This is a genomic window from Kaistia nematophila, assembly GCF_026343855.1.
Classification (GTDB): domain Bacteria; phylum Pseudomonadota; class Alphaproteobacteria; order Rhizobiales; family Kaistiaceae; genus Kaistia; species Kaistia nematophila.
The window spans coordinates 569,223-626,203 of the sequence record NZ_JAPKNK010000001.1 but is presented as its reverse complement, the minus strand read 5'-3'; the positions used below and the strand labels follow the sequence as shown (position 1 = coordinate 626,203).

The window sequence follows — 56,981 nt, the reverse complement described above, 5'->3', positions numbered from 1 at the left end:
GGCTCGGGCGATCAGAGCCCGTAGCCGAAGATCGCGGTGATGCGATACTTGTCTTTCACTTTTGCAAAGCAGACATGGCTCTGCGAAAGCCCGAGCGGATCATCACCATCCTTCAGATACCCCTTCACGCCACCGGCGGTCTGGGCGCGCGTCCAGCCGTCGGGCGTGTGGGGATCATAGTCGGATATCAGCAGCGTGTTCGCCGGCACGCGTTCGCCGCGCCGGCTCCCGGGCGCCTTCGCCAGAAGACGTTCATCAGCAAAGAAATACAGACTATGGGCGTCGAGGTCGAAGCGCCTGGCGAAGGCGCGCACCGCCTTGACGTCCACCTTGTAGGCGGGCGGAGTGCACGTCGCGCCGGGCGCCTCGCGCAGCCTCCCAAAGGTGGCGTCTTCGGAAATGAGAGAGGCGAGAAGCGTCATGGCCGTCAGCCGGTAGTCGGGCACCGGCTGGCCGGCCGCGAACTCGCCCTGCTCCACCATCACATTCGCCATGCCCTCGAGATAATCGCGCGCGAGCTTCGGACCCGGCCTCCAGCGCTCGAACGGGTCCAGCCCGCGCGAGAAGGTCTTGGTTCCGACCGCGAAATAGGCCTCGACCAGCGGAATGTTCTTCTCGCTGCCGGTGGCCGCGATCCCGCGCAACTCGCCCAGAACCTTCCGCAGCTCCGAATCCGGCGTGACGATATCGCCATAGGTCGCGCGAAGCTCCCCGGCTTGGGAGGCTTGAGCCGCGGTCGCCGCCAGAAGAGCGACAAGAAGCGCCAGGATCGATTTCATGGGACGTGCACGCCGATGCTTGCCGGCCAACAAGACGAAAGCCGGGGTCCGGCAGAGCCGGGCCGCTCGGCAAGCATCCCCTCGGGGTCAGTCGTTGAGCGTGTAGCGACCGAGTTCGCAGATATTGATCCGCTCACGCGTCACCTCGTCGCCGTCGGCGAAACGAAACTTGAAATCATAGATGCAGTCCCGGCGACGATCCGAAAGATTGACATTCGCCTCGCTGCCGGCGCTGAGCGTCTGGCGACCGAGTATATCGTCTTCCCATTTCTTCACGCGCGTCGGCGACGCCCAGAACGAATGGAGCGTGTAGCTCGTCTGGTTCGACAGGATGAAGGAGCAGGCGTCTCGGCCACGGTTGCATGCCGACGCCATGCCGACAGACGCCGCAAGCAGGGCAAGCGCCGCGGCGGAACGAACCAATGGATTCAGGTTGCAAGGCATTCTTTGTAGACCCCCGTTTGGATGCTGCGCGGCTACACGCGGCCTTCCCATCCCCTGGGGCGCTGCGTTCTAGAGCCGGCAGGTCAGCCAGAGCATCACCGTGCATGGGACCGCGTTGCTTGACAGCCCCTGTTCAGGGGGATGGCGGGTCACAATTTGGCGGTCGAATCCACGTCCCGTTCTGACCGATCCGGCCTCGCTCAGGGCTTCGGCCGCGATAGACCCTTCATAGCCCGGGGCTCCCTCTCGCGGGCGCGCAGGACCGCCGCCGATGAAAGAGACCACCTCAGCCGGACGTAGCGGAATGAAGAGCCATCCGCTAGCATCGCCGCTGGTGCATGTCTCTACATCTGCCTTCTTCCGTCAGTGTTCTGACGAAACCACATTGATCGAACAGCGCGCTATCGGGCGGATGCATCCTTCGCCCGAGGAAGCGCGTGATGGGGCTGGGCCTGTCGATGCCAATCGGTTCGGAGTTGCGGGCGGTCATTCGGCACCGCCCGACGACGATCTTTTCTCTGCTCGCAGTAGCGAGCCTGCTGATAACCGGGTTTTTCGGCGGCCTGGTCGGCATTCTGCCGAGCGCCAACGTCCAGGCACGCCATGGACAGGGCGGCCGCGTGGTGGTTGACGGCCTCGCAGCAGGGATGCGCGAAGGGACCGCCCGCTTTGTCGATCAGGCCGGTCAGATCCGGCTGGAACTGCCGCTCCGCGAACTGATCGGCGAATTGGAACCGCGCGGAACGCCGGCCGAGAATACCGCCATGTTCGCGCGGCGTGACCAGACCTCGGCGCTGCTGCGCGAAGCTGGCGTCACGCTGCAATTGCCGGATGGGCGCGTGCTGCCGGTTTTCACGGTTCCGTCCCGCGGCTTTCACCTCCAGCTCGATTCCTGGATCGCGCTCGGCGTCGGCTTTCTCTCCCTGATCATCGGCCTGTGGGTGCTGGTGTTGCGCCCGCGCGAACTGACGGCACAGCTGTTTGCGATCAGCGGCGCATCCCTCTGGACGGCCTCGCTCACCATCGCCCTCACCGTCGAGAGCAGTATTGCCACGCCCGGCTGGGGGATGAAGTACCTGCTGCAGGTCAATCATATCTCGGCACTGGTCTTCAGCTGGGCCCTGGTCTCGATCTTCGGTGTCTATCCGCTTCCGATCGTGCCCCGGATCGCCATTGCGGGCCTGGCGCTGCTGATGGGCGGGCTGGGCGTCGCGGGCCTCTACGATGCGTGGACAGATGTGTTCGGGACGCAGCTGATCGCGATGGTCGCCCTTGTTGTCCTGACCTTCGTGCTCGTCCTGATACAGGCGTGGATATCCCGCAGGGACCCGGTCCATCGCGCATCGGTCGCCTGGATCGGCACGGCGCTGGTCCTCAGCGCGGGGCTGTTCACGGCCGTCAATTTCATACCGCTCCTGATGGGGTCGCCGCCCCTGCTCGGCGACGCCATCGCCATGACCGCGTTCCTGCTGTTCTATTTCGCGCTCGCCATCGCCATCACGCGCTATCGCATGTTCGATCTCGGCAACTGGACGGTCCATGTCGTCCGCGCCGTCATCGTGCTGCTCTTGATCCTTGTCGCCGACATGGCGCTGGTCTATTGGGCCGGCGAGCAATGGACGCTCTCGATCGCCGTCCTGCTCGTCGCGCTCGCCTGGATGCCGATACGCGGACGCCTGATGCGGCTGGCAGAACGTCGACGCGACCGGGACAACATGCGTCTGATCCGCGGCGCCAACCAGGTCGCTTTCGCCATCCGGCCGTCCGAGCAGGCAGCGCATTGGCGCGATGCGCTGGCAGCGCAGTTCGATCCGCTCGAGATCTCCGGCGCCAGGGCCGACGTCGCGGAGATCCGCGATGACGGCCGCATCCTCGCCATCCCCTCCCCGCTGGGCGGCGAAGCGCTGGCGCTTGGCTACGCCGGCAAGGGCAGCCGGCTTTTCGACAGCAACGACCTGGAAATGGCCAAGGCGCTCCATCGCCTGGTCGAGGAAATGATCGCCGCCCGCCGGGCCTATGACCAGGGCGTGCGCGAGGAACGAACCCGGATTGCGCGCGACCTGCACGACGATGTCGGAGCGCGTCTCCTGACCGGACTGCACATGGCCGACCAGCGCCTGCGACCGACCCTGCAGGCGGCCATGTCGGATATCCGCGCCATCGTCAGCGGCATGACCGGCGAGCAGGTCTCGCTGGAGCGGCTGCTCAGCGAGGTCCGCCACGAAACCGCACGGCGGCTGGAAGCGACCGATATCCGCCTCGACTGGCCGCTTTCCGAAGAGCCAGACGAAGAATGCCTGCTGGACTATCGCCGGAACAAGGCGATCACCTCCGCCTTCCGCGAGGTGGTCAGCAATGTTATCCGCCATGCCCGGGCCACGACGCTGCAGGTTCGGATCTCGGCCGGTGTCGACCGGCTCGACGCCGTGGTCCGCGACGATGGCGACGGCATGCCGGAAGCCGCGCTTGCCGGTGAAACCCAGGGCTTCGGCCTGCGCAATCTGAAGCGGCGCCTGATCGACGTCGGCGGGCAGATCGATATCCGGTCCGGCCCGGGGGGAACCGAAATCAGCCTTTCGATGCCACTCGGTCTCGCAGCCGCTTCGTCAACCTCTAAACAGGGGGTGACAGAGCCACGGGGCGATCTACCTTGGCCGACATGATGGAAACAACCACGGCAAGATTGTGCCTGCTGGTCGAGGACCAGCCGCGAAGCCGCGACTGGCTGCTTGGCGTGTTGACGGCCGCCTTTCCGGGAATCGGCGTGGTTGCTTTCGCTCGCCGGGCCGAAGCCCTGGCATGGCTCGCGGAACGGCAGGGCTCCGGCGTGCCGGGATTCGATCTGGCGCTGATCGATCTTGGCTTGCCGGACGGCTCCGGCATCGACCTGGTGCGAAAGCTGGTGGAAGCTTGGCCTGATGTCATGCCGGTGATCGCTACCATCTACGACGACGACGCGCATATCTTCGAGGCCATCGCCGCCGGCGCGCGCGGCTATGTGCTGAAGGACGAGGAGGCGGACCTCCTGATTGGCATCCTGCGCCGGATCGATCGGGGCGAGCCTTCGCTTTCGCCATCGGTCGCCCATCGCCTGCTCGCCCATTTCCGCGCGCCGCCTTCCAAGAGCGGCGACGAGGCGGGCCTCACCCCCCGCGAGACCGAAACACTGACCCTCCTGGCGCGGGGCCTGACGGTTGCCGAGACGGCGGAGCGGATGGGGCTGAGGCCGCAGACCGTCGCGGGCTACGTCAAGGTGATCTACCAGAAGCTGAGCATTTCCACGCGGGCGGAAGCAACGCGCGAGGCGGTTCGACGCCGGCTGTGCTGACGGCCAAATACTTTCGCGAAACCCGCCCCCCGCCTGAACCGGGTCTGTCAGCCAATGGCGCAGACAGCCTCGGAAGCGAGCGCTATCCCCCTCCCTCTTCCGCCACAGCCGTCAAGCCGTGGCCCGGCTGCCGGAGTGCCTCGCTTCGCCATGTCGACGAGGCCTTGGGAAGTCGTCCGGCCGGCGATCGACATCCACGCAGTCCCCTCAACCGGAACGCGCGGGAAAACCTCCTTGATATCAAGGCGATAGCGAGGTTCGACGGCGAAGCTGGATTTATATAGGTCTAAAAATATACATAACTGAATTGACTTATGTTCACGTCTGGACATTTATGAGTCCCTAGGGAGGAGGACGTCACGATCGGCGCTCCGTCCCGATCTGCGGCTCCGCCGCGCATCGACGAGACGTGGTGAACCGTGGCTGACCTTTATCTCCTGGGCCTGGACTTCGGAACGGAATCGGCGCGCGGCGTGCGGATCAACGCGGCGACGGGCGCCCAGGAAGCCAGCCACACCCATGCCTACCGCCACGGCGTGATGACCTCGGCACTGCCGGACGGGACGCCACTGCCTCCTGCCTATGCGCTGCAGAACGCCACGGACTATCTGGAGGCGGCGGAGGCCATCCTCGCGACCATTGGCCGCGACCATGCCATTGCCGGCATCGGCATCGGCTTCACCGCCAGCACGCCGCTGCCGGCGCGTGCCGACGGCACGGCGCTGTCCGTCCTGCATCCGAGCGAGCCGCACGCCTATGTGAAGCTTTGGAAGCATGCGGCGGCGCAGCCCTATGCCGATCTCTTCAACGAGCGCGGCGGCGCCTATCTGGAGAATTTCGGCGGTCGGCTCTCCGGCGAATGGCTGCTGGCCAAGGCGGCGCAGATCGAGGCCGAGGCACCGGCGATCTGGCAGCAGGCCGACCGTTTCATCGAGGCCGGCGACTGGCTCGTCTGGCAGCTGACCGGCCTCGAAGCGCGCAGCCTCGATTTCGCGGCCTACAAGGCCCAGTTCTCGGCCGCCGGTGGCTACCCGAGCAATGTCGTGGCAGGGCTTGCCGACCGCCTGTCGCCGCCGCTGCCGGTCGGCACTCCGGCCGGGCTGTTGACGCCGGAATGGCAGCAGCGGACCGGCATCCGCGGCGACGCCGTCGTGGCCGTCGCGGTGATCGATTCGCATGTCGTGCTTCCCGCCGTGGGCGGCACGGTCGCCGGCACGCTGGTCAGCGCGCTCGGCACCTCGGCCGCCTATCTCCTGCTTGGCGACAGGGCGCGCGCGCTTCCCGCCGGCATAGAGGGCGTCGCCGACGGCGCCGCCCTTCCCGATCTCTGCTGCTACGAGGCGGGCCAGGCTGGCTTCGGCGACACGCTCGGCTGGTTTGTGAAGACCTTTCCGCGCGGCGCCGACACGGCCGAGAGCTTCCGCATCTATGACGAAAGCGCCGCCGGCCTCGCGCCCGGAGAAAGCCGGCTGGTCGCGCTCGACTGGTGGAGCGGCAACCGCGTTCCCTTCGCCGATTCGAGCCTGAGCGGACTGCTCGTCGGCCTCAACCTCTCGACCAGCGCGGCGCAGATCTACCGCGCCCTGCTCGAGGCGCTCTGCTACGGCGCACGCTCGATCTTCGATCATCTCGCCGCCGGCGGCCTGCCGATCGAGCGCGTCATCATGACGAGCGGCCTGTCGCGCCGGAACCCGCTTCTGCTGCAGATCATGGCGGACGTGCTCGATCGCGAGATCGAGATTCCCGACATCGCCAACCCTACCGCCGTCGGCGCGGCGATCCATGGCGCGGTCGCGGCCGGCGTCGTTTCAAGCTTCACCGAGGGCGCGGCGCGGTTCGGCGCCAGCCGCTTCGACCGCTATCGCCCCGATCCAGAACATGCCGCGCTCTACGCGGTTCTCTACGACCAGTATCGCCAGCTCGCCGCCGACGACCAGATCCGTCGGTCCATGCGCGCGCTCGGGCAGGCGGGTGGCATTCCGGACGGCTCGCCGGGAACGCCGCGGTATCCGAGCCAGGGCCCGGACGGCGCCGCGGCGCCAACGGGATCCCAGCCCGAGGCCGGCCCGTCCCGGGCTCGCGCCTAAGTCGACAAAAACCAGGTTTGGAGGAGACCAGGACTATGTTGAAGACAAGCACCCGGACGATCCGGTCCATGGCCATGCCAGCCGCCCTCGCGCTTACCGCGACCGTCGCGCTCGCGTCCGCCGCCCGCGCCGAGGAGAAAGGCTTCCTGATCGGCATCGTCGAGCAGCAGCTCGCCAACCCGTTCTTCGCCAAGCTGCAGCAGGCCGGCGTCGACGCCGCCAAGAAGCACGGCCTCGAGACGATGACAGCGGAATCGAGCGTCGCCGGCGATTCGGCGACCCAGCTCGCGGCGATCGAGAACATGATCAATCGCGGCGTGAAGGGCATCGTTCTCGACCCCGCCAACGCCTCCGCCCTGGTCAAGATCGTCCAGAAGGCGCGCGATGCCGGCATCATCGTCGTCACCACCAACACCTCGCTCGAGCCCGCGACCGCGGCCGACGCCTCGTATGAGACCGACAACCTCGCCGCCGGCGAGCTGATCGGCAAATGGGCGAAGGCCCGGCTCGGGAGCACACCGGCCCGCGTCGCCATGCTCGACTACGACCTCTCCGACAAGACCGCCAAGGCCCGCCATGACGGCTTCCTGAAGGGCTTCGGCCTGACCGAGACCTCGCCCGAGATCGCCGGCACGGCGCTGACCCAGGCGAATGTCGAGACCGGCCAGTCGTCGATGGAAAACCTGCTTTCGGCCCATCCCGACATCAACGCCGTCTACACCATCAACGAGCCGGCGGCGCAGGGCGCGTTCCTGGCCATCAAGAAGGCGAAGAAGGACATCGTCCTGACCTCGATCGACGGCAGCTGCTCGGGCGTGCGCAGCGTCGCCGACGGCACCATCGGCGCCACCGTGATGCAGTTCCCGTCCAACATGGGCCAGCTCGCCGTCGACGCCATCGTCACCGCCGTCAACGGCGGCGCCAAGCCGACCGGCATCAACAATTCCGGCACCATCCTCATCACCGACAACCCGGTCGATGGCATCGAATCCAAGGACTCCAAGTGGGGCCTGGAAAACTGCTGGGGAGAGTAAGAATGGAACGGTCTGACCGGGCTCGCTTGGATACCGGACAGGCACGCGTCGACGCGGAGACGGCAGGGTCACCCCCTGCCGGCTTCCTCGCCGGGCTGCGCCGCACGTCCCATGCCCTCTTCGCTTATCCGGTCACCGGACCGCTCATCGCGCTCATCCTGATCCTCGTCGTGTTCTCCGTCACGACATCGACCTTCCTCAATCCCGGCAACCTGTCGCTGATCTTCCAGCAATCGGTCGTCGTCGGCACGCTGGCGCTCGGCCAGACGCTGATCATCCTCGTCTCCGGCATCGACCTCGCCAACGGCGCCATCATGGTGCTGGGAATGGTGGTGGCCGGCAGCCTCGCCGCCGGTGGCGATCCGATGCTCGGCATGCTCGTCGGCCTCGCCGTCTGCGTCGTCGCCGCGGCGATCAACGGCCTCATCATCACCCGCTTCCGCCTGCCGCCGTTCATCGCGACGCTCGGCATGTTCACCATCCTGACGGCGGCGGCCCGCCTCTACACGCAGTCGCGCAGCTACCCGATCTCGTCCGACTTCATGACCATCCTCGGCGAAGGCCCGAGCTGGGGCCTCGTCACGATCACCTATGGCAGCATGCTCTGGATCGCCCTGACGCTGATCCTCGCCTATGCGCTGAACCAGACCGCCTGGGGCGTCCGCGTCTACGCCATCGGCAATTCGCCGGCCGCCGCGCGCCTCAACGGCGTCAACGTCAACGGCGTCATCTTCAGCGTCTATGCGCTGGCCGGCGTCTTCTACGCCTTCGCCGGCTGGCAGGCGCTCGGCCGCACGCCGATCGCCGATCCGAGCGGCTACCAGATCGCCAATCTCGACAGCATCACCGCCGTGGTGATCGGCGGCACCAGCCTGTTCGGCGGCCGTGGCGGCGTCGCCGGCACCTTCGTCGGCGCACTGATCGTCGTGGTGCTGAAGAACGGCCTGACCCAGGCCGGCATCGACTCGCTCTACCAGCAGATCGCCACCGGCTTCCTGGTCATTCTCGCCGTCGGCGCCGACCAATATCTCGGCAGGGGGAAGCGCGGATGACCACGTTCGAACCGTCCACCGGACTCGTCATGCAGGCGGTCGGCCTGACCAAGCGCTACGGCCATGTCGTGGCGCTCGACGGCGCCGATTTCGAACTGGCGAAGGGCGAGATCCTCGCCGTCGTCGGCGACAACGGCGCCGGCAAGTCCAGCCTGATCAAGGTGCTAACCGGGGCGACCATCCCCGATTCCGGCTCGGTCTTCGTCGACGGCAAGCCGGTGCACTTCAAGAACCCGCTGAGCGCCCGCCTCGCCGGCATCGAGACCGTCTACCAGGAGCTCGCGGTGGCGACGCAGCTCAACATCGCGCAGAACCTGTTCCTCGGTCGCGAACTGCGCAAGCCCGGTCTGCGCGGGCGGATCCTGCGCCAGCTCGACAAGTCGGGCATGCGCCAGCAGGCTGCCGACCACATGAAGAACCTCGGCATCCGCATCCAGTCGATCAACCAGAAGGTCGAGACGCTCTCCGGCGGCCAGCGTCAGGCGGTCGCGGTTGCCCGCGCCGCGGCCTGGGGCAAGCGGGTCGTCATCCTCGACGAACCGACCGCGGCGCTCGGCGTGCGCGAGACCAACCAGGTGCTGAACCTGATCACGCGGGTGCGCGACCAGGGCCTCTCGGTCGTCCTGATCAGCCACTCGATGCCGGACGTCTTCCAGATCGCCGACCGCATCCATATCCACCGGCTCGGCCGGCGCGCCGTGGTCGTCAGCCCGAAGACGACGTCGATGAGCGACGTCGTGGCGGTGATGACGGGCGCCCTGCCCCCGGACAAGGTGCAATCGAGCCTGATCGCGACCGGCGCCACGAGCCCGGCCAGCCACTGAACCAACCAAGAGAGAGTCACACCCATGTCGATCCTCGACAAGTTCTCGATGCGGGGCAAAGTCTCCGTCGTCACCGGCGGTAATCGCGGCATCGGCAAGGCGATCGCCATCGGCCTGGCCGAGGCCGGCTCGGCGATCGCCATCGCAGCCCGCGACGAGGCGAAGAGCGAGGAGACGCTCGCCGAGCTCCGCAAGCTCGGCGTGCCCGCGATCGCCGTGAAGACCGACGTCGCCAGCCGAGACGACCTCGAGGCGATGGTCGAGACGGTGACGCGCGAGCTCGGCCCGATCGACGCGCTCGTCAACAATGCCGGCATCGGCTTCCATGCCGACGCGCTGACGCTCTCTGACGAGGAATGGCAGCGCCTGTTCTCGATCAATCTCGACGCCGTCTGGAAGGCGAGCCAGGTGGTCGGCAACCAGATGGTCAAGCGCGGCTCCGGCTCGATCATCAATATCGGCTCGATCTCCGGCTTCATCATCAACCGTCCGCAATGGCATTCGCCCTACGGCATCTCCAAGGCGGCTGTGCATCACCTGACGAAATCGCTCGCGGCCGAATGGGCCAAGGCCGGCGTGCGCGTCAATGCGATCGCGCCCGGCTACGTGAAGACCGAGATCGCCAGCACCGAATACGAGGACTACGCGCATTACTGGCGCGACGAGGTGCCGATGCAGCGCTACGCCACGCCGGACGAGATCGCGCCGATGGCGCTGCTGCTTGCGAGCGACGCCTCGACCTTCGTCACCGGATCGGTTTTCGTCGTCGACGGCGGCTACACACTCTGGTAGCCGAGGAGGACGCAATGCCCGCGGTCCTTCCGCGGCCTTCCAAGAGAAGCACCCGCCCCGTGAAGGACCAATCGGACAGGATCGATATCGGGCTCGCGGCCAGCGCCGCGCCCCTTCTATCCCTGATCGCGTCTGGCCGAGCCCAGTCCCGCGCCGAGCTGATCGAGCGGACCGGGCTCTCCCGCACGACGGTCACCCAGCGGCTCAATGCGCTGATCGCGGCCGGCCTCGTCGACGAGGCCGCCCGGACGCTGCCGAGCGGCGGGCGGCCTACCCGCATGCTGGAGCTCAACACCGGCTTCGGCGTCGTCCTCGCCGCCGATGTCGGCGAGAGCATCCTGCGGACGACGGTCACCACGCTCGAGCCGTCGATCCTGGCCGAATCGACCTGCGCCATCGACCTGCGCGGCGGTCCGCCGCCGGTCCTGCAGACGATCGTCGACCAGTTCCAGGCCCTCCTGCAACAGATCGGCCGCCCCGCCGAGGACGTGCTCGGCGTCGGGCTCTGCCTGCCGGCGCCGGTCGATTTCGGAGCCGGCCGCGTCTTCGGCCCGTCGATCATGACCGGCTGGGACGATTTCGACATCCGCTCCTGGCTCGGCTCGCGCCTCGGCGCGCCGGTCGTCGTCGAAAACGACGTGAACCTGATGACGCTGTCGGAATCGCGCCGGTTCTGGCCGGAAGTCGAGCAGCTCCTCTACATCAAGGCCGGCACCGGCATCGGCAGCGGCATCATCGCCGACGGCCGGCTCTACCGCGGCGCCCAGGGCGCCGCCGGCGACATCGGCCACATCCAGCTGAACTCGGACAACCCGCCGCTCTGCCGCTGCGGCAAGCTCGGCTGCGTCGAGGCGCGCGCCGCCGGCTGGGCGTTGGCGCGCGACCTGCGCGAAAAGGGCTATGACGCCCACAATGCGCGCGACATCGTCGCTCTCGTGCAGAAGAGCCTGCCGGAAGCGATCCATTCGGTGCGCGAGGCAGGACGCGTTCTCGGCGAGGTCACCGCCGACGTCGTCAGCGTGCTCAATCCGAGCGTCATCGTCATCGGCGGCACGCTTGCCGGAGCCGACGAATACCTTCTCGCCGGTGTGCGCCAGCTCGTCTCCGAGCGCTCGCTGCCGCTTGCCACGCGTGAGTTGCGCATCGTCCGCGCCAAGTCGGACGGCAGCGCCGGCATCCTCGGCGCCGCCCAGCTCGCCATCGACACCGTGCTGCGCCCCGAGGCGATCGAGCAGGTGATCGTCAGATACGTCCGCTCACTGGCACAGTAGCTCAGACAGGGATTGCGACCCGATGGGGGGCGAACATCGCAGACTTGGATTGGCCAAGGCGCTCCCTCGCCACCGGCGAGGAAGCCAGGTTGATCACGTCGCGCCGGCAGCAGGGCCGGGCGCGACGCGGATAGCGGTATCGGTTACTCCGGATTGCCCGGCAGGAAGTGGAAGGGCTTGGCCGGCTTGAACTCGGCCGCGACTTCACCCGAGAAGACTTCACCGTTCTGGATCGTCAGCTTCTTGATGGGCGCGCCCGGCTTCAGGTCGAGCTGGCCCAGCGACACCCAGAAGGTGTTCGGACGCGTGGCGGAGTCGAAGTAATAGATCAGGTTTTTCTGGTCCGAGATCGAACGCCAGATGGTCGAGGAGATGTTCGGCTGGTCCGGCGTGGTGATGCCGAGCGGCACGCTGACGGCGCGCTGCACGCCCATGACGCTGGCGACGGCCTGGAAATCGAACGACTGTCCGGGAACGCTCTTGATGTAGTTGGGATCCGCCTGCTTCGGGATCGCGCCGAGCAGGAAAGAGGCGCGGGCGAAGCGGTCCGCGGCTCGGTTGGTGCCCGGCAGGAAGGTCAGGCCGCCGATTTCTTCCCAGTATTCGTTCAGCGCCAGCTGCTTGTCGTAAGCCGGCGAATTGGTCATCACCTTGTATTGCTTGCCGTGATGGATCCGCAACTTGCCATCGAGGTATTCGAAGATGGCGGAATCGCCTGTCGAGTCCGAGATGGCGAGATGGAGGGCAGCCGGCGAGCCGTTTGGCAGCTCCGGCGCCAGCAGGTTGAACGGCTCGGTGCGCAGATGCTCGACCGCCTCGTCCACGGTCGCGAAATTGTCGAGCACGTACTGGGCCCACAGCGAGATGGAGAGGAACGGACGCCCCTCGACCGGCTTCGGATACTGCGATTCCGCCAGATAGAGGATGTTGGCGACGAGACCCTTCTCGTTCATGCCGTCCGTGGAGCCGGCCTCGTAGCCGGAGGTGATGACGCTGCCGTACTTGGCCGTCCACTTCAGCGACTGCGGACCCGATTCGCCATTGCGCTCGATGCCGGCCGGGAACGCCCACAGATTGGAGAACATGTCCTCTCTCCAATCCATGTTGCGGCCCGTCGCGACCATGTTGCCGTCACCGACGAACAGAGTGCGCGTGCAGGCGTCGGCGAAACCGGTCAGGGTCGGCATCAGCATGGCGGCCGACATGGCGAGAGCCGCATATCGAGAGAGACGCTTCTTCATGACAGAAGACTCCTCCTGTGAGTTCAGGGCGAAACGGGAACGGACGACCGGACTTTACCGGATCACGGTGACGGCCTGACTGCGCAAGGGAGAGTGTCGGAGCAGGGGCACGGCAATGGGCGCATCTCTCGGTAGGATCGAACCGCGTCGGAGGACCATCGACCGGCCGTGGGGAACACACGCGAATCGACGCATGTCTGCCTGGGCACAACCAGATCCTCCACCGCCACTTACGGGCTTCGGGCGACGCCCGTCAACATTCGCGGACGGCGGCGGCGCGGCGGCCACGGTCGCATCTCGCGGGTTCCCTTGCGATTTTTCGAGCCAAAGCCGTCGCCCCGTCCTATAGCCAGTGTCGGAAGCCGGCGACCGCCTTTGGCAATGCGACCCGGCAAAACTGCACGAGACACCGATGTTCGACCTGACACCCACCGTCGACCCTGCCGACAAGCCCGGCTTCTACCGCGACCTCGACCAGCAGCTGGCTTCGCTGTTCGAAGGCGAGCATGACCCGATCGCCAACGCCGCCAACATGTCGGCGCTGCTCTACCTGGCGATGCCGGAGCTGAACTGGGCCGGGTTCTATTTCCTTCCCGAAGGGACGGACGTCCTCGTCGTCGGTCCGTTCCAGGGCAAGCCCGCCTGCGTCCGCATCCCGATCGGCAAGGGCGTCTGCGGCACGGCCGTGGCGAAGCGCGAGACAGTCCTGGTGCCGGACGTGCATGCGTTTCCCGGCCACATCGCCTGCGACGCGGCCTCGCAATCGGAACTGGTGGTGCCGCTGATCCGCGACGGCAGGGTGCTGGGCGTGCTCGATCTCGACAGCCCGCGCGCCGGCCGCTTCGACGCCGACGACCCGGCCGGCGTCGAACGCCTCGTCGCGCGCTATCTCGCCAGCCTGCTGAGCTGAACCGTCTCGGGGTAACCAGCCGGAAAGCGGCGCCGTCTAGAAACACGGTCTGGACAGCGCCGCGCCGACGATCGGGGCAGGCCCGGGGGACGGGGAAAGACGCATGACGGTGGGGCAGACGACGGGAATCGCGATCATCGGCTGCGGCTATGTCGCCGATTCCTACCGGCAATGCCTGTCGCTGCATGACCGCACGCTGCGCCTGACCGGCGCCTATGACCGCGATGCACAGCGCCTTGCCGCCTACAAGGCGACTTGGGGCGACCATGCCTATGCCTCGCTCGACGCGGTGCTGGCCGACCCTGCCTGCTCGATCGTGCTGAACCTGACCGACCCGGAGAGCCACGCCGCCGTCACCGAGGCGGCGATTGCCGCCGGCAAGCACGTCTATTCGGAAAAGCCGCTGGCGATGACCGCGACCGAGGCATCGGCGCTGCGCGACCGCGCGCGGGCGGCCGGCGTCCGGCTCGCCTCCGCGCCCTGCAACCTGCTCGGCGAAAGCCTGCAGACGGCCTGGGCGGCGGTCCGCGCCGGGGCGATCGGCAAGGCGCTGCTCGCCTATGCCGAGCTCGACGACGGCATGATCCACCGCACCCATTATGGCGACTGGCTGAGCCGCAGCGGCAAGCCCTGGCCGGGCCGCGGCGAATTCGAGACCGGCTGCACCTATGAGCACGCCGGCTACGCGCTGACGATCTTCGGCGCCATGTTCGGCGCGGCGACGCGCGTGACCTCCTTCGCGGCGCTGCTGGTGCCCGACAAGCAGACCACGCCGCCGCTCGCTCATCCGGCGCCGGATTTCTCCGTCGGCTGCATCGAATATGAGAACGGCGTTGTCGCGCGGCTTACCAATTCGATCGTCGCGCCCTATGACCACCGCATGCGGATCATCGGCGAGACGGGCACGCTGGAGATCAGGGAGCCGTGGGACTATGCCTCGCCGGTGATCCTGCGCCGGCCCGGCGAAGGCCGGATCGCGCGGCTGATCGAGCGGCGTCTCGGCGGCGGCCTCGGCAAGCGCCTGCCGATGGCGCGCAAGGTGCCGTTCAAGGGCGGGCGCGGCAAGCCGACCATGGATTTCCTGCGCGGGCCGGCGGAGCTGGCGGCGGCGATCCGCGACGGCCGTCCGTCACGGCTCGACGAGGACTTCGCCGTGCACATCACCGAGGTGACCGAGATGCTGCAATATCCCGAGCGCTTCGACCGCCCTGCCCGCGTGCAATCGCGCTTCGCGTCGATCGAGCCGATGGAGTGGGCGCGATGACCGGCCCCGCCGCCGAGGCCAACCTGATCACCTGCTCGTTCCGCGGCGATCTCGACGTCTGCCGGATGCTGTGCGAGAGCATCGACCGCTTCGTGCCGGCCTCGATCCCGCACAGCCTCTACGTGCCGCGCGCCGACCTGCCCCTTTTCGTCGACCTGGCCTCGGATCGCCGCACCGTCGCGGCGCAGGAAGACCTGCTGCCGCGCTGGTTCCGCAAGCTGCCGCTTCCCGGACCGGAATGGCGGCGGCGGCTGCGCCTCCCCCGCCGCAACATGTATGTGACGCCCTACAGCCCGCTGGTGCGCGGCTGGATCGCGCAGCAGATCATGAAGATCGCCGCGACCGCCAACGCCTCGGCAGAGATCGTCGCCCATATCGACAGCGACAACGTCTTCATCCGGCCGCTGAAGCTCGAGCACCTCGCCCGCAACGGCAGGGTGCGGATCTATCGCAATCCGGACATGGTCGATCTCGAAACGCATCGCGTCTGGCAGGAGACGGCGGGAAAGCTGCTCGGCCTGCCCGGCAGCCGCTATTACGGCGCCGAATACATCAACCCCTTCGTCGTCTGGCGGCGCTCCGTCATTCGCGGCATGATCGAGCGGATCGAACAGATCGCCGGGCGCGACTGGCGCATCGTCCTCGCCCGCACGCCGCATTTCGCCGAATATGTCCTCTATGGCGTCTATGCCGACAAGGTGGTCGGGCTCGACGCGGCCGGGCTGATGCCGGAATCCTTCACGCTCTGCCACTCGCGCTGGGGCGACGAATTTGCCGGCGCCGAGGACGAGGCATCCTTCATCCGCTCGCTGCGGCCCGAGCACGTCACCTGCCTGATCCAGTCGACCATCGACACGTCGATGACCAAGCGACAGGCGATCTTCGACCAGGTCGCCGCGCTGGCCGCCGAGCAGGATCAGGAAGCCGTCGACCGCTTGCCTGCATCGGTCTCGCGGTAGACGGGATAGAGGCTGCCGAGCGACAGCTTGCCGAGCACGCCGGCCCAGCGATAGCGGAAATCCGCTTCTGCCGCCGGTCCCTTCCGGCGAAGGAACGGATAGCGCAAGGCCAGCAGACCGAGTTGCACCAGCGCCTTCGCCCGCAGCCACCAGCGGGTCAGAACCGGCGACGTGCTGTTGCCGGCGACCGCTTCGGCATAGACCTGCCCGCCAGCGAAGAAGCGGCGGCGGAGATAGCCGGGATCGCAGCGCGAGGCCGGCACGAATTCCGACACCCGCGCCGCCGGCAGCCAGCCGAAGCGGCGCCCGCGCGCCTGCAGCCGGCAGAAGAGATCGAGATCCTCGCCGCCGGCATGACCGAAGCGCGGATTGAATGGCTCGGCATCGGATAGCGTCGTGGCGCGGCGGAAGATCGAGTTGCAGGTCGCGACCGTGATGACGCGCTCGCTGCGCCTGCCAAGCGCCACGACATCCTGGCCGGACGGCGCCTCGATCTGGCGCGAGAACAGCGTGTGGATCGCCGGGGTGACGCGCTCGGGCGTCTCGAACAGTGGATCGACGCCGCCGAAGAACACGTCGTGCGGATGCTGCCGCAGCCCGGCGACGACCCCTTCCAGCCAGCCCGGCGCCAGTTCCTCGTCGTCATCGATGAAGGCGATGACCGGCGAGGTGGTGGCGCGGATGCCGGCATTGCGCGCGACCGAGATGTTGGCGGGATGGGCCTCGACATAGCGGACCTCGAACGGGCTCGCCGCATCGGCCGCCGCTACCACCGACGCCGCCGATCCGTCATCGCTGTTGTCGGCGACCACGACGGTGAGCGTGGTCCCGGCCGGCACGGACTGCGCGCGAATGCTCGCCAGGGCCTTGCCGAGAAGCTCCTCGCGCCGATAGGTGCAGATGATGATCGAGAGATCGATCGCCTCCGCCTCGCTCGTCCTCGTCCTGTCCAAACCCGTCGCCCCTGCCCGTTTGCGCCCGACTCTTTGTGGGGTCGCGTTTTCTTCACGCGAACCGGTATCCACTTCGCTTGAAAACGCTCTAGTCCAACCCGCTAGGCGCGGCCACTGCGGACTGCGAAATCGCGGCCGCGCGACAGTACGAACAGGCAGAGCACGGCGATGTTCGAGAACACCGAACCGCGCATGAACAGCGTCGCCTCGGTCAGGTTGTGCAGCAAATAGAGCAGCAGCAGCATCGTCAGGAAGCCGATGGCGGCGCGGGAGGATCGTGACAACGGGCCGGCGATCGCCTGCGCCATGCCCGACACCACACCCGCCGCCACGATCAGCGCGGCGGCGATCGTCGCCGGCAGGCCGACATGCAGCCAAAGCTCCAGATAGCCATTATGCGCCTGGTTGATCGTGCCGATCTCGACGTCACCGAGCCAGGTGCCGGGCTCCAGCCGCTGCAGCGGATCTGCGGCGAGGCCGACATCCCAGAACGCGCCATAGCCATGGCCGAGCCAGAAGCGCTCCTGCGCCGAGCGCAGCGCGAAGGCCCAGAGTTCGTCGCGGCCGGTGAAGGAGGCGTCGCCCAATGTCGCGGTCAGCAGCGCGTCGACATCGAAGTCATAGACGGCGAACAGGCCGAGCAGCGCGTTGACTGCAAGGAACCCCAGCGCAATCATCAGCAGCACGAAGCGCGCGCCGAGCCACTCGGCGCAGGCGAACACGGCGATCGCCATCACCGCGACGCCGGTGAGGCCGATCGACGTCTTGGACTTCGTGATGACGAGGAAAAGCAGCGCCGGCAGCAGCATCAGGAGGCCGAGACCGACGGAGCGGGAACGGGTCACGCCCAGCATCCAGGTCACGCCGCAGATGACGGTGATCATCGCCACCAGGCCGGCGACGTTCTTCTGCGTGTAGAGGCCGCGCACGCCGATATCGGTGATCGCGACGCCGGGCCAGAGCGCCGTGCCGATCAGGTTGACCAGCATGACGCCGGTCAGGCCGACGAACCACCAGCTGTGAAAACGGCGAAGATCCTGGAGGCTCGCCGCAATCCCGGCCGCGATCGTGGTCAGGAAAACGAGCAGCAGCGCCCGCCGCAAAGTCAGCCCCGGATAGTCCGACCACAGCATGCTGGCGAAGCAGAAGCCGGTGAACGCGACCAGCGGCAGGTTGCGGATGAACAGCGATAACGTCGCCCGGTGATGCACGACGAGGGTGACGAGCGCGAGCAGGAAGAGGCCGAAGACGGCGAGGCGATCAAACGGGCTGCCCTCGACTCGCTCGGCCACGGAGGCGTCCGCGAAGGGGCGCGTGCCGACGAAGGTGTAGAGCATGAAGCCCGCCAGCAGCACGCCATGCAGCCAGCCGGCGATTGAGACGGCAACCCCGCCCACATCCGTCGATGCGGGCCGGCCGACCGGCATCGGAGCATCGCTCATGCGCATATTTCCCGGCTGCGAAGTTCGGTCGCGGGCACGCATCCTATCCCTGCCGCGCCGTCCCGACGGACGGTGCGGCAAGTTGGAATGCCGTGACCATCCGCTTGCCTTGCTATCATAGTTTCGTAGGATCAGTGACCAACAGTAAAGATCGTCCTACGGCATGCGTTTCCGCCTGCCGGACGTCTTTTTCATCCAGCGCGAGAAAGTTTCCGGGTGGGCAGCGTTTCCATCGTCATTCCCACCTTGAACCGGCCGAAGGCGCTGCAGCGCGCCGTCGCCAGCGCGCTCGCGCAGACGGACCTCGCCGATCTCGACATCGAGATTCTGGTGGTCGACAATTCCGCCGACGGCAATGCCGGCGCCCTGGTCGAAACGATCGCGCCCGGCGCCAACTGGCCGGTGCGCTATATTTCCATGCCCGTGCCCGGCGTCGCCAATGCACGCAATGCCGGGGTCACCGCCGCGCAGGGGCGCTGGGTCGCCTTCCTCGACGATGACGAACAGGCATCCGAGACCTGGCTGAGCCGGCACGTCGAGACGGCGCGTCGCAGCGGCGCCAGCGCCGTGTTCGGTCCGGTCACGGCGAAGGCCGAGGGTGGCCGCAAGATCGGCCCGCTCGCGCCCTATTTCTCGCGCCAGTTCGATCGAACGGATGGCGAGGACGTCACCGATCTCGCTCCCTATCTCGGCACCAACAATTCGATGTTCGATCGCGAGAGCTGCCTGCAGGGCGATGGCGGCCCGTTCGACACCAGCCTGAACGAGACCGGCGGCGAGGACACGCTGCTGCTGAAGCGCCTCGTCGACGAGGGCAAGCGCTTTGCCTGGTCGGAGAAGGCTGATGTCACGGAGTGGGTGCCGGAACGCCGGCTGAACTGGGCCTATGTCCGCAAGCGCAAGTTCCTGAGCGGCCAGATCCGCGTGTTGACGCATCACAAGGCGCAGCCGGCCGAATGGAGCCGCATCGCCTTCTGGATGTGCGTCGGCATGGCGCAGATCGTCCTGCACGGCATCGCCGCGGTCGTCACAGCGCCGTTCGACAAGGTTCGGTCCGAAAAGGCGCGGGTCAAGGTGCGCGGCGGTCTCGGCAAGGTGCTGTGGATGCAGCGCTTCCGCCCTGCCCTCTACGGATCGGGCCTGGTCTCGTGAGCGCTCGCCGTCGGGCGGGGCCGACGCGGCGCTCCGTGCTCGCCGGCAGCCTCGCGGCGGGGTTCATCGGTGCTTTGCCGGCACGAGCCCAGTCCGGCGGTCGCTGGATGGTGCGGATCGCCGATGGCGGGACGGGCACGCCGATCAGCCCGTTGATCTACGGCTCCAACGAAATCGGCACCATGGATGGCGGTGCGCCCTCCGCCGAGCTCGACCGGGCCGCCGGCGTCACCGCGCGCCGGCTCGGCGGCAATCTCATGACGACCTATAACTGGGTCAACAACGCGGCGAATTCCGGCAAGGACTACCATCAGGCCAACGGCCCGTTCCTGCTCGACGCGCTTGGCATCGACCGGCCGCAATGGGGCAAGCCGGCCCGGCTGATCGAGACGATGCACGAGACCTCGCTCGCCATGGGCGCGAAGAGCCTCGTCACCGTGCCGCTCGCCGGCTATGTCGCCGCCGATTTCGACGGTCCCGTGCCGCCGGAGGCGAGCGCCCCATCGCCGCGTTTCGTGCCGACGCGCTGGGACCCCGGCGCCAAGGCAGGAGATCCCGTCGTGCCCGCCGTCGCCGACATCCCGCAGCTCCTCGCCCGCTTGGTGGCGCGCTATGGCGGCGCCGACGGCGAGCGCGGCATCCATGCCTATGCGCTCGATAATGAGCCCGGCCTCTGGGCGGAGACGCATCCGCGCGTCGTCACCGCCAAGCCGACCATCCGCGCCTTTCTCGAGCGCTCGCTGGCGGCGGCGCGCGCGATCAAGCGGGCCGACCCGGCGGCCCGCGTGTTCGGCCCCGTCAGCTGGGGCGCGTCCGAGATGGTCTCGTTCCAGGACGCGCCCGACTGGAACGACTACCGCCAGTATGGCAGCTTCCTCGCCGCCTATCTCGATGCCTTCCGCACGGCGTCCGAACAGGACGGTATCCGCCTTCTCGATGCGCTCGACGTCCACTGGTACCCCTACAGCAACCGCGGCGACCTGTTCCGCAGCGAGGACCCGGCGCTCGCCGCGGCGCTGCTGCAGGCGCCGCGCTCGCTGACGGAGGCGGGCTTCCGCGAGGATAGCTGGGTGGTGCGGGCGCTGGCCGATGGCGGCGGCGATCGCGAAGTCGGCCTGCCGCTGCTGCCGAGCCTCCGGCGCATCGCCGATCACGTCTTTCCCGGCACCGACCTTGCCGTGACCGAGTTCAACTATGGCGGCGCCGGGCAGATCGCCTCCGGGTTGGCGCTCGCCGACGTGCTCGGCCGCTTCGGCCAGCAGGGCGTCTCGTTCGCCACGCATTGGGGCAGCCTCGACGGGACGCTCGGCGACGCCTATCGGCTGTTCCGGACGACGGATGCGACCGGCCGGCGCTTTGGCGACCGATCGCACGGCCTGACCGTCGAAGGCACGCCGGATGTCGTCGCCTACGCCTCGACCTTCGAGACCGGCCAGCCGGGGCTGCAGCTGATCGTCATCAACAAGTCGGAGGCCATGGCCACGGTGGATCTGCGCTTCGAAGCGCGGGAAGATCCGGATTGCCTGTCTGTCCTCGGCTTCGATGCGGCCAACCCTGGCACAACGGCCTTGACCGAAATCCCGATCCACGTCGACGGCGGCTTGCAGGTGCTCCTGCCGGCCCGATCGGCGCGTCGCTACAGCTTCGCCTGAGGAAACACCGTCCGCGCCAGGCCCTCGTCGAGACCGATGCGGGACGCAAGGCCGAGATCCGTCGCAGCCCGCGTGCTGTAGACGGCGTCGCGACCGAAAATCGCCATCTCGGCGCGGGTCGGCGCCAAGGCCGCCCGCTTCGATCCCGCCAGCCCGACGCGGCGGCCGATCTTCGCCGCCACCGCCATGAACTGCCGCAGCCCCAGCCGCATGCCGCCGAGCAACGGCAACTTGGGCGCGCCGATCCGCTGCGCCAAGGCTTCGAAATAGTCGTTCCAGGACGGGGTTTCCGGGCCGACGATGTTCAGCACCAAGATGGACGGCCAGCCGATGGCGGCGCCGGCCAGCAGCGCGTGCCCGGCCTCGGCCACCAGCGCGCCGATATCGTCGACATGCACCAGCGGCGCCGGACCATCGCCGGCGCGGCCGAAATTGCCCCATGCGCCGGCGGAAATCCGCTCCGCCAGCTTGTCGGTCCAGAAGCGGCTGCCGGTGCCGTAGACGATGCCGGGCCGCAGGATCAGCACGCGCCGCCGCGGATGGCCGGGATCACGCGCCCAGGCGGCGACCAGCGCCTCGCATTCGATCTTCGCGCGGGCATAGGCGCCGAGCGAACCGGTCGCCGACATGGATTCATCGATCACGCCGGTGCGGTCGCCATAGACAGCGATCGAGCTGAAATAGATGAGCGCCGGCACGTTCGCCTCAGTCATCGCCTGAAGCAGCGTCCGGCATTGCGCCACCATCGCCGCCTCGTCGCCATAGGCGGCGTGCACCACGAGTTCGACATCCGCCACGGCGCCGCGCGTCTGCGCGAGATCGTCGAGATCGCAGGGCGTCGGCACGATGCCTTCCGGCGAGACCGCGCTGGAGGGCGACCGCCGGGTGCCGGCGCGGACGGTATAGCCGCCCGCCGCCATATGGGCGGTGACGACCGACCCGATGAAGCCCGTCGCGCCGGTCACGAGGGCGGAACGGCGCGTATCGGGGAAGACGGTCATCGGATCAGGACTCCACGCTGGGGGCGATGCGGGCGGATGGCCGGACGATCGCCAGCAGGTTCCGGAATGCCGGACGGGCGAAGACGGCCAGGAGCACCGCATAGCAGACAACGCCGGTCGTGACCGAAATAACCAGCGCGAGCGGCCGATTGACGCCATCCAGCGCGAAGCCCACGCCGACGACGATCGCCCCCATCGCGCCGGAAAGCCCCCAGGCCGGCAACAGCGCCCGGAAGCGCTCCCGCCGCGGCCAGGCGAGGTTGCGCGCCGGCAGGCCGATCGCCAGCGCCGACTGGAACGTATCGCCGACGAGCCGTGACAGGCCGACGCTGACCGGCCCGAGCGGGCTGGCCACGACGAGGAGCAGCAGGGTCGCGCCGAAGCCGGACAGCGAACCGATCAGGCTGAATTCCGGCCGCGCGCTGGCCGAAAGCGCCGTATAGACGAGCCGCGCCGGCAGCAGGATGGCGGCCCCGACCGCGAGAAAGATCGCGATGTCGATCGCCCCGTCCCAGCCCGGCCCGGCGACGATGGGCAGCAGGATCGGCGTCACCGCCGCCATGCCGACGAAAAGCGGCGCGATGACGAAGGCGGCATTGGCGACGACCGGCTCGACCCGGTCGCGCAGCCGGCGCGGATCGGAACTGGCGCCGGCGAAATAGGAAAAGGCCAGGTTGTGCGACGTCGCGACGATGGCGCCGCGGATCGGCTCGATCAGCCGCATCGCCATGTTGACATAGCCGAGCACGGTGACGCCGTAGAGCGCGCCGACGACATTGTTGAAGGCGAGATAGGTCAGGTTGTCGGCCAGCCGGTCGAAGAAGGAGATCCGCGCGAAGCGGCCGATATGGCCGAGATGCGCCGTCGACCAGCGCGGCAGGATGAGGAAGCCAAGCCGCCATTGCAGCAGGATGGCGCGGGCGACGACGACGAGCAGGCGCTGCGCGATCAGCGCCCAGATGCCGCCGCCGGCGAAGGCGATCGCCAGCGACAGCGCGATGCCGATCGCGTGACCGCCGAGCGTTGCGATGGCGACATCGTTGAAACGGTGCAGCCGCCGCGCCAGCGCGGTCGCGATATCCGAATGGCCGCTGAAGAAGATCGACAGCATCGCGACCGGCAGCAGCACGCGCATCTCCGGCTCGCCATAGGCCCGGCCGAGCCAGAAGCCGCCTGCGATGGAGAGAAGAAACAGCCCGAGCGCCACGAGGAAGGCGACGGCGAGCGCGGCGCCGAGATGCGAGCGGCGCAAGGCGCGCCTCTGTGCCAGCGCCTCCTCGAACGGCGCGCCGACGCAGACGGAAGCCACCGCGACGATCGTCAGCACCAGCGCGCTGACGCCGAAATCGCGCGGCTCCAGCATGCGTGAGAGAATGACGGTGCTGCCCGTCAGCAGGGCGAGCCGGCCGATCGCATCGGCGCCGGCCCAGCCGATCCAGCCCAGCAGGCGCGGGGCCCGGGATCTGCCCTGGCTCATCCGCGGGCTCGCATTCTCGGATTTTGGGGGCGCGGGTTCATCGGGTCAGGACGGTAGCACGATCTCGTCGGAAGGCCCGCGTGGCCGGCCGGACGAAATCCGGGCGGCATCGATGCGCGGCAGCACCGTCGAAATCGAGCCGAGCCGCCACATCGCGCGGAGCGTGATCCAGGCGGCGACGAGCATCATGCCGAGGGCGGCGCCGAAAACGCCCCAGACGATCCGGCCGGCCAGCGACTTCTTCGTCGGCGGCGGCTGCGCGACCGAAACGACGCGGACCGCGCCGGGGTCGATCTGGCCGAATTCGCTCGCCTGCAGGGCGCGAGTCTTGAAGGATTCGAGCAGAGCGCGATTGGTCTCGACCTCCTGCTCCAGCGTGCGCATCTCGATCTTCGCCTGCTGCGTTTTGGCGACGGCGTCGGAGAGTGAGTCGACGGAGCGGGCGACGGCCTGCTGCGTGGTCCGGGCGCGCTCGAGATCGGCGCGGGCGGCGAGGCGGATGCGATCGAGCTCAAGACGGATGCGCCGGCGGATCTCCTCCACCCGACCGCGCGCTTCCGTCAGTGCCGGATGACGGTCGCCAAGCCGAGCGGCGAGCGCGGCGAGATCCTCCTGCGCCGCGTTCTGCCGCTCGATCAGCAGGGTCAGCGAGCGCGTGTCGTCGTTGGCGCCGAGCATGGAAAGCTCGCCGCCGGAGGAATCGAGCTGGGCCGCGCGCGCGGTCGCCTGGTCGAGGCGGATTTGCGCGGCGCTCACCGCGTTGACGGCATCGGCGAGCTTCTGCTCCACCACCAGCCGGTCGCCGGTGCTGATCAGGCCGTTGTCGATCCGAAAGGCGTTTGCCTTGAACTCGGCGTCGCTCAGCCGCTTGCGCAAGGCGTCGAGGCGCGACGTCAGTTCTTCGGTCAGACGACGGGCGGCGGCGGAACGGTTCGCCGCATCCTCCTCGACATAGGCCTTGACCACGGCGTTGGCGAGACGCGCCGCCGCGGCCGGCGTGCGCGCCGTGGCCGTGACGTCGATGACGAAGCTACGCTCCGCGCGCTGCACCGAGATCGAGCGCTGCAGCGCCGCCAGGGCGGCGGCATTGGCGCCATCCGAGTCCAGGCTCGGCCGGAGCGGCATCGGCTCGGTCGGCGTCACGCCCTCCTCCGCGTCGTCTTCCTCCGGCGACAGCTCGCTCATCAGGCTCTCGTCGCGCAGGATCTTCGAGAGCACGCGTTCCGAGGTCAGGACGCGCATCTGGCTCTCGACGACGCCGATCTGGCTGTTGGCGTCGAACTGTGCCGTCGCGACATCGCCCGGAAACACCGGCAATCCGCGCGGATCGAGCAGGAACTGCGCCGTGGCGGAATAGCGCTGCGGCAGGAAGGACTTGGCGACGAAGCCGAGGCAACCGAACACGACGCCGGCGAGCAGGATCCACCACACCCCGCGACGGAACGAGGCCGCCAGCACGGCAAGCGCCAGCGGCCAGGGCCCCGCTTCGCTTGGCGAAGCCCCGTTGGCGGTTCCGAGGGGGCGGGGACCGTCAGCCATGAACGCGCCGACTTCCTCTCGATTCACAAGTCACGGCGGGACGAGAAGGTCGTCGAACGGCCTCCGCGCCCTCCAGCATGAAGATACGGACTATCGCCCGCTCCCGGGGGAACGGCGATGACGAGAAGCGAGCCTAGGCGTCTGCCGATTAATATTCGGTTCAGCCGGCACGCCCGTTTCCGGCGATGCATCCACACCGTGCAGGTGACGCCGACCACAATTCGACAACCGGGTCTGTTTCATGACATCATGGGCCATCTTCTGTTGCATGCCGATCCATCTGGTGCATCCGCCATAAGGGGGCAGAGGACACCAGCCGCAGACCAGACGAACGACCGCAAGCCAGTTTCGCATCGCTTCCCGGGGACGGATCGGGACAGGTCCGCTCCGGGAGCGCGATGCCGGGGGGACCATGGCAATGACAGGTCATCGCAGTCGCATCCTGATCACGGGCGGTTCCGGCTTCGTCGGACGGCCCCTCGTCCGCCTGCTCTCCGCCGGCCACAATGTCCTCGTCTATGACGCGCTCCGCTTCGGCCGCGACCGGTTCACGGCCTCCGAGCTCGAACGGATCGAATTGGTCGAGGGCGATGTCCGCGACCAGGACCAGGTCCAGCGGGTCATGGAGACGTTCCGGCCCGAGGTGATCCTCCATCTCGCCGCGATCCATTTCATCCCGCAATGCGAGCGCGATCCGCTGACGGCGGTCACGGTCAATGTCGCCGGCACGGTCAATCTCCTCGCCGCCGCGCCGAAAGGCTGCCGCTTCGTGCTGGCGAGCAGCGGCGCGGTCTATAGGCCCGACGAGGCGCCGCATCGCGAGGATGCTTCCAGCCTTGAGCCGAGCGACGTCTACGGACTGACCAAGCTGCAGGCCGAGCAATATCTGCAGCATTTCGCCCGCAGCCGGGAACTCGCCGGCATCGCCACCCGCCTGTTCAACGTCGTCGGCTCGGGCGAAACCAATCCGCACCTGCTGCCGGAAATCACGCTGCAGCTGAAGGCGGGACGGCGCGAGGTCCGGCTCGGCAACATCTGGCCGAAGCGCGACTACATCCATGTCGAGGATGCCGCCGCTGGCTTCGCGGCGCTGGCGCTGGCGGGCCATGTCGCGCCGGGCGAGACAGTGCCGGTCAATCTCGGCACCTCGCGCCAGCATTCCGTCGCCGAGATTCTCGACCATCTGCGGCAGGCGGCCGGTTTCGATTTCGACATCGTGTCGGATCCGGTCCGCGCCCGCGCCGTCGACCGGCCCTTCCTCGCCGCCGATATCGGCCGGATCCAACAACGTTTCGGCTGGCGGCCCAGGCGCACGCTGCAGGACGCAGTGCAGGATCTGTGGCGCCATCCCGACATCAGCCCGCGCCTGTTCGGACCGGCAGCAGCCGCGAGCGGAGCCACCTGATGCGGATCGCGCTCCTGACCGAACTCTATCCGCCCTCCATCGGCGGGCAGGAGCTCTTCTTCGAAGGGCTCGGCCGCGCGCTCGCCGACCGCGGCCATCGGGTCGAGGTGTTCTGCATCGGCCACGCGGCCGGATTGCCGGCCGAGGAGACGCTCGACGGCATTGCTGTGCACCGGTTTCCTTCGGACCCTGCCTACCGTTCGCCGCCGCGAGCCTGGATGAAGCGCGCCTGGCCGACGATCTTCCGCTACGCGTTCTGGACTCGACGCCGGCTGCGGGACGACGACTATGATCTCGTCGTGCTCAACCAATGGCCGCTGCTGCATGCCGTGACACTGCCGCGCCGGCTTCGACGAAGGACCGTCCTGCACTGGTGCGAGGTTCGCAACGGGCGCTTCTACCGGATGGTGCAACGATACCTGCCCCGCCTCTCCGGCCACAACGCCGCGATCAGCGACGTCGTCGCCACGGCTATCGGAACGACATCGGAGCGGCCGTTCCTCGTCCTGACGAGCGGCTTGCGGCTCGGGGAATACCACTCCGCGCCTGCCCGGATGCGCAGCGGGATCCTCTCGCTCGGCCGCATCGTCGAGCACAAGAACCTGCCGCTTCTGGTCTCCGCCTTCGAGCAACTCAGGCAGGGGGGCTATGCCGGGCGCCTCACCATCGCCGGCGACGGGCCGGGGCTGGCGTCCTTGAAAGCCGTGATCGCGGCGTCGCCGGTGGGGGGCGACATAGCCCTTGCCGGGCCCGTCAGCGACGAGGACAAGGCGAAGCTCCTGGCAGAACATGAGCTTTTCGCCATCGTCAGCCAGCGCGAGGGCTTTCCGCGCGTCGTCGCCGAGGCGATGGCCAGCGGCCTGCCGGTGCTGACCGCCGGCTATCCCGGCAACGGCGCCAGCGACATCGTGCGCGCCGCCGGATGCGGCCTCGTCGCCGAGCCGGCGCCGGCCGCCCTGGCAGACGCCGCACGGGCCATCCTTGGCCAGTGGGCGGCCTATTCCGAAGCCGGCCTCCGCTTCGCGGCGGACCTCGACTGGTCGTGGATCGCCGAGCGGCTGGAACGACAGGTCGGCTGGGAGCCAGCCCGGTCTCCCGCGCGGTCCGAAGCCGCGTCCTCTCCATCACCGGCTGACTCCCATGCCGTCGGCTAGCGTCGCCCTCGGTCGTCACCCCCTGTTGCTTCCCGCCGCCAATCTGACCCTGCGGGCGGCAGGGCTGGCGATGCGGTTCGGACTGGTCATCTATCTCGCGCGCTATCTCGGCATCGGCGCGGTCGGCCAGTTCGGGCTGATCCAGGGCGCGGCAGCGTTGGCGCCGGTCGTGCTCGGCTGGGGCGTGACCTATTTCCTCGGCCGCGAGATCGTCGGCCGCCCGCCCCTCCAGGCCGGGCGGCTGGTCCGCGACCGCCTTCTCCTCACCATCGCGAGCCTGACGGCCGCCGGCGCCATCGTCGCGGCGCTGATGGTGGCAGGCGGGATCGCCGTGCCGGATTCGCTGCCCTGGATCGCCGCGATCCTGTTCCTCGAGACGATCGCCTTCGACCTTCATCTCGCCCTGATCAGCCTGGGGAGGCCGCTCGCCGCCAACTGGCTGCTCTTCATCCGCTCGGGCCTCTGGGTTCTGCCTGCGGCCGGGCTTAGCATCGCCTTCCCGGGGCTGCGCAGCCTCGATTTCGTGCTGCTCTGCTGGACGCTCGCGCTCGTCGCGAATTTCGGCACGCTGCTGTCCGTCGCCCGCGACTGGCCGCTCGCAGCGATTTCCCGCCATCGCGTCGACACGGCTTGGATCCTGGCGCGGCTGCGCGGCAGCGGGCTGATCTACCTGAATGATCTCGGCATCGCCGGCATGGCCTATCTCGACCGCTACGTCGTCCATTCGCGGCTCGATCTTCACGCTACCGGCATCTTCGTGCTGCACTGGGCGATCGCCAACGCCATCCACGTGCTGGTCACGGCCGCGACCATACAGGTCTCCCTGCCCGTACTGGTCACGGCCTACCGCACGGGCGGCGAAGGGAAGTGGCGTCGGGAGCTCCGCGATCTGTCCGTCCGCGTCGCGGCAATCGGCGCGCCACTTGCGATCCTCGTCTATGCCGTCGCCGTTCACGCCCTGCCGCCTGCGACCCGCACTGCCCTGCCGATCGATGCGCCGCTGCTGGCGCTCATGCTCGCCTCGACGGTGACCCGGCTGCTGGCGGACGCGCTCAACTACGGACTCTACAGCCGCGGACTCGACCGATCTCTGGCCTGGATCAATATTGGCGGGGCGCTGGCCGCCTTGCTGTTCAGCCTGATGCTGCTGCCCCGGTTCGGGCTCGTAGGCGGCGGCCTCGCCATGGTGCTGGCTTCCACTGTGCTGCTCGCCGCCCGCGCAGCCGCCCTCGCGGGACGCGACCGGGCAGGCCCGATGGAGCCGCGTCATGGCTGAGCCGCTGCCGCGAGAAACGGATGGGAGCGCCCGCTCGGAAGGATCGCCGCGCCGCCGCATCCTGCACATCCTGCCCGACGGCAGCGCCGGCGGTGGCGGAACCGCCGTGCTCGGCCTCTGCCGGGACCTGCTCGCCACGGGACGATGGGACGTGACACTGGTCACGGCGCCCGGCTCCGCCGTGATGGAGCAGGCGAAAGCGGCCGGCATCCGCACGCATGGGCTCGACTTCTTCACCTCGCGGCTCGACCCGCGCATCGCCCGCCGCCTGGCGCGGCCGGTCGAGGCGACCCGGCCCGACATCGTCCACGCTCATGGCGCGCGCGCAGCACTCCCTTTCTGCTTCCCGGCGCTGCGCCATATCGGCCCGCTCGTCTACACGGTGCACGGGTTCCACCACGTCCGGAAGCCGTTCCCGCTCCGCCAGCTCAGCCGGCTGGCCGAGAGGCGGATCGCGGCGCGCGCCGCGGCGGTCGTCTTCGTATCGGCCGGCGACCAGAGCCGCGCGGCCAACGAGGAGATCCTCCCCCGCAGGGATCCGAAGGCTACCGTCATCGCCAACGGCATCGACCCCGCCGATTTCGATGGCCTGACGGCGGCGGAGGAGCGGTTCGACCTCGTCTTCGCCGGACGGGCCCACCAGCAGAAGAACCCGTTCTTCATGATCGAGATCATGGAAGCCTTGCGCACGACCGGCATCCGCCTTCGCATGATCTGCGGCGGCGAACTGGAGGCGGCGGTGCGGGCGCGCGTCGCCGTGAGCCCGGCCCGCGACCAGATCGTGCTGTCCGGCGCGCTGCCCCGTCGCGACGTTCTACGCGCCTTCCTCTCGGCGCGGCTCTATGTCCAGCCCTCGCTCTGGGAGGGCCTGCCGATCGCGCCGATCGAGGCGCTCTATTGCGGCCTGCCTGTCGTCGCCTCAAAGATCCGCGGAACGGACGAGGTAGTGATCGACGGCGTCAACGGACGCCTGATCGAGCGGTTTGAGCCGAAGCTCTATGCCGACGCCATCCGAACGCTCCTCGGCGACGATGCGATGCGCGATCGCCTCGCCGCGCAGGGGGAAGCCTGGATCAAGCGGCAGTATCTCCGGCCCGCCGGCTCGGAGCGCCTCGCGCGGCTCTACGAAGGTCTGCTGGCGCAGGGCGAATAGACCGCAACCGGCCGCGGCGACGGCGGCCCTTTCGCGAAGCGGACCTCTCGTCTACCTCTACGGAAGCGTGCCGCGAATCGCCGCTGCCCGTCACGGGAAGCCGTCACCGATGAGCAGCCAGATCCCCGACCATCCGAGAAACGCCGCCGAGGCAAAGGAGCGCGACGCGCTTCAGCCCGGCTGGCGGGTCATGCTCCGGGTGGTGACGCGCGCGCTCGTCTATGCCGGCATCATCGCCGCCAGCATCCTGATCTGGTGGGCGATCGGCAGGCTCTTCATCGGCTGAGCCCACCCTGGCGGATCATCCGCCCGCCTGTGAAAGCGCCACCCGCTGCGGACAGGCGGCATCGCGGCGGAAGCTTTCCACCAGGCTCTCCAGCGCCATCCGCAGGGTCTTGGCTACCTCGACGTCGAAATCAAAGCGGAGCCAGTTGTCGAGCAGGCCCGACATGAAGCAGTGCAGCGTCGTCGATGCCGTCGTCGCCGTCCATCCCGGCGCCAGCTGGCCGGCCTCGGAGGCCCGCTCGAAGGCGAGACGGAAATTCTCGACCATGGTGTCGTGCATGGAGCGCTGCAGGGTATAGGCCTCCTGCATCTCGCTTAGATATTCGCAGCGCGTGACGGTGATCCTGTAGACGGTGCGCGTGTGCTCGTCAGTGCCGAACAGCTCAATCACGCTGAGCGCCCAGTCGAGAACCGCCCGCAGCGGGTCGGAGGCGTCCTCGAAAGTCCGCGCCAGCCCATTGACGTGCTGGTCGTATGCGCGGGCGAAAATCGCGGTCAGGAGCTCCTGCTTGTTGGCGAAATGCCAGTAGATCGCGCCGCGCGTCACGCCGGCTTCCGCCGCAATCCGCTCCAGCGAGGCACCCGCGACGCCGATCTCGATGAACACGGTTTCCGCGGCATCCAGGATGCGTTGCCGAGTTTCCTCAGACTGAGATTTTGTTCGCCTCACTTAGCAAGCTTCCTTTACATACAGCGATGCAGGTATATATGCTGTACTGCAATAGATCCAGACATCTCATATTTGCGGTGCAAAACCATGCGCTTGGCCTCCTTCGCCCGCCAAACCCTATCAACGCTCTTCCTCGGCGCCAGCCTCCTGGCGCTACCCGCGACGGCCATGGCACAGGCGCCGGCCGCCCCGCCGCCGCCTAGCGTCGAGCTCACCACGCTCAACGCGCGCGAAGTGCCGATCAGCTACAGCTATGCCGGCCGCGTCTCGGCGTTCCGCGAAGTCCAGGTGCGCGCCCAGGTCGGCGGCATCCTGATGGAGCGGGCCTATGTCGAGGGCGCGCGGGTGAAGGCCGGCGACGTGCTGTTCCGCGTCGATCCCAAGACCTATGAGGCAGAGGTCGCCAAGGCCGAGGCGCAGTTGCAGACCGCCGAGGCGCAGCTGGCCCAGGCGAACCGCGACAAGGTCCGCGCCGTCGAGCTGTTCAGCCGCCAGGTTGGCTCGCAGAAGACCCGCGACGACGCCCTTTCGGCGGTCGAGCTCGCCGAGGCATCCGTCGCCGCGGCCAAGGCGCAGCTGAAGGCCGCCCAGATCAATCTCGACTATGCGACGGTGCGCGCGCCGATCGACGGCGTCACCAGCCTCGACGTCGTGCCGGAAGGCAGCCTGATCGGCGTCGGCAGCACCGACAGCCTGCTGACGACGATCACCCAGCTCGACCCGGTCTATGTGAACTTCTCCTTCACCGATGCGAATGCCGCCGAGATCCGCGAGATCGCCGAGGCGCACAAGCATCCGACCGCCGGCAACAAGCTGATCGCCAGCATCACCTTCGGCGACGGCTCCGCCTACGAGAAGACCGGCGAGATCGACTTCACCTCGGCCAGCATCGACACGCAGACCGGCACGATCCGCTCGCGCGCCGTGTTCGCCAATCCGGACTTCCGCCTGATCCCCGGCCAATTCGTGCGCGTGACCATCAGCGGCATGTCGCTGCCGCAGGCGATCGTCATCCCCGAAATTGCCGTGCTGCAGGGGCCGCAGGGCAAGTTCGTCTACACCGTGGACGACAAGGGCGTCGCCGCCATGGCGCCGGTGACGCTCGGCCAGTCGGTCGAGGGCGGCTGGGTCGTGACCGCCGGCCTCAAGTCCGGTGACCAGGTCGTCACCTCCGGCGTCATCAAGGTCCGTCCGGGGGCGCCGGTCGCGGCCGCCAAGACGATCGTCCAGACAGCGCAGGCGAACTGATGAACCGCTTCTTCGTCGACCGGCCCGTCTTCGCGGCCGTCATCTCGATCGTCATCGTGCTGGCGGGCATCCTCGCCATGCGCGCGCTGCCGATCGCCCAGTATCCGGAACTGACGCCGCCGCAGGTGGTCGTCAACGCCACCTATCCCGGCGCCAGCGCCGACGTGCTGACACAGACGGTCGCGGCGCCACTCGAAGAGCAGATCAACGGCGTCGAGGACATGCTCTACATGCAGTCGATCAACTCGGGCTCCGGCTCGATGCGGCTGATCGTGACCTTCGCCACCGGGACCGACGCCGACCAGGCGACGATCAACGTCAACAACCGCGTGCAGCGCGCCCTCTCGGCGCTGCCGTCGGAAGTGCAGCGGCTCGGCGTCACGGTCAACAAGCAGTCGAGCTCGATCCTCGCGGTCATCGCGCTGACCTCGAACAACCCGCAATACGACTCCGTCTACCTGGCCAACTACGCGCTGCTCAACGTCATCGACGAGCTGAAGCGCACGCCGGGCGTCGGCGAGGCGAACCTGTTCAGCCGCGAAAACTACGCCATGCGCATCTGGCTGCGCCCGGACAAGCTGGCGCAGTTCGGCCTGACGACCGACGACGTCGCCACCGCCGTCCGCGAGCAGAACCAGCAATACGCCGCCGGCCGCGTCGGCGATCCGCCGACCGCGGGCCAGCTGACCTATTCCTACGCCGTCACCACCGATGGCCGCCTGCCCGACCCCGAGGCCTTCGGCAACATCATCCTGCGCTCGGATTCGAACGGCTCGACGCTGCGGCTGCGCGACGTCGCGCGCATCGACCTCGGCGCCCAGGACTATGGCTTCAAGGCCATCCTGGACGGCCAGCCGACCGTGCCGATCGGCATCTACCTGCAGCCGGGCGCCAACGCGCTCAACACGATCGAGGCGGTCAAGGCCAAGCTGGACGAGATCCAGACGCGGATGCCGGAAGGCGTCAGCTACAGGATCCCCTATGACACGACCCTGTTCGTGCAGGCCTCGATCGACGAGGTGATCAAGACCTTCATCGAGGCGCTGATCCTCGTGGTGGTGGTCGTCTTCGTCTTCCTGCAGAACTGGCGGGCGACGCTGATTCCGCTGATCGCCGTGCCGGTGTCCATCCTTGGCACCTTCGCGGGCATGTATCTGCTCGGCTTCTCGATCAACCTGCTGACGCTGTTCGGCCTCGTGCTCGCGATCGGCATCGTCGTCGACGACGCCATCGTCGTGCTCGAGAACGTCGAGCGCATCATGACGACGGAAAAGCTGCCGCCGCGCGAGGCTACCATCAAGGCGATGGGCGAAGTGACGGGTCCCGTCATCGCCATCGTGCTGGTGCTCGTCTCGGTGTTCGTGCCGGTGGCGTTCATGGGCGGCCTGGCGGGCGAAATGTATCGCCAGTTCGCGATCACCATCGCCGTCTCCGTTACCCTCTCCGGCATCGTCGCCCTGACGCTGACGCCGGCGCTCTGCGCCCTGCTGCTGAAGCCGGGCCATCACGAGCCGATCCTGCCGTTCCGCCTGTTCAACCGCTTCTTCGACCGGCTGACGCGCGGCTATACGGCCGGCGTGCGCTTCTTCCTGAAGCGGGCCCTGCTCGGCGTGACGCTGTTCGCCGTCATGATCGGCGCCATGGGCTATCTCGCCATGAAGATCCCCGGCGCGCTCGTGCCGGAAGAAGATCAGGGCGTCATCCTGACGGTTGGCATCCTGCCGCCGGCCGCGGCCCTGTCGCGCACCGCCGACGTCATGTCGACCGTGAACGACAATGTGTCGAAGCACCCGGCCGTGCAGAGCGTGCTCGCCTTCTCCGGCTTCGACCTGCTCGCGGGCTCGCAGTCGCCAAGCGCCGGCGCCGCCTTCGTCAAGCTGAAGGACTGGGAAGAGCGGAAGACCCCGGATCTCGACGCGCGCGCCATGCCCGGCCAGGTGATGGGCATGAACGCGGGTATCCAGGACGGCATGGTTCTCGCCTTCAACCCGCCGCCGATCCAGGGCCTGAGCACGACGGGCGGCTTCGAGCTGTACGTGCAGGACCGCGCCGGCGCCGGAACCCCGCAATTGCTGGCGACGACCCAGGCGCTGGTCGAGGCCGCCGCCAAGCGGCCGGAGCTCGCCGGCGTCCGCACGACGCTTGCGACCAACGTCCCGCAGTACAAGATCAATGTCGACCGCGAGAAGGCCAAGGCCCTCGGCGTGCCGTTGACCTCGATCTTCGCCACCATGCAGGCGACCTTCGGCAGCCTGTACGTCAACGACTTCACGCTCTATGGCCGCAATTTCCAGGTCAAGCTGCAGTCGGAGGCGAACTTCCGCGAGAAGCCGGAGGACCTGCGCCAGGTCTTCGTCCGCGCCGACAGCGGCAGCATGATCCCGCTCGACGCGCTCGTGCATGTCGAACGGACGATCGGGCCGGACCTGCTGGAGCGCTTCAACAACTTCCCCGCCGCCAAGGTGATGGGCAATCCTGCACCGGGCTACTCGTCCGGCCAGGCGCTGGCAGCCATCCGCGAAGTGGCGGCGGAAGCGCTGCCGCCGAACTACACCGTCGCCTGGACGGGCTCCGCCTACCAGGAAATCGCCACCGGCGGCACCGGCCAGCAGGCGCTGATCTTCGGCATCATCATGGTGTTCCTGATCCTCGCCGCCCAGTATGAGCGCTGGTCGCTGCCGCTCGCCGTCATCCTGGCGGTGCCGTTCGCACTGTTCGGTGCGTTCCTCGCCATCTGGCTGCGCGGGCTCAGCAACGACGTCTACTTCCAGATCGGCCTGGTCACCCTGATCGGTCTGGCGGCGAAGAACGCGATCCTGATCGTCGAGTTCGCCGTGATCAAGCGCGAGGAGGGCATGAGCGCCTTCGACGCCGCGCTCGAGGCGGCGCGCCTGCGCTTCCGCCCGATCATCATGACGTCGCTGGCCTTCATCCTCGGCGTGGTGCCGCTGGCGATCTCGACGGGCGCCGGCTCCGCCAGCCGCCATTCGATCGGCACCGGCGTCATCGGCGGCATGCTGGCGGCGACCTTCATCGCCACCTTCTTCATCCCGCTGTTCTACCGGCTGATCGGTGGCGGCAAGGACAAGAAAGCGGAGGCGACGACGACGCCCCCGGCCGCACCGGCGCCGGCCGCCCGCCAGGAACCCGCCTGAGGCCCCAGGCCTCGGCACCGCCCAAACGAAAGGGGCGACGCCAGACCGGCGTCGCCCCTTTCTTCTTGTCCGTCCCGAAGCCACGCCAAAGGCGTGACGCCGGCGCCTAGATCAGGCGCGGGAACGCATCAGCATCGGGGGCGTTGGCCCAGCTCAGCAGCGTCTGGCCGCCATCGATCAGCCAGTCGACGCCGGTGACGTGGCGGGCGTCATCGCTGGCGAGGAAGGCGACCGCCGCCGCGACGTCCTCGGGCTGGCCGATGCGGCGCAGCGGAATGCGGTCGGAGAAGCGCTTGGTGCTCGCCTCGAAGGCAGCCTGGTCGGCTGCCGGAACACCCAGCGTCGTCTGGATCACGCCCGGGCAGATCGCATTGACGCGGATGCCATAGGCGGCGCAATCGAGCGCGGCGACCTTGGTGAGGCCAACGACGGCATGCTTGCTGGCGGTATAGGGCGAGCCGCCCGGCAGCACGTCCCAGCCCGCCATGGACGAGCCCATGTTGACGATGGCGCCGCCCTGCTTCTGAGCTATCATGATGCGGACGACGGCCTGCTGGACGATGAAGATACCGCGCAGGTTGATCCGGATGACGCGGTCCCATTCCTCCAGCGGCAGGTCATAGACCGGCGCCGGGGTGCCGGAGATGCCGGCATTGTTGAACAGCACGTCGATGCGGCCGAAGCGGTCGACGACGGCGGCAAGCGCTTTGTCGACGGCCGCCGGCTCGGTGACATCAGCCGAAACGGCAAACGCGCGCTCGCCGAGTTCAGTCGCCAGCGCCTCGGCGCGGCCGCCATCCTGATCGAGGATGGCGACGCCCGCCGCGCCCTCAGCGAGGAAGCAGCGCACGGCCGCCTGCCCGATGGCGCCCGCGCCGCCTGTCACCACAACGATCTTGTCCACGAACCGCGTCATTGACGGTCTCCAATCATGCTTTCGGATAGTCGCGCCAGGAATGACGGGGCTCGTAGCCCAGCGTCTTCCGCGCATTGTCGAGGTCGAAGGTGCTGGCGAAGCCCGGCAGCGCGCCCTGCCGCGCCTGCGGGAAGGCATTCGCCGCCAGTTCGGCGGTCGGCGCGTCCATGTAGCTGTCGGCGGCGCTGATCATGACGCGGGCATGGCCCTCGACCGGCGCTTCGAGCGCCAGCAGGAAGGCGTCCGCCGCATCGCGCGCGTCGATATAGGACCAGAGGTCACGGCCGGCATCGCCCGAAGCGCGGCGGGGACCGATCTGCCCGGCGAAGCCTTCCGGCGTCTGCACCCACGGCATGCGCAGGCTGACGGCCGAGAAGGCGCCGCGCGCGACCGCCGCCTGTACCATCTCCTCGCCCAGCCACTTCGAAAGCCCGTAGGCGTCCTGCGGACCGGCGGGATGGTTGTCGTCGATCGGCAGGTAGAGCTGCTTCGGCCAGTTGGTGAAGAAGGGATAGCCGAAGATGCTGAACGACGAGGCGTAGACAAAGCGGCCGACACCCGAGAGAGCGGCCGCCTCGATGACATTGTAGGCCAGCGCCATGTTGGTCTGGAACACCTCCGCCTCGGCGCGTCCGGTCGGGCGCGGGATGGCGGCGATGTGGAAGACCGCGTCGGCATTGCGCACCAGTTGCAGCGCGACGCCGAGATCGGTCAGGTCGGCGGTGACGTGGCGCCAGCCGCCCTCTGTAGGCGGCACGGTGTCGATCCCGAGCACGTCGTGGCCGGCGGCGACCGCGGCCGCCGCGACATGCCGGCCGAGCAGGCCGCTGGAGCCGGTGATGACAATCCGCATCACTTCACCTCTTTCGGGCTGGGCGGCAGAGCGCGGATGATCGCCTGCGCCAGCTTCAGGTCCTCGAGGCCGCCCTCCAGGCTGGTGCGCGGCGCCGCACCATTATGCAGGCAATCGATGAAGTGCAGCCACTGCTGGCGGAACGCGGTGTCGGGCTTGCCGGGGACAACCACCTCGGACGGGCCGTTGCCGCGCGGTTCGCGGATGGTCACGGTCGCGGCCGTGTTGCGGACATAGGGGTTCTGGAAGTCGACGCGGACTTCGTCATGCTTGCCATAGGCGGCGATCCATTCGTCCCACCACTCATACTGCGCGCCGAACGAAACCTCGAACACACAGGGCACGCCATTGGCGAAATTCAAGAGCGCGAAGATGTGGTTGGGATCGATCGCCTTGGCGTATTCGACGCTCTCGGCGACGCCGAAGGCGCCGCGCAGCACGGCGAGGTTATGGCTGCCGAGCATCAGGAGCATCAGATAGAGATTCTTGTAGCCGGCATGATCGGCGCCGAGCGAGGCCTCGATGCGGGCGTCGGCGGCTTCGCGACCGGCGGCGAGGCTGGCCGGGTCGACATCGGTGCCGCGAACCTGGGTGTAGAGGCCCTGGTAGCGGTCGAAGCGGCCGGCGAAGTTGTGGACGTGGATCTGCTTCAGCGCCTCGATCGAGGCCATGCGCTCGATGCCGAGCACGTAGCCGGGATCATAGAGCTTCATGTAGCCAACCAGGCCGATGATGCCCCTGGCCTTCGCCTTCTCGATGAGCGGCGCGGCCTCTTCGGCCGTGAAGGCGAGCGGCTTCTCGACGGTGAAGTGCTTGCCGGCGGCGATCACGTCCTCGATGATCGGACCGTGGTCGTAGGTGCAGATCACCACGACGTCGACGGCCGGATCGTTGATCAGGTCGCGATGGTCGGTGTAGCGGCCGGCCACGCCATAGGCGTCGCCGAGGCTGTCGACGACCTGGCGGGATAGATCGCAGAGCGCCGCGATCTCCAGCTCCGGGAGTTCCTTGATGATCGGCAGATGCATGAGCTGGGCGATCTCGCCGCAGCCGACGACGCCGACACCGATCTTGCGCTTTGTCATTCTCAAGCCTTCACTGCGCCGGCGGTCAGGCCGGCAATAAACTGCCGCTGCATCAGCACGAACAGGGCGATCACCGGCAGGGTGGTGATCATCAACGCTGCGAAATAGAGGTTCCACAGGGAGTCGTACTGCTGGAAGAAGTTGACCAGCCCGAGCGGGATGGTCTGCACGTCCGGCTGCCTGAGCAGCAGGAAAGCCAGGAAGAAGTCGTTCCAGACCTCGATGAAGCCGAAGATGATGATCAGCGCCATGCCCGGACGCGCCAGCGGCAGCATGATCCTGAACAGGATCGTCACCCGCCCTGCCCCGTCGACGCGGGCGGCGTCCTCGAGATCGAACGGCAGCGACATGAAGAAGCTGCGCATGATGAAGATCGACAGCGGCATGATCGACGCGGCGTAGATGAAGCAGATGCCGATGGTCGAGTTGATGATGCCGAGGTCGCGCGCCACCATGAAGAGCGGGATCGCCAGCACCTGCGGCGGCACCAGCATCGAGCCGACGACGAGGCCGGTGATCAGGTTGCGGCCGGGGAAGCGCAGCCGCGCCAGCGCATAGCTGCAGGGCGTCACGACAACGAGGAGGATCGCCAGCGACAGCACCGTCACAGTGACGCTGTTGAAGATGCGCGTCCCCATGTCGGCCATCTTCCAGGCCTGGATGTAGTTGTCGAAGACCAGGCTGGAGGGCGGCCCCCAGACATTGTTGATCAGCTCGGACTTGGTCTTCAACGAACCGAACAGCACCCAGAGCAGCGGATAGAGCGTCTGGAACAGCACGATCACCAGCGCGGCATAGATGCCGAGCCGCTCGAGCACCTGCGCGAAGGAGAGCGGCGCGACCGGTTGCGCGGCGTGGGCGGGGGACGTAGCCATCAGACCTTGAACCTCGTGCGACCGAGCCAGTAGACGAGCGCCGCACAGAGCCCGCCGACGAGGACGAACAGCGTGTAGCCCATGGCGGCGGCATAGCCCATCTGGCTCTCGTTGAAAGCCGCCTTGACCATGGCCGTGATCACCACCTCGGTGGCGTGGTTGGGTCCGCCCTGGGTCAGGACGTGCACGATATCGAAATTGCGGACGAAGGCGCCGGAGAGGCTCAGGATGGAATTGATGAAGACCACCGGCACCATAAGCGGCAGCGTGATGTGCCAGAAGCGGCGCCAGGCGCTGGCGCCGTCGACCCGCGCCGCCTCGTAGAGCTCGGACGGGATCGTCTGCAGGCCGGCGAGATAGATGACGGCGTGGAAGCCGAGCCATTTCCAGACATCGACGGCGATGACGGCATAGAGCGCCGTGTTGGCATCGCCGAGCCAGCTGCGCTTCCACGAGGCAAGGCCGACGAGATCGAGCCCGGCGTTCAGCAGGCCGAACACCGGATTATAAATCCACGACCAGAGCAGGCCGGCCGCGACGAAGGAGATCGTTACCGGCACGAAGACCGAGGCGCGGATGAAGGCGCGCGCGAAGGTGACCCGGTTCAGCAGCAGCGCCAGCGCGAGGCCGAGCCCGTTCTTCAGCAGCAGGCTCAGGATCACGAAGATGAAGCTGTTCTTCAGCGCGCCGAGGAAGATGGCGTCCTTGGTCAGTCGCAGATAATTCGCCGCCCCGATGAAGCGCGGCGGCGAAAAACCGTCCCAGCGATGGAAGCTGAGCCAAAGGCCGTTGAAAAACGGCCATAGGAAGAACAGCGTGAAGAGGATGGCTGCCGGCAGGATCATCATCGCCGCGACAAAGCCATCGCTGCGGCCCAGGCGCCTCGCCAGGGAAGCGCGCGGGACGACCCGCACGCTCTCACCAGAAATTGCCGACAGGTTCGCCATCGCTACGCCGCGCCGCCGGGGGTCAGCACGAGGCCGAGCGTGTTCTTCAGATAGTCGATGCTCTCGAGCGTGCTCTGCTCGGCCGTCTTCTGCGACGCGTCGAGCTCGACGATGGCGAGGCCGGCATATTCGGCGTCGAGCAGCACCTTGACGAGGCCCTTCAGGTCGACGACGCCGGCGCCGAGTTCGCAGAAGGCGGCGTAGCGATCATAACCCTTCAGGGCCGGATCGACCTTGGTGTCCTTCAGATGCATGTAACGAACGGCGGAGATGTAGGTCTTCACCGCGTCGACCGGGTCGGAATAGGTCTGCGCCAGATGGGCCGGGTCGATGCAGAGGCCGGCGACGGAGGTGTCGAGCACGTCCATCAGTCGGTCGAGCTGCTCGCGGTTCTCGACGAAGGTGTCGAGATGCGGATGATAGACCGTATCGATGCCGAGATCCTTGGTGCGACGGCCGATGTCCTCGAGCGAGCGGGCGAAATCGCGGTAGTCCTGCGCCTCATGCGCATTGCCGGAAGCGACCGACGGTCCGCCGCCCAGCACCAGCACGGGCGAGCCGAAGCCCTTGAGCAGGCGGGCGAGCGACAGCAGCACGTCGCGCTCATATTCCCAGGCGACCGGATTGGTGAACACCGCATTGACGTAGAGCGACGACAGGCGAATGCCGAGCTCGCTCTGCGCCTTCGACAGGATCGCGTAGCGGCGCAGGATGTCGGTGTCGGTGGTGACGCCCATCGGCGCCTGGTGGCCGAGCTGCATGTACTTGCGGGCGAACTGGTCGGAAAGGCTGGTGAACGCCAGGATCTCGAACCAGCCGAAGCCCTGCTCGGCCAGGAACTTCAGGGCCGGCTGCAGCGGCAGGCCCTCGAGGTCCCAGCTGTTGAGGTGGTAGCCGATGGAGAAGCGCTGCGGCTTCGAGCTCAGGGGGGTCATGGTCTCGTCCTTGTCGATGATCCGTTCCGGCAACGGCCCGTGCGAAAGCCGCGGCCACGCCGGCGCGAAAGCGCCGGTCAACCTGCGAAAGCCCCGGCTTCAAGCCGAAACCGGGGCTCGCTTCTGCGTTCGGTGGACTTAGTCCTGCGGCGGCCAGTTGCCCTGGGCGACCAGATCGTCATAGACGGCCTGCACCGCATCGGCCGCCTGCTGCGGCGTCAGCTGGCCGCCGACGACGCCGGCGATCGACGACGAGACGGCCGTCGCGATTTCCGCCGGCCAGACCCAGTCGAGGAACTTGACCGTGTTCGGGAAGGCGCTGGCGCGCAGGTCCTTGGCATAGGCGTCCTCGACGACCGGCACGCCCTTGACCGAGGTGGCGAGCGGCTGCTCGGGCTCGAGATAGAGCGTCGCAACCTCCGGCTTGGTCAGATAGCCCATGAAGGCGACGGCGGCATCGACCTTCTCCGGCGCGATCGTCGCCGACATGCACATGCCGTTGTCGGCGCCGCCGCCATGCTTCGGCTCGCCCGGGGTGCCTGGCATCTTCGGGAAGGCGAACACGCCCCATTCAAAGTCCTTCACGCTCTCCTGGAGCGAGGGAACTTCCCAGGTGCCGCCGTAATACATGGCGCTCTTGCCGCTGGCGAAGGCCGAGCGCATGCCGTCCTGGTCGACCGCGAGGGAGTCCTTCGAGAGGATGCCGTCATCGACCCACTGCTTCAGCAGCGCGAAGGCGGCGACGCCGTCGGGATCGTTGAACTTGGCCTTGCCGTCGAGGATCGCCGTGGTGCGGCCGATCGGGTCGCCCGAGGACTGGGCGAAGGTCTCGAAGTACCACATCGGCCACATCGGCGTGTTCGAGCCCTGGTGCAGCAGTGGAATGACGCCGGCGGCGGCAAGCTTCGGCGCCGCGGCCTTCAGGTCCTCATAGGTCGGCGGGACCGGAATGCCGAGATCGGCGAACAGCTTCTTGTTGTAGAAGATGGTCGAGGTCGACATCGTCGTGATCGGAACGGCGTAGACTTCGCCGCGCACCGTGAAGGCGCCGATCGCCGGCTGGTCGAGATTGGCGGAAAACGCCTCGATTTCCTTGGTGATCGGACGAACCAGGCCACGGCGGACATAGGCGCCGTTGGTGTAGAAGGCCGAGCAGGCGATCAGGTCCATTTCCTGATTGGCGAGGCGCGCCGTCATCAGGCGCTGCACGTCATTGGCCTGCGGGCCCTGGGCGTCCCACTCGACCGCCTTGACCTCGGGATGCTCGGCCAGGAAGCCGGCGATCACCTTGTCCTGAATGGCTTTCTGGACGTCGGGCGTCTGGCGCGGGGCCAGCTTGTTGAGCGCCGAGCCGCCGAACACCTTGAGGGTGATCCCCTCGGCGCTGGCCATCGACGGAGACATGGCAGCCAGGACGGTCATGGCGCTGGCTAGCATCAGGCGCGAAACGGTTAGCTTGCGAATGAGCATGGAAGTCCCTCCGATCAATGACGAGAACGGTCCCCTCGACCCCTCCATTCATTGATAGTCATACAATAATCAGATCGAATCCGGGCCTTTGTCAATGCACCTTGAAGGGCGCTACTCATTTTCAAAAACTGCATCGAAATCAGTCACGTAGATCAAATATGGGGCAGGCGGGCACCTCGCTTGATCCGGTTGACATCGCGCTGCTAATATACTTACTAGCCAAATAAAGTTTGGAGCATTGAGGGCGTGATGGACCGCCGCCAGGAGGCGGACGACACCGCGTTGCCGACATGGAGGATCATATGAGTGCTGACGTTTTCTCGGATCATCGCCATGGCGAGACGCTGACGCTCGACCCGGCGCGCACGGCGGTCATCGTCGTCGACATGATCAACGAATTCTGCAAGCCGGGCGGCGCGATGGTGCTGCCGGGCTACGAGACTCTGGTGCCGCAGCAGCTCGAAGTGATCGAGGCCGCCCGCGCCGTCGGCGCCCCGGTCTTCTGGGTGCATGACGTCCACCGCGCCAACATGCGCCGCGACCGCGAATGGGTGAAGCGCACCCCGCATTGCGTCGAGGGCACCTGGGGCACGGAGATCATCGAGGATCTGGGCGCCCGCGACGACGAGATCCACATCATCAAGCGCCGCTATTCGGCCTTCTTCCAGACCGACCTCGACATGACGCTGAAGGACATGCAGATCACCCAGGTCGTGGTGTTCGGCGTGGTCACCAACATCTGCGTCCGCTCGACGGTCCACGACGCCTTCTTCATCGGCTACGACGTCGTCGTTCCGCAGGATTGCTGCGCCGCAACCGGCCCGCGCGAACAGGAGAGTTCGCTCTACGACATCGCCACCCATTTCGGTATTGTGACTAACGCAGCCGACGTGGTTGCTTCGCTGAAGGACGGCCTTGCGCTGCGTCAGGTTTAAGGCTTGTCTTAACGACAGCGCGGCAAGGGGCTACACCTTTTGATTGAAGAAACGAGCCAGGACGGCGTGGGCGGCGACGAGCCCGCCGCAGGCAAGAGCTACAGCCGGTCGGAGATCGCGGAACGGATCGCGGAAACCGGCTACGATCTCGACCACCACCCGGCCCATATCATCCGCAAGGTCCATCAGCGCGCCACGACCTGCTTCCAGCAGGTCATGGCGGGCGAGGATCTGACGCCGACCCAGTTCGCGGCGCTGGCCACCATCCTGCGCCATGGCGAGGTCTCGCAGAACCATCTCGGCCGCCTGACGGCGATGGATCCCTCGACGATCAGCCTCGTCGTGCGCAAATTGCGCAAGCTCGGGCTGGTGACGAGAGGCACGTCGAGCACCGACCAGCGGATGGTGATCATCACGCTGACGAACAAGGGCGTCGACTACACGCTCGACCGGCTCGCCAAGAGCAACGAGGCCGGCAACCGGCTGCTGGCGCCACTTTCCGCCGCCGAACAGGCCCTGCTGCTGGAACTCCTGCAGCGGATCAGCGAGGACTGACCGCCTATCGATCGACCTGCCGCAGCAGCCAGTCGCGGAAGCGCATGAAGCCTTCCCTCTGCTGGCTGCGGTGCGGATAGATCAGCGTATAGGGCTGGTCGCCGGTCAGCCGTCGCTCGGACGCCAGCACCAGGTCGCCCGCCGCCAGCGCCGTCCGCGCCACCACCTCGGGAACCAGCGCGACGCCGAGGCCGGCAACCGCCGCATGCACGACCATGTCGAAATGCTGGAAGCGGGCGCCGCGCAGGATGGTGCGGCTGTCGAGGCCGGCGTCCCGGAACCAGTCGAGCCAGAGCGTCGGCCGGGTCGATTGCTGCAACAGCGGCATGCGCGAGAGTTCCTCGTCCGGCAGCACACGCCGGCCGCCGAGCAGCGCCGGCGCCGCGAGCACCACCAGTTCTTCCGGCATCAGCACGTCGGCATGGGCGCCGCCGGGACGATGGTCGCCGCGCTGGATCGCGGCATCGAAGCCGTCCGCCTCGAAATCCACCGCCTCCAGCCGCGCCGAAATGTCGAAGGTGAGATCCGGCGCGATCGCCCGATAGGCGGCGAGCCGCGGCACCAGCCAGGTCGAGCCGAAGGTCGGCAGCACGGCGAGACGCAGCACGTCGGCATGGCCGCCGAACGCCATCACCGTCATCGCCGCCTGGCGCAACTCGTCAAGCAGGCGGTCCGATTCGCGGTTGAGCGCGCGGCCGGCGTCGGAAAGGATCAGCCGCTGCTTCACGCGCAGGAAAAGCCGCACGCCGAGCCGCTCCTCCAACGTCCCGACCGAGCGGCTGACGGCGCTCTGGGTCAGGTTCAGCGCCTGCGCCGCGCGCGTCGTCGTGCCGAGCCGCGCGCAGGCGGAGAAGGCCTGCAGCTCGGAAATCGTCGGGATATAGCCTTCGCGCATGGATTTCCTCCCGAACTCCTATGAGCCACGCTCATCAACTTCACGGAAAGGCTTGTTATCGTGACGCGCGGGGATTTGCTAGTTTCACGGCGATCCTTCCGGAGGCGCGCCCTGCCGCAGGCCGCGCGCCGTCCGCCAAACCGCCAGAGGTGAGAACCATGTCCGAACAGAAGCCGACCCTGAAGCCGAAGGACCAGCCCGCTCTGTCGCGCTTCGTCTGGGACGACCCGTTTCATTTCGAAGCGCAACTGACGGACGAAGAGCGGATGATCCGCGACACGGCCAAGGCCTTCGCCGCCGATCGCCTGCTGCCGCGCGTCGAAAAGGCCTATCTCGACGAACTGACCGATCCCGAGATCTTCCGCGAGATGGGCGAGACCGGCCTGCTCGGCGTCACCGTGCCGGCCGAATATGGCGGCGTCGGCGCTTCCTATGTCGCTTATGGCCTGGTGGCGCGCGAGGTCGAGCGCATCGATTCGGGCTATCGCTCGATGATGAGCGTGCAGTCGTCGCTGGTGATGTACCCGATCTACGCCTATGGCAGCGAGGCACAGCGGCAGAAGTACCTGCCGAAGCTCGCGACCGGCGAATGGATCGGCTGCTTCGGCCTGACCGAGCCCGACGCCGGCTCCGATCCGGCCGGCATGATCACGACGGCGAAGAAGACCGAGGGCGGCTATGTCCTCAACGGCGCCAAGACGTGGATCTCCAACTCGCCGATCGCCGACGTCTTCGTCGTCTGGGCGAAGTCCGAGGCGCATGACGGCGCCATCCGCGGCTTCATCCTCGAAAAGGGCATGAAGGGCCTTTCGGCGCCGAAGATCGGCGGCAAGCTTTCGCTGCGCGCCTCGATCACCGGCGAGATCGTCATGAGCAACGTCGAAGTGCCGGAAGACGCGCTGTTGCCGAACGTCGCCGGGCTGAAGGGGCCGTTCGGCTGCCTGAACCGCGCCCGCTACGGCATTTCCTGGGGCGTGCTTGGCGCCGCCGAGGATTGCTGGTTCCGCGCCCGCCAGTACGGCCTCGACCGCAAGCAGTTCGGCAAGCCGCTTGCCGGCATGCAGCTTTTCCAGAAGAAGCTTGCCGACATGCAGACCGAGATCGCGCTCGGCCTGCAGGCGTCGCTGCGCGTCGGCCGGCTGTTCGACGAAGGCCAGGCGGCGCCCGAGATGGTCTCGCTGGTCAAGCGCAACAATTGCGGCAAGGCGCTCGACATCGCCCGCCAGGCCCGCGACATGCATGGCGGCAACGGCATCCAGATCGAATATCACGTCATGCGCCACGCCCAGAACCTTGAGACGGTCAACACCTATGAGGGCACGCACGACGTGCACGCGCTGATTCTCGGCCGCGCCCAGACCGGCATCCAGGCCTTCTTCTGATGCAGCCGCTCGAGGGACTGAAAGTCATCGAGCTGGCGCGCATCCTGGCCGGCCCCTGGGCCGGCCAGACGCTGGCCGATCTCGGCGCCGACGTGATCAAGGTCGAAAGCCCCGAGGGCGACGACACGCGCACCTGGGGCCCGCCCTTCATCGAGGATGGCGGCGAGAAATCAGCGGCCTATTTCCACGCCTGCAACCGGGGAAAGCGTTCGATCGCCGCCGATTTCCGCACGCCGGAAGGCGTCGAAATGGTGCGGGCGCTGATCCGCGACGCCGATGTCGTGATCGAGAACTTCAAGGTCGGCGGCCTCGTCAAATACGGGCTCGACTATGAGAGCCTGAAGACGATCAATCCCCGCCTCGTCTATTGCTCGATCACCGGCTTTGGCCAGACCGGCCCCTATCGAGAGCGGGCCGGCTACGACTTTCTCATTCAGGGCATGGCAGGGATCATGGACCTGACCGGCGACCCCAAAGGTGAGCCGCAGAAGATCGGCGTGGCGTTTTCCGACATCTTCACCGGCCTCTACAGCGTCATCGCCATCCAGGCGGCGCTGGCGCAGCGCGAGCGCACCGGGCTCGGCCAGCACATCGACATGGCGCTGCTCGACACCTCGGTGGGCGTGCTCGCCAACCAGGCGATGAATTTCCTCGCCACCGGCAAGCCGCCGCGCCGCCTCGGCAATGCGCACCCCAACATCGCGCCCTACCAGACCTTCGCGGTCGCCGACGGCCACCTGATCCTCGCCGTCGGCAATGACGGCCAGTTCGCCCGCTTCGCCGAGGTGATCGGCCGGCCTGAACTGGCGACGGATGCGCGCTTTCTCACCAATGCGAGCCGCGTCGCCAACCGCGTCGCGCTGACCGAGGCGATCGGCGCCGAGCTGGCAAAGTGGCCGCGCGACGCGCTGCTGGCGAAGCTCGCGGTGGCGCATGTGCCGGCCGGACCGATCAACACGCTGGAGGACGTCTTCACCGACGCGCAGGTGCTGGCGCGCGGCATGCGGATCAATGTCGACGGCATTCCCGGCGTGCGCACGCCGATCACCATGTCGGGCGGCGAGCTGGCGCTGTCGAAGCGCTCGCCGCGCCTCGACGAGCATGGCGACGAAATCCGGGCGGAGATCGCCGCCAAGGCGTGAGGCGAACGGCTCGGTGAGCATCAAGGCAAGCCCCTCACCCAACCCTCTCCCGCAAGCGGGCGAGGGTCTGCGGGCAACATCCGCCCCAAGCTCCCGCACAACAAAAAAGGGCCGCTGCTCGCGCAGCGACCCCTGACCATGGAGGCTATGCCAGACCAGCCTACTGGCCGATGTCTTCCTTGCGCAGGCCGCCGACACGGGCGAGCGGCCGGCCGGAATCGGTGATCGCGATCGCGACGACCATCTCGTTGGCGCGCGGCGCATCCGGAATGCGGATCTCCATCGCATCGAAATGGCTGCGCACGCGCGCATGGTCCTTGTGACCGAGCGGCACGTCGATGACGGCGCCGATCTTGGCACGCTTCTTGGCCGACGGGATCAGCGCGTCGCCCTTGCCGAGCACGGCGCGGAAGGGCGCGCCGAGCTTTGGGTGCATGATGGCGGCGGCATGCTCGAACTCGCCCTCGGCGCCGACGATGACCGCCTTGCCGAAGCTCTCGACCTGATCGCCGGGGATACCGAGCAGGGCTACGGCGCGGCGCGGCAGCAGGTCGCCCAGCTCCTCGCCAAGCGCGATCAGCTCATCGAGATTCTCGACATAGTGGCCAGAGGCCGAGTTCGAGACGACGGCCACGGCCGAGACCTTGCGGGTCGGGGCCGGCAGAACAACATCGCCCTCGATCAGGGTCTCCTCGAGCGTCGTGACGATCTTGCGGATCACGCGGCTCATCGCAGGCCGTCCTCGCCCTTGATGTCTGCCACGGCCAAGCCGCCGACGCGGGCATGGACGCGCGAGCCCGTGGTCATGGCGAGGATCACGACCATCTCGTCGGCACGCGGCGCGTCGGGGACGTTGACCTCGATCGCGTCGAAATGGCTGCGGACATAGGAGGCGTTGACATGGGTGATCGGAATGTCGATCGCCGCGCCGACGCCGCCGACCTTCTTGCTCGAGGGGACGATCGCCTTGGCTTCGCCGAGCAGTTCGCGCATGGCGTAGCCGCCGGGGACGTGCCAGAGAGCGCCGTGCTCGAGTTCGCCGCCCTCGCCGACGATGGCGCCCTTGCCATAGCCCTCGATCGCGGAGGCATCGCCGCCCAGCGCTTCGAGCAGGCGCTTCGACATCTGCAGACCGAGCGGCTTCAGGTCTTCCATCAGCCCGGTGATGTCTTCGACATAACGGCCGGCATAGGGGTTCTTGATGACCGCCATGATCGTGCCGCGACGCGGCGGATTGGCGGAAACGGGTCCGCCCTCGTGAAAGATCTCCTCGATGCGGAGAAGGAATTTCCGGACGACGACATCGGTCATGTGAAGCTCCTGGGGTGGGCGGACGCGTGGATCAGTTGCAGACGAAGGGCAGGCGCTCGGCCGGCGGCGTGTTACGGCTGCGGCCGGAGCGGACGATGCCGTCGATGACGATCATGCCGACGCCCGGCAGGTCGCCGAGCTGGATGCTGTCGAGCATGTCGCGGCCGGCCGAATGCATCGCCTTGGCGAGGAAGACGAAATCGGCGGGACGGCCGACTTCGATCAGGCCGCAGTCGAGGCTGCGCATGCGCGCCGTGTTGCCGGTGGCGAAGCAGATCGCGATCTCGGCCGGCACGTCGCCGAGCGAGGAGAGCAGCGACACCATGCGGAGGATGCCGAGCGGCTGCACGCCCGAGCCGGCGGGGCCGTCGGTGCCGAGGATGACGCGCTCCATCTCACCCATCTCGCGCGCCGTGCGCAGCGCGAAGAGCGCCGCGCGCTCATTGCCGTTGTGAACGATCTCGAGGCCGGCCTTGCAGCCTTCGCAGATGCAGCGGATCTCGCGATCCGGCAGCGCGGTGTGGCCGCCATTGATGTGGCCGACGACGTCGGTGCCGGCCGCCAGAACCACGTCGGCGCCGATCAGGCCCGAGCCCGGAACGGAGGGGCCGCCGGTGTGGATGGTCGACTGGATGCCGTATTTGCGCGCCCAGGCGACCATCTTGCCGGCCGTTTCGCCATCCTTGACGCTGCCGAGGCCGATCTCGCCCAGAAGACGCACGCCTGCGTCGGCGAGGTCCTTGAAATCCTGCTCGACCATGCCCTGCTCGATGATCGGCGCTCCGGCATGGATCTTGACGCCGCCGGGACGGAAGGCGGTGAAGGTACGCTGCGCGGCGATGGCGAGCGCCTTCAGGCCGACGATATCGGTCGGACGGCCGGGCGTATGCACCTCACCGGCCGAGATCATGGTGGTCACACCACCATGCATGGTGCTGTCGATCCAGTTCAGCTGGCTCTGGCGCGGTGTCCAGTCACCCGCGACGGGATGGACATGGCTGTCGATCAAGCCCGGCGCCACGACCGCCTGGTTGGCGTCGATCACCTGATCGGCCTGGTCCACGTCGAGATCCTTGGCGCGCCCGATGGCCGCGATCTTGCCGTCGACGGCAATGATCGTATCCGCATCAAGGATCGGATTCTCCATGGCGCCGCTCAGCACCAATCCGATGTTGCGAATGACGAGCTTGCCCTTCGGCTGCGCCGAGACGGGATCGTGGGACATCGCGCTTCTCCATGCGTGCATTTGGTCAGGCAGCCTTCGTCCACTACACGGAAATTCATATGAGTTCAAACAATAATCCGAGCTCAATCTCCATTAACAACAAGACCTTCCTTGCTCCGCTTTGAACGAGGACGGACGGAATTGAAGGACGCGATCGCGGCGATTCGTCCTCGCCGACGCCCATTCTTCGAAAAATCAGTCCTGATCGATCGATCCGAGCGGCCGGAGGCAATCGAGCAGCGCCTCAGCCGCTGGCGAGAGCCCGATCCGGGCCCTGGTGACGATGCAGAGCGTGCGGCGCAAAGAGACGTCGCGCAAGCCCACCCGGCGCACCGCCGGGCTCTGCAGCACAGAGGCGGCGAGCTTCGGCATCAGCGCCACGCCCATGCCCTGCGAGATCATCGTCAGCTGCGCGATCGTGCCATGTGCCCTGAGCGGCCCGGCGCGGAAGGCGGGCGGGATTTCGGGCGCGGCCGCGATCAGCTTGCCGGTGCCGGTATGCTGATCGAGCGAGATCACCTCGCCGGCCGGGATTTCGGCGAGATCGACGGCGGCGCGCCCGGCGAGCGGATGATCGCGATGGCAGACCAGCACGAACGGATCGACATGGAACGGTTCGTAGGAAAGCTGATCGGTGAGGTGCCAGGGCTCGGCGATGCCGAAATCCGCCACCCGCTCCAGCACCAGCGAACCGACCCGCTCGGCGATGTCGTCATGTACCGTGACCTCGACGGCCGGATGCGCGGCGCGGAAGCGCGTCAGCGCCGGCGCGAGATGGAACAGCACGACGGAGGGCGCCGCCGCCACGGTCACCGCGCCACGCTCGACGCCGCCGACCCGGCGCAAATCGTGCAGCGCCGCCTCGAAATCGGAGACCACGCGGCGCGCGGCGACGAGGAATTCCCGACCCGCCTCGGTCGGCGTCACCGGCCGCGCGTCGCGGTCGAACAGGCGGACGCCGCCATCCGCCTCGATCTGCTTGATCGTCTCGGTGAGAGCGGAGGGCACGATCCCCAGCATGTCGGCGGCGCGCGTGAAGGACTGCGCCTCGGCAAGCGCCAGCGCGGCGCGGAAGTGGCGCATTCCAATGTTCGAATTTTTCGAATGTTTTTTCATTTCATTCCAATGTTACGAAGAACGGCGGCATGGTTCAATGGCGGCTCTCGAAAGGCCTTCCCATGTCCCGAACCGCCCTCGCGGCCGCGCCCCCGGCCGTCGCGTCCTTCACCAGCTTCGACGCCGAGCTCCGCGCCGCCGGCTTTCGCGGCGAGATCGCGCACGACCATGCCGCCCGCGCCGCCATGTCGACCGACAACAGCGTCTACGAGATCGAGCCCGACCTGATCGTCGCGCCGCGCGACGCCGCCGATGTCGCCACCCTGCTGGCGATCGCCGACCGGGACGAGTTCCGCCGCATGCCGATCACCGCGCGCGGCGGCGGCACCGGCACCAACGGCCAGAGCCTGAACCGCGGCATCATCGTCAATTTCCAGCGCTTCATGACGCGCATCCTGGCGCTGAACGAGGCCGAGAGCTGGGTCGAGGTCGAGCCGGGCATCGTGCTCGACGAGCTGAATGCCGCGATCGCCCATACTGGCCTGTTCTTCGCGCCCAACACCTCGACCTCGAACCGCTGCACCATCGGCGGCATGATCAGCACCGACGCCTCAGGCAAGGGCTCGCGCATCTACGGCAAGACCAGCGACAACGTGCTCGGCCTCGAACTGGTCGTCGATGGCGGCCGCGTCCTCGACAGCCTCGCCACCCCGCCCGACTGGGCCGCGCCGATGCTGGAGGCGGTGGCAGAGGCCTGCGACGCCGGCCGCGACGCGCTGATCGAGAACACGCCACGGATCTCGCGGCGCTTCACCGGCTACGACCTTGAGCGCGCCCGCCCGGCGCCGGACCGGCTCGAATGGTGGCGGCTGCCGCTCGGCGCCGAGGGCACACTGGGGCTGGCGACCCGCATCCGCCTGAAGCTGACGCCGCTGCCGCGGCACAAGCGCCTCGTCGTCATCGGTTTCGACCATTTCGCCGCCGCGCTGGCGGCCGGAACACCGCTGCTCCGCCACGAGCCGCTGGCGATCGAGATCATGGACGACTGGGTGCAGCGGCTCGCCCGCGAAGCCGGTCTCATGGACAGCCTGCCGCCCGCCATCCGCGGCGAGGCGGACGACCGCATCTCCTACCTGTTCGTCGAGTTCGTCGGCGAGGACGCGAATGCGCTCGACGCCGCCGTCGGCAGGCTGACCGCCGACGCGGCGACGCTTCCCGGCGTCATCGGCAGCTATTGCGCCCGCGACGCCGCCGACAGCGCCAGGCTGTGGTCGACCCGCGCCGCCGCCGTCGGCCTGCTCGGAAAGCGCGAGGGTGCCCGCCGCCCCGTCGCCTTCGTCGAGGATTGCGTCGTTCCGGTCGAAAACCTCGTCGCCTTCGTCGAGGGCTTCGACGCGATCATGAAGGAGCACGGCCTGCGCTATGGCATCTATGGCCATATCGATGTCGGCTGCCTGCATGTCCGCCCGGCCCTCGACCTCGACGACAAGGCCGACCAGGCGACCTTCAAGGCCATCTCCGACGCCGTCTACGCGCTCTGCACGCGGCATGGCGGCATCTTCTGGGGCGAGCACGGCAAGGGCATTCGCGGCGCCTACCTGCCGGACTATGTCGGCCCGGTCGCCTATGCCGCCCTGCAGCGGATCAAGCACGCCTTCGACCCGCAGGAGCGCTTCAATCCCGGCAAGCTTGTCACCGTCTCACGCCGGCCGATCGGCATCGTCGACATGCCGTTCCGCCAGGGCAACGCACCGGCCGACCTGCCGTTCGAACCGGCCTTCCACTGCAACGGCAACGCCTCCTGCCTCAACTACAGCAAGACGGTGCCGATCTGCCCGTCCTTCAAGGCGACGCGCGACCTCACGCAGTCGCCCAAGGGGCGCGCCGAGATCGTGCGGCGCTGGCGCCAGGCCGAGGCGGCCGGCGAAGCCGAACGCGACAAGATCGCGGCCGACGCCCATGCCGCGCTCGACAGCTGCCTCGGCTGCAACGCATGCGGCAGCGCCTGCCCGGCCCATGTCAGCATCCCGATGCTGAAATCGCGCTTCCTCGAAGCCTATCACGCAACGCGGCGCCGGCCGCTGCGCGACCACGCCGCCGCGGCCGTCGAGGCGCTGGCGCCGTTCATCGCGGCGACGCGGCCGCTCGCCCGCCGCCTGGCCCCGCTGGCCTACCGGCTGGCGGCGCCGCTGCTCGGCTTCGTCGACCTGCCGGCGATTTCCGCACGCGGGCTCGGGCAACTCGGCCACTCCGTCATCCGCCACACGGATGCGGCCACGATCGCCAGCGAGGACAAGACCGTTCTCGTCCTGGAAGATGCCTTCACCGCGACGTTCGACACGGCGGCGGTCGCCGCGGTCTGCGACGGGCTAGCGGCGCTCGGCTACCGGCCGGTCATCGTGACGCTGCCGCCCGGCTCCAAGGCGGCGCATGTGAAGGGCATGCGCAAGCGCTTCACGCGACTGGCCAGCCGACAGATCGCGGCGCTCAACGAACTGGAGAAGACCGGTCGCCCGATGATCGGCGTCGATCCCGCCTTCGTGCTGATGACCCGCAGCGAGTTCCGCGAGGTGGCGCCTTCCGTGCCGAAAGTCATGCTGGTGCAGGAATTCCTGCGCCAGCGCCTCACGGCCGGCGATCCCTGGCCGAAGGCGTCGTCGAGCGCGCGCGCGCCTAAGCTGATGGTCCATTGCACCGAGGCCTCGGCGGCGCCGCAGGCGCTCAAGCAATGGCAGGAAGTGTTCGCGGCCGTCGGCCTCGCGGTGCGGCCGACGCAGACCGGCTGCTGCGGCATGTCGGGCCTGTTCGGGCACGAGCAGCGCCAGCAGGCGGTGAGCCGGGCGCTGTTCGACGCCTCGTGGGCGCCGGCGCTCGCCGACGAAACATCCGTGCTCGCCACCGGCTTTTCCTGCCGCTGCCAGGTCGGTCGCCTGTCGGAGACGAAGGCGTCGCATCCGATGGCCGCGATCGCCGCCGGCCTGAGGGCCGCCTGAGGTCAGCGAATTTTGGGCGCGGCAATCGAACTGCGCAGCAGCACGTCGCTACCGAGCATGATCCGGCGCGGCGGCACGTCGAGCCCTTTCAGCCGCTCGAGCAGCAGGCCCGCCGCCTGCCTCCCGACATCGACCATATCGCGGTCGATGACGGTAATCGGCGGATAGACCAACTCGCCGAGCAGCGCGTCGTCGGCGCCGACGAAGGAAATGTCGTCCGGGATCGACAGGCCGAGCAGCCGCACCGCCTTCAGCGAGCCATAGAATATGTCGCTGCCGGCGGCGAGGATGGCGGTCGGCGGATTGGCGCCGGTCAGGAGATCGTGCGTCTCCGCCATGCCGCGCTCGGCGCTCTGCGTCCGCGCGCGGATCAGCCATTCGTCGATCGGCACGCCGGCCTTTTCCAGCGCCCGCTTGAAACCGGCGACGCGGTCGCGGCCGGGACGGATATTGTGCGAAGCGGTGATCAGGCCGATACGCCTATGGCCGAGCTGCAGCAGCTGCTCGACGACGGTCTCGATCGGCTGCATGTGCTCGCTGTAGACGACGTCGGCCTCGACCGGGATCTCGCGATCGAGCACCACCACCGGAACGCCCATGCGGCCGATCTCCTCGATCGTCCCGGTTGCCGTCTCGTCCGACAGCGTCACGATCAGCCCGTCCATCTGGCGCTGGCGGGCGGCCTGCAGGAACTCGATCTCGCGCGCCGGCGAGCGGTTCGACGAAAAGGCGAACAGCATGTAGCCCTCAGGCGCCAGCACGGTCTCCGCACCCTGCGCGACGCGGGCGAACACCTGGTTGGTCATGTCAGGAATCAGGAAGCCGATTGTCATCGTCTGGTTGGTGCGCATGGCGCGCGCCGCCGCGTTCGGCTGATAGCCGAGCTCGGCCATCGCCGCCAGCACGCGGGCCCGCGTCTCCGGCGCCACGCGCGGGCTTTCGCTCGCGACCCGCGACACGGTTCCAATCGAGACGCCGGCCGTCGCCGCCACTTCGTGAATGGTCGGCTGGCGTCGGCCACCCGGTAGTTTCCCTGACATAACGTTTACATCCCTACCCTGTCTTCTTGCGGATCAGGGGCATGGATCGGGCGATCCCATGCGCGTTTCCTCGTCCCGACAAGCTGCCATCGCCCCCAAGGACAAGCAAGGAATATCACACCGATTGATGTGAATTGATGGATATCGGATCCACGCCCCAGCGCCCGTGTTGACGTTCACACAATCCTGCCATTCTATGGGTCGACTCGCCTGCTCCGGGAGGATGACGCATGACTGCCCCAGGCCGATACGAGGCGTGAGGCGCGGTCAGGCTCGGCAGGCGGGGCCGCGAAAGGGAGAGAGACGATGGATCCATTCAAGCGCCGCCAACTCGGCCGCACCGACGTGATGCTGCCGCAGATCGGCTTCGGCGCCGCGCCGCTCGGCGAGCTGTTCACCAAGGTATCGGACGCCGATGCCGAGACGACGCTGAAATCGGCATGGGACGCGGGCGTCCGCTACTTCGACACCGCGCCCTGGTATGGCCGCGGGCAGAGCGAGCACCGCGTCGGCCGCTTCCTGTACAAGCAGGAGCGCGGCGAGCTGATCCTCTCGACCAAGGTCGGCCGTATCCTGCGCGCGCCGCTCCGGAAGCCGGACGAGTTCGATACCGGCTTCTGGTCCGGTGGCCTGCATTTCGATCACTATTTCGACTACAGCTATGATGGCGTCATGCGCGCCTATGAGGACAGCCTGCAGCGCCTCGGCATGAACCGTGTCGACACGCTGGTGATCCACGATCTCGACTGGTGGCATCGCGGCTCGGAGACGATGGTGCAGGCCGGCTTCGCCCAGCTCGCCAATGGCGGTTTTCGCGCTCTTGCGGACCTGAAGGCCGCCGGTCGCATCGGCGCGATCGGCGCCGGCATCAATGAACTCGGCCTGATCCCGCGCTTCCTCGAACTGTTCGACATGGACTTCTTCCTGCTGGCGCTGCGCTACACGCTGGGCGAACAGGAGACGCTGACGGAAGAACTGCCGCTCTGCGTCGAGCGCGGCGTCGGCATCATCATCGGCGGCGTGTTCTCGTCCGGCCTCTACGCCACCGGTCCGGTGCCGGCCGCCAAGTACAACTACTTCGATCCGACGCCGGAGGTGCTGGAAAAGGCCCGCCGCATCGCCGAGGTCTGCAAGCGCCACAACGTGCCGCTGCCGGCGGCGGCCCTGCAGTTCCCGCTGCACCATCCGGCCGTCGCCTCGGTCATTCCCGGCGCCTTCAAGCCGGAACAGGTGACAACCAATCTCGACCTGGTCCGCCTCGACATCCCGACCGATCTATGGGCTGAGCTGAAACACGAAGGCCTGATCCGCGCCGACGCCCCGACGCCGTAGGGCGTCGCCTGACTCAGGCGGGCTCCCTCTCCCGTTCACGGGACAGGGCTGGGGTGAGGGTCTTCGCGAAGATCCGCCCCACCCCAACGAAGCCAGAAGAAGCAAGCCCCTCACCCTTCCCTCTCCCGCTCGCGGGAGAGGGAAAGCCGGAGCGTCGCCTCAGTAGGTCGCGCGGCCGCCGGAGAGATCGAAGGTGGCGCCGGTGGTGAAGGAGTTTTCCTCCGACGCCAGGAAGCAGATCATCGAGGCGGCTTCCGAAAGCTCCAGCATTCTCCCGCGTGGAATCTTCGCCAGGATATAGGCGATGTGTTCGGGCGACTGGCCCATTGCGCCGGCCGTCTTCGCAATCGCGGGCGTCACGGCATTGACCGAAATGTCCTTGCCCGCCAATTCCTTGCCGAGTGATTTCGTCAGCGCCAGCACCGCCGCCTTGGTGGCGGAATAGGCGACCGCATTGGGATTGCCCTCCTTGCCGGCGATCGAGCTT

General features: G+C 67.6%; 49 protein-coding genes (1 of these 49 only partly in view). 26 read left to right on the top strand and 23 right to left on the bottom strand.

Annotated features, from left to right (window positions below; translation table 11 throughout):
* Positions 1 to 11: 11 nt before the first annotated feature.
* The gene (locus tag OSH07_RS02870) at positions 12 to 779 is read right to left on the bottom strand and encodes a hypothetical protein (RefSeq protein ID WP_266337088.1); all 768 of its coding nucleotides are present in this window, start codon (positions 777 to 779) and stop codon (positions 12 to 14) included.
* 87 nt (positions 780 to 866) lie between these two features.
* The gene (locus tag OSH07_RS02865; protein WP_266337087.1) at positions 867 to 1,154 is read right to left on the bottom strand and encodes a hypothetical protein; all 288 of its coding nucleotides are present in this window, start codon (positions 1,152 to 1,154) and stop codon (positions 867 to 869) included.
* Between the two features lie 509 nt (positions 1,155 to 1,663).
* Between OSH07_RS02865 and OSH07_RS02860 the strand changes: the two genes are divergently transcribed.
* From OSH07_RS02860 to OSH07_RS02825, 8 genes are all read left to right on the top strand, one after another.
* Positions 1,664 to 3,886, top strand: a complete 2,223-nt coding sequence (locus OSH07_RS02860) for a sensor histidine kinase (RefSeq protein WP_266337086.1) — start codon at positions 1,664 to 1,666, stop codon at positions 3,884 to 3,886.
* Positions 3,883 to 4,551, top strand: coding sequence for a response regulator (locus OSH07_RS02855; protein ID WP_266337369.1), 669 nt, complete (start codon positions 3,883 to 3,885; stop codon positions 4,549 to 4,551). Before OSH07_RS02860 ends, OSH07_RS02855 begins: the two co-directional genes overlap by 4 nt.
* Positions 4,552 to 4,970: 419 nt before the next feature.
* Positions 4,971 to 6,638, top strand: coding sequence for a ribulokinase (locus tag OSH07_RS02850; protein WP_266337085.1), 1,668 nt, complete (start codon positions 4,971 to 4,973; stop codon positions 6,636 to 6,638).
* A gap of 68 nt (positions 6,639 to 6,706) precedes the next feature.
* Positions 6,707 to 7,672 carry a substrate-binding domain-containing protein gene (locus tag OSH07_RS02845; RefSeq protein ID WP_266337084.1) on the top strand — a complete coding sequence of 322 codons (966 nt, stop codon included), beginning with the start codon at positions 6,707 to 6,709 and terminating at the stop codon, positions 7,670 to 7,672.
* 2 nt (positions 7,673 to 7,674) lie between these two features.
* Positions 7,675 to 8,724 (top strand): ABC transporter permease, encoded by a 1,050-nt coding sequence (locus tag OSH07_RS02840; RefSeq protein WP_266337083.1) that lies wholly within the window; start codon positions 7,675 to 7,677, stop codon positions 8,722 to 8,724.
* On the top strand, positions 8,721 to 9,548 hold the full coding sequence (locus tag OSH07_RS02835) for an ATP-binding cassette domain-containing protein (protein ID WP_266337082.1): 828 nt from the start codon (positions 8,721 to 8,723) through the stop codon (positions 9,546 to 9,548). The genes OSH07_RS02840 and OSH07_RS02835 overlap by 4 nt, the downstream gene beginning before the upstream one ends.
* Positions 9,549 to 9,572: 24 nt before the next feature.
* Positions 9,573 to 10,340: an SDR family NAD(P)-dependent oxidoreductase gene (locus OSH07_RS02830; RefSeq protein WP_266337081.1), complete on the top strand. Its 768-nt coding sequence runs from the start codon at positions 9,573 to 9,575 to the stop codon at positions 10,338 to 10,340.
* A 59-nt stretch (positions 10,341 to 10,399) separates the two neighbouring features.
* Complete coding sequence (locus tag OSH07_RS02825; protein WP_266337080.1) at positions 10,400 to 11,611, top strand: ROK family transcriptional regulator; 1,212 nt, start codon at positions 10,400 to 10,402, stop codon at positions 11,609 to 11,611.
* 143 nt (positions 11,612 to 11,754) lie between these two features.
* Here OSH07_RS02825 and OSH07_RS02820 read toward each other — a convergent pair whose 3' ends face one another.
* The gene (locus OSH07_RS02820; protein ID WP_266337079.1) at positions 11,755 to 12,852 is read right to left on the bottom strand and encodes a linear amide C-N hydrolase; all 1,098 of its coding nucleotides are present in this window, start codon (positions 12,850 to 12,852) and stop codon (positions 11,755 to 11,757) included.
* 412 nt (positions 12,853 to 13,264) lie between these two features.
* Between OSH07_RS02820 and OSH07_RS02815 the strand changes: the two genes are divergently transcribed.
* From OSH07_RS02815 to OSH07_RS02805, 3 genes are all read left to right on the top strand, one after another.
* Entirely contained in the window at positions 13,265 to 13,762 is a 498-nt protein-coding gene (locus tag OSH07_RS02815) for a GAF domain-containing protein (RefSeq protein ID WP_266337078.1), read from the top strand.
* A 103-nt stretch (positions 13,763 to 13,865) separates the two neighbouring features.
* Positions 13,866 to 15,026, top strand: a complete 1,161-nt coding sequence (locus OSH07_RS02810; protein ID WP_266337077.1) for a Gfo/Idh/MocA family protein — start codon at positions 13,866 to 13,868, stop codon at positions 15,024 to 15,026.
* A complete protein-coding gene (locus tag OSH07_RS02805) occupies positions 15,023 to 15,985 on the top strand; it encodes a DUF6492 family protein (protein ID WP_266337076.1) in 963 nt (320 codons plus the stop codon). Before OSH07_RS02810 ends, OSH07_RS02805 begins: the two co-directional genes overlap by 4 nt.
* Here OSH07_RS02805 and OSH07_RS02800 read toward each other — a convergent pair.
* Both OSH07_RS02800 and OSH07_RS02795 read right to left on the bottom strand, forming a co-directional pair.
* Entirely contained in the window at positions 15,943 to 16,938 is a 996-nt protein-coding gene (locus OSH07_RS02800; RefSeq protein ID WP_266337075.1) for a glycosyltransferase family 2 protein, read from the bottom strand. The two genes, OSH07_RS02805 and OSH07_RS02800, sit on opposite strands and share 43 nt — an antisense overlap.
* A 101-nt stretch (positions 16,939 to 17,039) precedes the next feature.
* Complete coding sequence (locus tag OSH07_RS02795; protein ID WP_266337074.1) at positions 17,040 to 18,380, bottom strand: O-antigen ligase family protein; 1,341 nt, start codon at positions 18,378 to 18,380, stop codon at positions 17,040 to 17,042.
* Between the two features lie 216 nt (positions 18,381 to 18,596).
* Here OSH07_RS02795 and OSH07_RS02790 point away from each other — a divergent pair, with 216 nt between their 5' ends.
* On the top strand, positions 18,597 to 19,532 hold the full coding sequence (locus OSH07_RS02790) for a glycosyltransferase family 2 protein (protein WP_266337073.1): 936 nt from the start codon (positions 18,597 to 18,599) through the stop codon (positions 19,530 to 19,532).
* Positions 19,529 to 21,184 carry a glycoside hydrolase family 44 protein gene (locus OSH07_RS02785; protein WP_266337072.1) on the top strand — a complete coding sequence of 552 codons (1,656 nt, stop codon included), beginning with the start codon at positions 19,529 to 19,531 and terminating at the stop codon, positions 21,182 to 21,184. Before OSH07_RS02790 ends, OSH07_RS02785 begins: the two co-directional genes overlap by 4 nt.
* On the opposite strand, the gene OSH07_RS02780 is transcribed toward OSH07_RS02785, so the two are convergent.
* From OSH07_RS02780 to OSH07_RS02770, 3 genes are read right to left on the bottom strand one after another with little or no spacing between them, the layout of a single operon-like run.
* Complete coding sequence (locus OSH07_RS02780) at positions 21,169 to 22,185, bottom strand: NAD-dependent epimerase/dehydratase family protein (RefSeq protein WP_266337071.1); 1,017 nt, start codon at positions 22,183 to 22,185, stop codon at positions 21,169 to 21,171. The two genes, OSH07_RS02785 and OSH07_RS02780, sit on opposite strands and share 16 nt — an antisense overlap.
* Before the next feature lie 4 nt (positions 22,186 to 22,189).
* Positions 22,190 to 23,662: an oligosaccharide flippase family protein gene (locus OSH07_RS02775; RefSeq protein WP_266337070.1), complete on the bottom strand. Its 1,473-nt coding sequence runs from the start codon at positions 23,660 to 23,662 to the stop codon at positions 22,190 to 22,192.
* A 45-nt stretch (positions 23,663 to 23,707) separates the two neighbouring features.
* Complete coding sequence (locus tag OSH07_RS02770) at positions 23,708 to 25,201, bottom strand: GumC family protein (RefSeq protein WP_266337069.1); 1,494 nt, start codon at positions 25,199 to 25,201, stop codon at positions 23,708 to 23,710.
* 412 nt (positions 25,202 to 25,613) lie between these two features.
* Between OSH07_RS02770 and OSH07_RS02765 the strand changes: the two genes are divergently transcribed.
* The 5 genes from OSH07_RS02765 (at position 25,614) to OSH07_RS02745 (ending at position 30,475) form a co-directional block, all read left to right on the top strand.
* Positions 25,614 to 26,606 (top strand): NAD-dependent epimerase/dehydratase family protein, encoded by a 993-nt coding sequence (locus OSH07_RS02765; protein WP_266337068.1) that lies wholly within the window; start codon positions 25,614 to 25,616, stop codon positions 26,604 to 26,606.
* Positions 26,606 to 27,760, top strand: coding sequence for a glycosyltransferase family 4 protein (locus OSH07_RS02760; RefSeq protein ID WP_266337067.1), 1,155 nt, complete (start codon positions 26,606 to 26,608; stop codon positions 27,758 to 27,760). The genes OSH07_RS02765 and OSH07_RS02760 overlap by 1 nt, the downstream gene beginning before the upstream one ends.
* Positions 27,747 to 29,036 carry a lipopolysaccharide biosynthesis protein gene (locus OSH07_RS02755; RefSeq protein WP_266337066.1) on the top strand — a complete coding sequence of 430 codons (1,290 nt, stop codon included), beginning with the start codon at positions 27,747 to 27,749 and terminating at the stop codon, positions 29,034 to 29,036. The genes OSH07_RS02760 and OSH07_RS02755 overlap by 14 nt, the downstream gene beginning before the upstream one ends.
* Positions 29,029 to 30,189, top strand: a complete 1,161-nt coding sequence (locus OSH07_RS02750) for a glycosyltransferase family 4 protein (RefSeq protein WP_266337065.1) — start codon at positions 29,029 to 29,031, stop codon at positions 30,187 to 30,189. Before OSH07_RS02755 ends, OSH07_RS02750 begins: the two co-directional genes overlap by 8 nt.
* A gap of 109 nt (positions 30,190 to 30,298) precedes the next feature.
* Complete coding sequence (locus tag OSH07_RS02745; RefSeq protein WP_266337064.1) at positions 30,299 to 30,475, top strand: hypothetical protein; 177 nt, start codon at positions 30,299 to 30,301, stop codon at positions 30,473 to 30,475.
* Between the two features lie 15 nt (positions 30,476 to 30,490).
* Here OSH07_RS02745 and OSH07_RS02740 read toward each other — a convergent pair whose 3' ends face one another.
* On the bottom strand, positions 30,491 to 31,144 hold the full coding sequence (locus OSH07_RS02740) for a TetR family transcriptional regulator (protein ID WP_338149863.1): 654 nt from the start codon (positions 31,142 to 31,144) through the stop codon (positions 30,491 to 30,493).
* Positions 31,145 to 31,231: 87 nt separating this feature from the next.
* Here OSH07_RS02740 and OSH07_RS02730 point away from each other — a divergent pair, with 87 nt between their 5' ends.
* The gene (locus tag OSH07_RS02730; protein ID WP_266337063.1) at positions 31,232 to 32,392 is read left to right on the top strand and encodes an efflux RND transporter periplasmic adaptor subunit; all 1,161 of its coding nucleotides are present in this window, start codon (positions 31,232 to 31,234) and stop codon (positions 32,390 to 32,392) included.
* Positions 32,392 to 35,547 (top strand): efflux RND transporter permease subunit, encoded by a 3,156-nt coding sequence (locus OSH07_RS02725; RefSeq protein ID WP_266337062.1) that lies wholly within the window; start codon positions 32,392 to 32,394, stop codon positions 35,545 to 35,547. The genes OSH07_RS02730 and OSH07_RS02725 overlap by 1 nt, the downstream gene beginning before the upstream one ends.
* A 106-nt stretch (positions 35,548 to 35,653) precedes the next feature.
* On the opposite strand, the gene OSH07_RS02720 is transcribed toward OSH07_RS02725, so the two are convergent.
* From OSH07_RS02720 to OSH07_RS02690, 7 genes are all read right to left on the bottom strand, one after another.
* Entirely contained in the window at positions 35,654 to 36,463 is an 810-nt protein-coding gene (locus tag OSH07_RS02720; RefSeq protein ID WP_266337061.1) for an SDR family NAD(P)-dependent oxidoreductase, read from the bottom strand.
* A 13-nt stretch (positions 36,464 to 36,476) separates the two neighbouring features.
* Positions 36,477 to 37,316, bottom strand: a complete 840-nt coding sequence (locus OSH07_RS02715) for an NAD-dependent epimerase/dehydratase family protein (protein WP_266337060.1) — start codon at positions 37,314 to 37,316, stop codon at positions 36,477 to 36,479.
* Positions 37,316 to 38,401, bottom strand: coding sequence for a Gfo/Idh/MocA family protein (locus OSH07_RS02710; protein ID WP_266337059.1), 1,086 nt, complete (start codon positions 38,399 to 38,401; stop codon positions 37,316 to 37,318). Before OSH07_RS02710 ends, OSH07_RS02715 begins: the two co-directional genes overlap by 1 nt.
* Before the next feature lie 2 nt (positions 38,402 to 38,403).
* Positions 38,404 to 39,276 (bottom strand): carbohydrate ABC transporter permease, encoded by an 873-nt coding sequence (locus tag OSH07_RS02705; protein WP_266337058.1) that lies wholly within the window; start codon positions 39,274 to 39,276, stop codon positions 38,404 to 38,406.
* The gene (locus OSH07_RS02700; RefSeq protein ID WP_266337057.1) at positions 39,276 to 40,190 is read right to left on the bottom strand and encodes a carbohydrate ABC transporter permease; all 915 of its coding nucleotides are present in this window, start codon (positions 40,188 to 40,190) and stop codon (positions 39,276 to 39,278) included. The genes OSH07_RS02705 and OSH07_RS02700 overlap by 1 nt, the downstream gene beginning before the upstream one ends.
* 35 nt (positions 40,191 to 40,225) lie before the next feature.
* A complete protein-coding gene (locus OSH07_RS02695; RefSeq protein ID WP_266337056.1) occupies positions 40,226 to 41,158 on the bottom strand; it encodes a sugar phosphate isomerase/epimerase family protein in 933 nt (310 codons plus the stop codon).
* Positions 41,159 to 41,296: 138 nt separating this feature from the next.
* Positions 41,297 to 42,628, bottom strand: coding sequence for an extracellular solute-binding protein (locus OSH07_RS02690; protein ID WP_266337055.1), 1,332 nt, complete (start codon positions 42,626 to 42,628; stop codon positions 41,297 to 41,299).
* Positions 42,629 to 42,930: 302 nt separating this feature from the next.
* On the opposite strand from OSH07_RS02690, the gene OSH07_RS02685 reads away from it, so the two are divergent.
* Together OSH07_RS02685 and OSH07_RS02680 are read left to right on the top strand one after the other, a co-directional pair.
* Positions 42,931 to 43,563, top strand: a complete 633-nt coding sequence (locus tag OSH07_RS02685; protein ID WP_266337054.1) for a cysteine hydrolase family protein — start codon at positions 42,931 to 42,933, stop codon at positions 43,561 to 43,563.
* Positions 43,564 to 43,602: 39 nt separating this feature from the next.
* Positions 43,603 to 44,118 carry a MarR family winged helix-turn-helix transcriptional regulator gene (locus OSH07_RS02680; protein ID WP_277614103.1) on the top strand — a complete coding sequence of 172 codons (516 nt, stop codon included), beginning with the start codon at positions 43,603 to 43,605 and terminating at the stop codon, positions 44,116 to 44,118.
* 4 nt (positions 44,119 to 44,122) lie between these two features.
* On the opposite strand, the gene OSH07_RS02675 is transcribed toward OSH07_RS02680, so the two are convergent.
* Positions 44,123 to 45,013 carry a LysR substrate-binding domain-containing protein gene (locus tag OSH07_RS02675; protein ID WP_266337053.1) on the bottom strand — a complete coding sequence of 297 codons (891 nt, stop codon included), beginning with the start codon at positions 45,011 to 45,013 and terminating at the stop codon, positions 44,123 to 44,125.
* 203 nt (positions 45,014 to 45,216) lie between these two features.
* Here OSH07_RS02675 and OSH07_RS02670 point away from each other — a divergent pair, with 203 nt between their 5' ends.
* Together OSH07_RS02670 and OSH07_RS02665 are read left to right on the top strand one after the other, a co-directional pair.
* Complete coding sequence (locus OSH07_RS02670) at positions 45,217 to 46,395, top strand: acyl-CoA dehydrogenase (RefSeq protein WP_266337366.1); 1,179 nt, start codon at positions 45,217 to 45,219, stop codon at positions 46,393 to 46,395.
* The gene (locus OSH07_RS02665) at positions 46,395 to 47,537 is read left to right on the top strand and encodes a CaiB/BaiF CoA transferase family protein (RefSeq protein ID WP_266337052.1); all 1,143 of its coding nucleotides are present in this window, start codon (positions 46,395 to 46,397) and stop codon (positions 47,535 to 47,537) included. Before OSH07_RS02670 ends, OSH07_RS02665 begins: the two co-directional genes overlap by 1 nt.
* A 160-nt stretch (positions 47,538 to 47,697) precedes the next feature.
* Here OSH07_RS02665 and OSH07_RS02660 read toward each other — a convergent pair whose 3' ends face one another.
* The 4 genes from OSH07_RS02660 to OSH07_RS02645 form a co-directional block, all read right to left on the bottom strand.
* Positions 47,698 to 48,267: an amino acid synthesis family protein gene (locus OSH07_RS02660; RefSeq protein WP_266337051.1), complete on the bottom strand. Its 570-nt coding sequence runs from the start codon at positions 48,265 to 48,267 to the stop codon at positions 47,698 to 47,700.
* A complete protein-coding gene (locus OSH07_RS02655) occupies positions 48,264 to 48,848 on the bottom strand; it encodes an amino acid synthesis family protein (RefSeq protein WP_266337050.1) in 585 nt (194 codons plus the stop codon). Before OSH07_RS02655 ends, OSH07_RS02660 begins: the two co-directional genes overlap by 4 nt.
* A gap of 31 nt (positions 48,849 to 48,879) precedes the next feature.
* Complete coding sequence (locus OSH07_RS02650) at positions 48,880 to 50,073, bottom strand: amidohydrolase family protein (RefSeq protein ID WP_266337049.1); 1,194 nt, start codon at positions 50,071 to 50,073, stop codon at positions 48,880 to 48,882.
* Between the two features lie 195 nt (positions 50,074 to 50,268).
* Entirely contained in the window at positions 50,269 to 51,156 is an 888-nt protein-coding gene (locus tag OSH07_RS02645; protein WP_266337048.1) for a LysR family transcriptional regulator, read from the bottom strand.
* A gap of 95 nt (positions 51,157 to 51,251) precedes the next feature.
* Between OSH07_RS02645 and OSH07_RS02640 the strand changes: the two genes are divergently transcribed.
* Entirely contained in the window at positions 51,252 to 54,122 is a 2,871-nt protein-coding gene (locus OSH07_RS02640; protein WP_266337047.1) for an FAD-binding and (Fe-S)-binding domain-containing protein, read from the top strand.
* Between the two features lie 2 nt (positions 54,123 to 54,124).
* Here the strand turns inward: OSH07_RS02640 and OSH07_RS02635 are convergent, their stop codons facing one another.
* Entirely contained in the window at positions 54,125 to 55,162 is a 1,038-nt protein-coding gene (locus tag OSH07_RS02635) for a LacI family DNA-binding transcriptional regulator (RefSeq protein WP_266337046.1), read from the bottom strand.
* A 306-nt stretch (positions 55,163 to 55,468) separates the two neighbouring features.
* Between OSH07_RS02635 and OSH07_RS02630 the strand changes: the two genes are divergently transcribed.
* Positions 55,469 to 56,494, top strand: coding sequence for an aldo/keto reductase (locus OSH07_RS02630; RefSeq protein WP_266337045.1), 1,026 nt, complete (start codon positions 55,469 to 55,471; stop codon positions 56,492 to 56,494).
* Positions 56,495 to 56,653: 159 nt separating this feature from the next.
* Here OSH07_RS02630 and OSH07_RS02625 read toward each other — a convergent pair whose 3' ends face one another.
* On the bottom strand, positions 56,654 to 56,981 hold the 3' end of the coding sequence (locus tag OSH07_RS02625; RefSeq protein ID WP_266337044.1) for an SDR family NAD(P)-dependent oxidoreductase. Its footprint extends 422 nt past the window's final position; the window shows 328 of its 750 coding nt (coding positions 423–750); its start codon lies beyond the right edge, outside the window; its stop codon occupies positions 56,654 to 56,656.

What these genes read in the sequence shown, in the direction of transcription:
- OSH07_RS02870 (WP_266337088.1), bottom strand. Translation starts at nt 779, where the DNA reads ATGAAATCGATCCTGGCGCTTCTTGTCGCTCTTCTGGCGGCGACCGCG.
- OSH07_RS02865 (WP_266337087.1), bottom strand. Translation starts at nt 1,154, where the DNA reads ATGGCGTCGGCATGCAACCGTGGCCGAGACGCCTGCTCCTTCATCCTG.
- OSH07_RS02860 (WP_266337086.1), top strand. Translation starts at nt 1,664, where the DNA reads ATGGGGCTGGGCCTGTCGATGCCAATCGGTTCGGAGTTGCGGGCGGTC.
- OSH07_RS02855 (WP_266337369.1), top strand. Translation starts at nt 3,883, where the DNA reads ATGATGGAAACAACCACGGCAAGATTGTGCCTGCTGGTCGAGGACCAG.
- OSH07_RS02845 (WP_266337084.1), top strand. Translation starts at nt 6,707, where the DNA reads ATGGCCATGCCAGCCGCCCTCGCGCTTACCGCGACCGTCGCGCTCGCG.
- OSH07_RS02840 (WP_266337083.1), top strand. Translation starts at nt 7,675, where the DNA reads ATGGAACGGTCTGACCGGGCTCGCTTGGATACCGGACAGGCACGCGTC.
- OSH07_RS02835 (WP_266337082.1), top strand. Translation starts at nt 8,721, where the DNA reads ATGACCACGTTCGAACCGTCCACCGGACTCGTCATGCAGGCGGTCGGC.
- OSH07_RS02830 (WP_266337081.1), top strand. Translation starts at nt 9,573, where the DNA reads ATGTCGATCCTCGACAAGTTCTCGATGCGGGGCAAAGTCTCCGTCGTC.
- OSH07_RS02820 (WP_266337079.1), bottom strand. Translation starts at nt 12,852, where the DNA reads ATGAAGAAGCGTCTCTCTCGATATGCGGCTCTCGCCATGTCGGCCGCC.
- OSH07_RS02815 (WP_266337078.1), top strand. Translation starts at nt 13,265, where the DNA reads ATGTTCGACCTGACACCCACCGTCGACCCTGCCGACAAGCCCGGCTTC.
- OSH07_RS02810 (WP_266337077.1), top strand. Translation starts at nt 13,866, where the DNA reads ATGACGGTGGGGCAGACGACGGGAATCGCGATCATCGGCTGCGGCTAT.
- OSH07_RS02805 (WP_266337076.1), top strand. Translation starts at nt 15,023, where the DNA reads ATGACCGGCCCCGCCGCCGAGGCCAACCTGATCACCTGCTCGTTCCGC.
- OSH07_RS02795 (WP_266337074.1), bottom strand. Translation starts at nt 18,380, where the DNA reads ATGAGCGATGCTCCGATGCCGGTCGGCCGGCCCGCATCGACGGATGTG.
- OSH07_RS02780 (WP_266337071.1), bottom strand. Translation starts at nt 22,185, where the DNA reads ATGACCGTCTTCCCCGATACGCGCCGTTCCGCCCTCGTGACCGGCGCG.
- OSH07_RS02775 (WP_266337070.1), bottom strand. Translation starts at nt 23,662, where the DNA reads ATGAGCCAGGGCAGATCCCGGGCCCCGCGCCTGCTGGGCTGGATCGGC.
- OSH07_RS02770 (WP_266337069.1), bottom strand. Translation starts at nt 25,201, where the DNA reads ATGGCTGACGGTCCCCGCCCCCTCGGAACCGCCAACGGGGCTTCGCCA.
- OSH07_RS02765 (WP_266337068.1), top strand. Translation starts at nt 25,614, where the DNA reads ATGGCAATGACAGGTCATCGCAGTCGCATCCTGATCACGGGCGGTTCC.
- OSH07_RS02760 (WP_266337067.1), top strand. Translation starts at nt 26,606, where the DNA reads ATGCGGATCGCGCTCCTGACCGAACTCTATCCGCCCTCCATCGGCGGG.
- OSH07_RS02755 (WP_266337066.1), top strand. Translation starts at nt 27,747, where the DNA reads ATGCCGTCGGCTAGCGTCGCCCTCGGTCGTCACCCCCTGTTGCTTCCC.
- OSH07_RS02750 (WP_266337065.1), top strand. Translation starts at nt 29,029, where the DNA reads ATGGCTGAGCCGCTGCCGCGAGAAACGGATGGGAGCGCCCGCTCGGAA.
- OSH07_RS02745 (WP_266337064.1), top strand. Translation starts at nt 30,299, where the DNA reads ATGAGCAGCCAGATCCCCGACCATCCGAGAAACGCCGCCGAGGCAAAG.
- OSH07_RS02730 (WP_266337063.1), top strand. Translation starts at nt 31,232, where the DNA reads ATGCGCTTGGCCTCCTTCGCCCGCCAAACCCTATCAACGCTCTTCCTC.
- OSH07_RS02725 (WP_266337062.1), top strand. Translation starts at nt 32,392, where the DNA reads ATGAACCGCTTCTTCGTCGACCGGCCCGTCTTCGCGGCCGTCATCTCG.
- OSH07_RS02720 (WP_266337061.1), bottom strand. Translation starts at nt 36,463, where the DNA reads ATGACGCGGTTCGTGGACAAGATCGTTGTGGTGACAGGCGGCGCGGGC.
- OSH07_RS02715 (WP_266337060.1), bottom strand. Translation starts at nt 37,316, where the DNA reads ATGCGGATTGTCATCACCGGCTCCAGCGGCCTGCTCGGCCGGCATGTC.
- OSH07_RS02710 (WP_266337059.1), bottom strand. Translation starts at nt 38,401, where the DNA reads ATGACAAAGCGCAAGATCGGTGTCGGCGTCGTCGGCTGCGGCGAGATC.
- OSH07_RS02705 (WP_266337058.1), bottom strand. Translation starts at nt 39,276, where the DNA reads ATGGCTACGTCCCCCGCCCACGCCGCGCAACCGGTCGCGCCGCTCTCC.
- OSH07_RS02695 (WP_266337056.1), bottom strand. Translation starts at nt 41,158, where the DNA reads ATGACCCCCCTGAGCTCGAAGCCGCAGCGCTTCTCCATCGGCTACCAC.
- OSH07_RS02690 (WP_266337055.1), bottom strand. Translation starts at nt 42,628, where the DNA reads ATGCTCATTCGCAAGCTAACCGTTTCGCGCCTGATGCTAGCCAGCGCC.
- OSH07_RS02685 (WP_266337054.1), top strand. Translation starts at nt 42,931, where the DNA reads ATGAGTGCTGACGTTTTCTCGGATCATCGCCATGGCGAGACGCTGACG.
- OSH07_RS02675 (WP_266337053.1), bottom strand. Translation starts at nt 45,013, where the DNA reads ATGCGCGAAGGCTATATCCCGACGATTTCCGAGCTGCAGGCCTTCTCC.
- OSH07_RS02665 (WP_266337052.1), top strand. Translation starts at nt 46,395, where the DNA reads ATGCAGCCGCTCGAGGGACTGAAAGTCATCGAGCTGGCGCGCATCCTG.
- OSH07_RS02660 (WP_266337051.1), bottom strand. Translation starts at nt 48,267, where the DNA reads ATGAGCCGCGTGATCCGCAAGATCGTCACGACGCTCGAGGAGACCCTG.
- OSH07_RS02655 (WP_266337050.1), bottom strand. Translation starts at nt 48,848, where the DNA reads ATGACCGATGTCGTCGTCCGGAAATTCCTTCTCCGCATCGAGGAGATC.
- OSH07_RS02650 (WP_266337049.1), bottom strand. Translation starts at nt 50,073, where the DNA reads ATGTCCCACGATCCCGTCTCGGCGCAGCCGAAGGGCAAGCTCGTCATT.
- OSH07_RS02645 (WP_266337048.1), bottom strand. Translation starts at nt 51,156, where the DNA reads ATGCGCCACTTCCGCGCCGCGCTGGCGCTTGCCGAGGCGCAGTCCTTC.
- OSH07_RS02640 (WP_266337047.1), top strand. Translation starts at nt 51,252, where the DNA reads ATGTCCCGAACCGCCCTCGCGGCCGCGCCCCCGGCCGTCGCGTCCTTC.
- OSH07_RS02635 (WP_266337046.1), bottom strand. Translation starts at nt 55,162, where the DNA reads ATGTCAGGGAAACTACCGGGTGGCCGACGCCAGCCGACCATTCACGAA.
- OSH07_RS02630 (WP_266337045.1), top strand. Translation starts at nt 55,469, where the DNA reads ATGGATCCATTCAAGCGCCGCCAACTCGGCCGCACCGACGTGATGCTG.